The 57671-nt window shown below is 67.7% G+C and carries 52 protein-coding genes (2 of these 52 cut by a window edge); 24 read left to right on the top strand and 28 right to left on the bottom strand.

The window, feature by feature from the left end; translation table 11 throughout:
* Positions 1–2541, bottom strand: partial view of a DEAD/DEAH box helicase gene (locus tag ON32_RS04560; protein WP_040788909.1) — the 5' portion only. The gene continues 270 nt to the left of window position 1, outside the view; the window shows 2541 of its 2811 coding nt (coding positions 1–2541); the start codon lies at positions 2539–2541; its stop codon lies beyond the left edge, outside the window.
* Between the two features lie 220 nt (positions 2542–2761).
* On the opposite strand from ON32_RS04560, the gene ON32_RS04555 reads away from it, so the two are divergent.
* Complete coding sequence (locus tag ON32_RS04555) at positions 2762–3124, top strand: hypothetical protein (protein ID WP_040788780.1); 363 nt, start codon at positions 2762–2764, stop codon at positions 3122–3124.
* A 61-nt stretch (positions 3125–3185) separates the two neighbouring features.
* Positions 3186–3893 carry an HNH endonuclease family protein gene (locus tag ON32_RS04550; protein ID WP_051132833.1) on the top strand — a complete coding sequence of 236 codons (708 nt, stop codon included), beginning with the start codon at positions 3186–3188 and terminating at the stop codon, positions 3891–3893.
* A gap of 30 nt (positions 3894–3923) precedes the next feature.
* On the opposite strand, the gene ON32_RS04545 is transcribed toward ON32_RS04550, so the two are convergent.
* The 4 genes from ON32_RS04545 to pdhA form a co-directional block, all read right to left on the bottom strand.
* Complete coding sequence (locus tag ON32_RS04545; RefSeq protein WP_040788779.1) at positions 3924–4742, bottom strand: sulfurtransferase; 819 nt, start codon at positions 4740–4742, stop codon at positions 3924–3926.
* A 131-nt stretch (positions 4743–4873) separates the two neighbouring features.
* Positions 4874–6355, bottom strand: a complete 1482-nt coding sequence (locus tag ON32_RS04540) for a dihydrolipoamide acetyltransferase family protein (protein WP_051132832.1) — start codon at positions 6353–6355, stop codon at positions 4874–4876.
* A 53-nt stretch (positions 6356–6408) separates the two neighbouring features.
* The gene (locus ON32_RS04535) at positions 6409–7383 is read right to left on the bottom strand and encodes an alpha-ketoacid dehydrogenase subunit beta (protein WP_040788778.1); all 975 of its coding nucleotides are present in this window, start codon (positions 7381–7383) and stop codon (positions 6409–6411) included.
* On the bottom strand, positions 7380–8513 hold the full coding sequence (gene pdhA / locus ON32_RS04530; protein WP_051132831.1) for a pyruvate dehydrogenase (acetyl-transferring) E1 component subunit alpha: 1134 nt from the start codon (positions 8511–8513) through the stop codon (positions 7380–7382). The genes ON32_RS04535 and pdhA overlap by 4 nt, the downstream gene beginning before the upstream one ends.
* Positions 8514–8660: 147 nt before the next feature.
* Between pdhA and ON32_RS04525 the strand changes: the two genes are divergently transcribed.
* Positions 8661–9155: an Lrp/AsnC family transcriptional regulator gene (locus ON32_RS04525; protein ID WP_040788777.1), complete on the top strand. Its 495-nt coding sequence runs from the start codon at positions 8661–8663 to the stop codon at positions 9153–9155.
* A 55-nt stretch (positions 9156–9210) separates the two neighbouring features.
* A complete protein-coding gene (locus ON32_RS04520; RefSeq protein ID WP_040788776.1) occupies positions 9211–10026 on the top strand; it encodes an SDR family oxidoreductase in 816 nt (271 codons plus the stop codon).
* A gap of 9 nt (positions 10027–10035) precedes the next feature.
* Here ON32_RS04520 and ON32_RS04515 read toward each other — a convergent pair whose 3' ends face one another.
* The 6 genes from ON32_RS04515 to ON32_RS04490 form a co-directional block, all read right to left on the bottom strand.
* Positions 10036–10476, bottom strand: a complete 441-nt coding sequence (locus tag ON32_RS04515) for an acyl-CoA thioesterase (protein ID WP_051132830.1) — start codon at positions 10474–10476, stop codon at positions 10036–10038.
* 38 nt (positions 10477–10514) lie between these two features.
* Positions 10515–11492, bottom strand: a complete 978-nt coding sequence (locus ON32_RS04510) for an AraC family transcriptional regulator (protein WP_040788904.1) — start codon at positions 11490–11492, stop codon at positions 10515–10517.
* Between the two features lie 87 nt (positions 11493–11579).
* Positions 11580–12722, bottom strand: coding sequence for a DUF5925 domain-containing protein (locus ON32_RS04505; protein WP_040788902.1), 1143 nt, complete (start codon positions 12720–12722; stop codon positions 11580–11582).
* A gap of 119 nt (positions 12723–12841) precedes the next feature.
* Positions 12842–14260, bottom strand: coding sequence for an NAD(P)(+) transhydrogenase (Re/Si-specific) subunit beta (locus tag ON32_RS04500; protein WP_040788774.1), 1419 nt, complete (start codon positions 14258–14260; stop codon positions 12842–12844).
* Between the two features lie 3 nt (positions 14261–14263).
* Complete coding sequence (locus ON32_RS04495) at positions 14264–14599, bottom strand: NAD(P) transhydrogenase subunit alpha part 2 (protein ID WP_040788773.1); 336 nt, start codon at positions 14597–14599, stop codon at positions 14264–14266.
* A complete protein-coding gene (locus ON32_RS04490) occupies positions 14599–15765 on the bottom strand; it encodes a Re/Si-specific NAD(P)(+) transhydrogenase subunit alpha (RefSeq protein WP_051132861.1) in 1167 nt (388 codons plus the stop codon). The genes ON32_RS04495 and ON32_RS04490 overlap by 1 nt, the downstream gene beginning before the upstream one ends.
* 244 nt (positions 15766–16009) lie before the next feature.
* Here ON32_RS04490 and ON32_RS04480 point away from each other — a divergent pair, with 244 nt between their 5' ends.
* From ON32_RS04480 to ON32_RS04460, 5 genes are all read left to right on the top strand, one after another.
* Positions 16010–16453, top strand: coding sequence for an HIT family protein (locus ON32_RS04480; protein WP_051132829.1), 444 nt, complete (start codon positions 16010–16012; stop codon positions 16451–16453).
* A 54-nt stretch (positions 16454–16507) separates the two neighbouring features.
* The gene (locus ON32_RS04475; RefSeq protein ID WP_040788770.1) at positions 16508–17344 is read left to right on the top strand and encodes a maleylpyruvate isomerase family mycothiol-dependent enzyme; all 837 of its coding nucleotides are present in this window, start codon (positions 16508–16510) and stop codon (positions 17342–17344) included.
* A gap of 3 nt (positions 17345–17347) precedes the next feature.
* On the top strand, positions 17348–17989 hold the full coding sequence (locus tag ON32_RS04470; RefSeq protein WP_040788769.1) for a Type 1 glutamine amidotransferase-like domain-containing protein: 642 nt from the start codon (positions 17348–17350) through the stop codon (positions 17987–17989).
* A 71-nt stretch (positions 17990–18060) separates the two neighbouring features.
* Positions 18061–18747: a TetR family transcriptional regulator gene (locus tag ON32_RS04465; protein WP_040788768.1), complete on the top strand. Its 687-nt coding sequence runs from the start codon at positions 18061–18063 to the stop codon at positions 18745–18747.
* Between the two features lie 147 nt (positions 18748–18894).
* Positions 18895–20055, top strand: a complete 1161-nt coding sequence (locus ON32_RS04460) for an acyl-CoA dehydrogenase (protein ID WP_040788900.1) — start codon at positions 18895–18897, stop codon at positions 20053–20055.
* 394 nt (positions 20056–20449) lie between these two features.
* Here the strand turns inward: ON32_RS04460 and ON32_RS04455 are convergent, their stop codons facing one another.
* From ON32_RS04455 to ON32_RS04430, 6 genes are all read right to left on the bottom strand, one after another.
* Complete coding sequence (locus ON32_RS04455) at positions 20450–20737, bottom strand: GNAT family N-acetyltransferase (RefSeq protein ID WP_040788767.1); 288 nt, start codon at positions 20735–20737, stop codon at positions 20450–20452.
* Between the two features lie 34 nt (positions 20738–20771).
* A complete protein-coding gene (locus tag ON32_RS04450; RefSeq protein ID WP_040788766.1) occupies positions 20772–22130 on the bottom strand; it encodes an FAD-binding oxidoreductase in 1359 nt (452 codons plus the stop codon).
* Positions 22131–22397: 267 nt separating this feature from the next.
* Positions 22398–23420: an NAD(P)/FAD-dependent oxidoreductase gene (locus ON32_RS04445; protein WP_373284271.1), complete on the bottom strand. Its 1023-nt coding sequence runs from the start codon at positions 23418–23420 to the stop codon at positions 22398–22400.
* Between the two features lie 178 nt (positions 23421–23598).
* Positions 23599–24834 (bottom strand): cytochrome P450 family protein, encoded by a 1236-nt coding sequence (locus ON32_RS04440; protein ID WP_157224070.1) that lies wholly within the window; start codon positions 24832–24834, stop codon positions 23599–23601.
* Positions 24835–24954: 120 nt separating this feature from the next.
* Positions 24955–25428: a 5-(carboxyamino)imidazole ribonucleotide mutase gene (gene purE / locus ON32_RS04435; RefSeq protein WP_040788897.1), complete on the bottom strand. Its 474-nt coding sequence runs from the start codon at positions 25426–25428 to the stop codon at positions 24955–24957.
* Between the two features lie 61 nt (positions 25429–25489).
* Positions 25490–26710: a 5-(carboxyamino)imidazole ribonucleotide synthase gene (locus ON32_RS04430; protein WP_040788896.1), complete on the bottom strand. Its 1221-nt coding sequence runs from the start codon at positions 26708–26710 to the stop codon at positions 25490–25492.
* A gap of 99 nt (positions 26711–26809) precedes the next feature.
* On the opposite strand from ON32_RS04430, the gene ON32_RS04425 reads away from it, so the two are divergent.
* The gene (locus ON32_RS04425; protein WP_040788764.1) at positions 26810–27355 is read left to right on the top strand and encodes a GtrA family protein; all 546 of its coding nucleotides are present in this window, start codon (positions 26810–26812) and stop codon (positions 27353–27355) included.
* A gap of 65 nt (positions 27356–27420) precedes the next feature.
* Here ON32_RS04425 and ON32_RS04420 read toward each other — a convergent pair whose 3' ends face one another.
* The 5 genes from ON32_RS04420 to ON32_RS04400 form a co-directional block, all read right to left on the bottom strand.
* Positions 27421–28731, bottom strand: coding sequence for a sensor histidine kinase (locus ON32_RS04420; protein WP_040788763.1), 1311 nt, complete (start codon positions 28729–28731; stop codon positions 27421–27423).
* Position 28732: 1 nt separating this feature from the next.
* Positions 28733–29410 carry a response regulator transcription factor gene (locus ON32_RS04415; RefSeq protein WP_040788762.1) on the bottom strand — a complete coding sequence of 226 codons (678 nt, stop codon included), beginning with the start codon at positions 29408–29410 and terminating at the stop codon, positions 28733–28735.
* A 49-nt stretch (positions 29411–29459) separates the two neighbouring features.
* Complete coding sequence (locus ON32_RS04410; RefSeq protein WP_040788761.1) at positions 29460–29969, bottom strand: PH domain-containing protein; 510 nt, start codon at positions 29967–29969, stop codon at positions 29460–29462.
* 75 nt (positions 29970–30044) lie between these two features.
* The gene (locus tag ON32_RS04405) at positions 30045–30845 is read right to left on the bottom strand and encodes a biotin--[acetyl-CoA-carboxylase] ligase (RefSeq protein ID WP_040788760.1); all 801 of its coding nucleotides are present in this window, start codon (positions 30843–30845) and stop codon (positions 30045–30047) included.
* A 45-nt stretch (positions 30846–30890) separates the two neighbouring features.
* Positions 30891–31079 (bottom strand): hypothetical protein, encoded by a 189-nt coding sequence (locus tag ON32_RS04400; RefSeq protein WP_040788759.1) that lies wholly within the window; start codon positions 31077–31079, stop codon positions 30891–30893.
* A gap of 394 nt (positions 31080–31473) precedes the next feature.
* On the opposite strand from ON32_RS04400, the gene ON32_RS04395 reads away from it, so the two are divergent.
* The 3 genes from ON32_RS04395 to ON32_RS04385 all read left to right on the top strand — a co-directional run bounded on the left by ON32_RS04395 (position 31474) and on the right by ON32_RS04385 (position 34294).
* Positions 31474–33111 carry an acyl-CoA carboxylase subunit beta gene (locus tag ON32_RS04395; protein ID WP_040788758.1) on the top strand — a complete coding sequence of 546 codons (1638 nt, stop codon included), beginning with the start codon at positions 31474–31476 and terminating at the stop codon, positions 33109–33111.
* A gap of 140 nt (positions 33112–33251) precedes the next feature.
* On the top strand, positions 33252–33587 hold the full coding sequence (locus ON32_RS04390) for an acyl-CoA carboxylase subunit epsilon (protein WP_040788757.1): 336 nt from the start codon (positions 33252–33254) through the stop codon (positions 33585–33587).
* A 41-nt stretch (positions 33588–33628) separates the two neighbouring features.
* Positions 33629–34294: a Maf family protein gene (locus tag ON32_RS04385; protein WP_040788756.1), complete on the top strand. Its 666-nt coding sequence runs from the start codon at positions 33629–33631 to the stop codon at positions 34292–34294.
* Here ON32_RS04385 and ON32_RS04380 read toward each other — a convergent pair.
* Positions 34223–35089, bottom strand: coding sequence for a helix-turn-helix transcriptional regulator (locus ON32_RS04380; protein ID WP_040788755.1), 867 nt, complete (start codon positions 35087–35089; stop codon positions 34223–34225). The two genes, ON32_RS04385 and ON32_RS04380, sit on opposite strands and share 72 nt — an antisense overlap.
* Before the next feature lie 158 nt (positions 35090–35247).
* Between ON32_RS04380 and ON32_RS04375 the strand changes: the two genes are divergently transcribed.
* From ON32_RS04375 to ON32_RS04365, 3 genes are all read left to right on the top strand, one after another.
* Positions 35248–36150 (top strand): sulfurtransferase, encoded by a 903-nt coding sequence (locus ON32_RS04375; RefSeq protein ID WP_083873994.1) that lies wholly within the window; start codon positions 35248–35250, stop codon positions 36148–36150.
* Positions 36151–36644: 494 nt separating this feature from the next.
* On the top strand, positions 36645–38432 hold the full coding sequence (locus ON32_RS04370) for an acetyl/propionyl/methylcrotonyl-CoA carboxylase subunit alpha (protein ID WP_040788753.1): 1788 nt from the start codon (positions 36645–36647) through the stop codon (positions 38430–38432).
* Positions 38433–38812: 380 nt separating this feature from the next.
* Positions 38813–39790 (top strand): patatin-like phospholipase family protein, encoded by a 978-nt coding sequence (locus ON32_RS04365; protein ID WP_083873992.1) that lies wholly within the window; start codon positions 38813–38815, stop codon positions 39788–39790.
* Between the two features lie 21 nt (positions 39791–39811).
* On the opposite strand, the gene amaB is transcribed toward ON32_RS04365, so the two are convergent.
* Positions 39812–41344: an L-piperidine-6-carboxylate dehydrogenase gene (gene amaB / locus ON32_RS04360; RefSeq protein WP_083873990.1), complete on the bottom strand. Its 1533-nt coding sequence runs from the start codon at positions 41342–41344 to the stop codon at positions 39812–39814.
* Positions 41345–41453: 109 nt separating this feature from the next.
* Here amaB and ON32_RS04355 point away from each other — a divergent pair, with 109 nt between their 5' ends.
* From ON32_RS04355 to ON32_RS04345, 3 genes are all read left to right on the top strand, one after another.
* Positions 41454–41906, top strand: a complete 453-nt coding sequence (locus ON32_RS04355) for an Lrp/AsnC family transcriptional regulator (protein WP_040788752.1) — start codon at positions 41454–41456, stop codon at positions 41904–41906.
* 65 nt (positions 41907–41971) lie between these two features.
* Entirely contained in the window at positions 41972–43339 is a 1368-nt protein-coding gene (gene lat, locus ON32_RS04350) for an L-lysine 6-transaminase (RefSeq protein ID WP_040788751.1), read from the top strand.
* A 78-nt stretch (positions 43340–43417) separates the two neighbouring features.
* Positions 43418–44659, top strand: a complete 1242-nt coding sequence (locus ON32_RS04345) for a YncE family protein (RefSeq protein WP_083873988.1) — start codon at positions 43418–43420, stop codon at positions 44657–44659.
* 4 nt (positions 44660–44663) lie between these two features.
* On the opposite strand, the gene ON32_RS04340 is transcribed toward ON32_RS04345, so the two are convergent.
* Positions 44664–45008: a hypothetical protein gene (locus ON32_RS04340; RefSeq protein WP_040788749.1), complete on the bottom strand. Its 345-nt coding sequence runs from the start codon at positions 45006–45008 to the stop codon at positions 44664–44666.
* A gap of 212 nt (positions 45009–45220) precedes the next feature.
* On the opposite strand from ON32_RS04340, the gene ON32_RS26840 reads away from it, so the two are divergent.
* Positions 45221–46918 (top strand): serine/threonine-protein kinase, encoded by a 1698-nt coding sequence (locus ON32_RS26840; protein ID WP_051132827.1) that lies wholly within the window; start codon positions 45221–45223, stop codon positions 46916–46918.
* 30 nt (positions 46919–46948) lie between these two features.
* Here ON32_RS26840 and ON32_RS04330 read toward each other — a convergent pair whose 3' ends face one another.
* Positions 46949–47515 (bottom strand): histidine phosphatase family protein, encoded by a 567-nt coding sequence (locus tag ON32_RS04330; RefSeq protein WP_040788893.1) that lies wholly within the window; start codon positions 47513–47515, stop codon positions 46949–46951.
* 48 nt (positions 47516–47563) lie between these two features.
* Here ON32_RS04330 and ON32_RS04325 point away from each other — a divergent pair, with 48 nt between their 5' ends.
* The 3 genes from ON32_RS04325 to ON32_RS04315 all read left to right on the top strand — a co-directional run bounded on the left by ON32_RS04325 (position 47564) and on the right by ON32_RS04315 (position 53199).
* On the top strand, positions 47564–52084 hold the full coding sequence (locus ON32_RS04325; protein WP_245550787.1) for an ATP-dependent helicase: 4521 nt from the start codon (positions 47564–47566) through the stop codon (positions 52082–52084).
* Between the two features lie 2 nt (positions 52085–52086).
* Positions 52087–52866, top strand: coding sequence for a DNA-formamidopyrimidine glycosylase family protein (locus ON32_RS04320; protein ID WP_040788748.1), 780 nt, complete (start codon positions 52087–52089; stop codon positions 52864–52866).
* A gap of 144 nt (positions 52867–53010) precedes the next feature.
* Positions 53011–53199, top strand: a complete 189-nt coding sequence (locus ON32_RS04315; protein ID WP_040788747.1) for a hypothetical protein — start codon at positions 53011–53013, stop codon at positions 53197–53199.
* A gap of 48 nt (positions 53200–53247) precedes the next feature.
* Here ON32_RS04315 and ON32_RS04310 read toward each other — a convergent pair whose 3' ends face one another.
* Positions 53248–54981: a glycerol-3-phosphate dehydrogenase/oxidase gene (locus ON32_RS04310; protein WP_040788746.1), complete on the bottom strand. Its 1734-nt coding sequence runs from the start codon at positions 54979–54981 to the stop codon at positions 53248–53250.
* 197 nt (positions 54982–55178) lie between these two features.
* Between ON32_RS04310 and glpK the strand changes: the two genes are divergently transcribed.
* Positions 55179–56675: a glycerol kinase GlpK gene (glpK, locus tag ON32_RS04305; RefSeq protein WP_040788745.1), complete on the top strand. Its 1497-nt coding sequence runs from the start codon at positions 55179–55181 to the stop codon at positions 56673–56675.
* A 343-nt stretch (positions 56676–57018) separates the two neighbouring features.
* On the opposite strand, the gene ON32_RS04300 is transcribed toward glpK, so the two are convergent.
* Positions 57019–57671, bottom strand: the 3' portion of a protein-coding gene (locus tag ON32_RS04300) for an aminotransferase-like domain-containing protein (RefSeq protein WP_040788744.1). 523 nt of this gene lie beyond the right edge of the window; 653 of the gene's 1176 nt are visible here — the last part of the coding sequence; the start codon falls outside the window, past its right edge; its stop codon occupies positions 57019–57021.

Here is a 57671-nt window from a genome sequence, read left to right as displayed (position 1 = left end):
GGCGGCGGTGAGGTTCAGTCCGGTGCCGCCGGCCCGAAGTGACAACAACATCAGTGGTGGACCGGTCTCGCGTTGGAAATCGGCCACCATGGCGTCGCGGTGCTTCTTGGTGACGCCTCCGTGCAGGAACGACACGCGCGTGCCGAAGCGTTCGTCGAGATACGGCACGAGCAGTTCCCCGAACTCGCGGAACTGGGTGAACAACAGGGCCTTCTCCCCCTCGGCGAGTACGGCGTCGAGCACATCCTCCACCAGTGCCAACTTCCCGGACCGGTGCGCACCGCGCAGCAGCACGGCCGAATGGTCGCGCAGATAGTGCGCGGGATGGTTGCACACCTGTTTGAGCTGGGTGAGCGCGGCCAGTACCGCTCCCTTGCGGGCCATGCCCTTGGCATCGCGGAGCTTGTCCAGCATGTCCCGCACCACGGCCTGATACAGAGCGGCCTGCTCGGCGGTGAGATTGGCGCGCACCGTCATCTCCAGCTTCTCCGGCAGATCACCGATCACCGCCGGATCGGTTTTCACCCGACGGAGAACGAATGGCGAGGTGACCGTGCGCAACCGGGTAACGGCGTTCCGGTCGTTCTCCCGTTCGATGGGCACGGCGAAACGGGCACGGAACGTCTGGGCGCTGCCCAGCAGCTTCGGCATGGCGAAATCGAGAATCGAGCGCAGTTCCTCCAGCCGGTTCTCCACCGGTGTTCCGGTGAGCGCCAGCCGATGCCGCGCCGGTAGCGCCCGCACCGCCCGCGCCTGCCGGGTGGCAGCGTTCTTGATGTGCTGCGCCTCATCCGCCACCACCCGTTCCCAGGACTGCCGCGCCAACTCGCGGGTGTCGCGGACGAGCAACGCATAGGTGGTGATCACCAGGTCGGCGGCGGCGACGGCGGCGTCCAATTCCGGGCCGCGGCAGCGGGTCGGACCGTGATGTACCAGCACCCGCAGGTCGGGGGCGAAACGCTCCGCTTCGCGCTGCCAGTTACCGACCACCGACATGGGACAGACCAGCAGCGTCGGCCCCGGCGCCGTCGCGGTCTCGCGTTCGTGCAGGAGCAGGGCCAATACCTGAACGGTTTTACCGAGACCCATATCGTCGGCGAGGATCGCCCCGCAACCGAGCCGGTCCATTGTCGCCAACCAGGCCAGACCCCGCAGCTGATAGGGACGCAGCTGCGTTTTCAGCCGCACCGGCGGGGACACCGGTTCGGGTTCGCGGTCGGGGTCGAGCAGTTCGGCGGCCCAACCGGTCGCGGTGACCTCCGCGATGGGTACCCGGTCGATCCTCGTCTCGACGATCTTCCCGACCAGGTCGGCCAGGGTGACCGGGGTGTCGTCGCCATGCAGGGCCACATAGCGCGCGGCGGCGGCGAGCACCCGATGATCGGCCTGCACCCATTCCCCGCGCAACCGCACCAGATCCGATTGGACGTCGATCAACCGCTCCAGCTCGGCCCGGGTGAGCACCATGTCCCCGAGCGCCAGTTCCCACCGGTAGGAGACGAGTCCGTCCATTCCCACGGTGCTCTGCGCCGCGGGCACGGCGGCGCCGTCGACACGCAATCGCAGACTCGGCTCGGCGACACTCCAGGCCCGCGGCAGCAGCAGCCTGATACCGGCCTCCGCCAACGCATGCGCGCCGTGCGCCACCAGATCGGCCACCACCTCGGTGGGCAGCAGCAGGTCCATACTGCGCGGATCGCTCGGCAGGTCCCGTAATCGGGGATAGGCTCGCTGCGCCACACCAAGTCGCTCCACCGCGGTGCGCACTGTCCGGGGATCATCCAGTAGCGACACCGGGCGGGGCGCCGCCCCCTCGACACGCAGACAGACCTCCAACCGCCACAGCGCCGCCCCGGCGGCGACACCCGACTCGTCATCGGGTTCGCGTAGGCGTAGCACCAGTTCGGGTTCGTCGACGAGCACGCTGTCGCGCCAGCGGTCCAGCAGTCCGGCGGCCTGAGGGCTACCGCCGTCCACCAGCGTGTCCACCGACAGCGCGTGCACCAGCGGATGCGGATTCGGTCGCTCCCCGAGCAGCTCCCGGACAATGGGATCGGTGAGTTCGTCGACCATATCGGCGAGCAGATCCGCCGGAGCGCCTGCCACCTGTAGCGCCGGTGGCATACGGGCTGCCAGTTCCGCCAGCCACGCGCGCTGTCCCGGCCCACCGGTCAACCCCCACCGCGCCCACCACTGCCCGTCGGCGCGGACCAACCGCGGCACCACTCGACCGGCTCGCACCCATCGTTCGATACCGAGCGCGATATGGGCGAGGAAACGCAGATCACCGGCTATCGCGCCGGCCGGTAGTCGCTGCCGTAACGCGGCCGCCGCCGCACCCGGTACGAGCGCGTGCGCCCGCACCCGCTCGGTGCGGACACCGGCGGCGTCGGCCATGAGCACCTCGGCGTGATGCCGGAAACGCGCCTCCCGCAGCACACTGCCCAACAGTCCCGGGAACGCGCCCACGGACTCGCCCGTCTCCCCCGGCGCGGGCCAGAGCAATAGCCCCGAACCCGGCGACCACAGACCGTGCAGCATCGCCCCATCAAAGCAGGTGGGGCCGACAGGCCCGCCGACCCGGGCACCTGGATTTCCGCGCCGGGACGGAACATACTGATGTATCCGCTGGTCACCGCCGAATTCGCGCCCACCGATCATTACCTGTCGATCATTGCCCACCGATCACCGCGTTCGGGCGGTGCGATCCTGCCGGCGGAGACCGTCAGCGGCGTCACTCGACCACAGCGGAGGCAGCAGTATGACGATCCTGCTCCAGGTCCTCGAGCAGAGCTATACGCCGACCACCCCATGGGAACGGCGGCAGTTCACCTTCGTCGACGCGGCGAGGATCGGGGGGATGCGGGTGGACGGACAGTGCGGGGTGTGGCTGGACCTGTCCCGTACCGGTGAATCACAGCGGCTGGCCCACACCACCCGGCCCGGCGACGCCATCACCTTCCTGCTCTCCACCTTCGCCAAGATCGCCGAATGCACCGACAACGGCGGGTCGTGGCTGATCGGCCACGATGGAGTACATCCGGAAACCCTGGCCGCCATGCGGTTTCCCCCCCATATCACCACGGCCCGGGACGAGGAGATCTTCGCCCGCGCCTGGCTGTGACCGACCGCCGGTCGCACCGGCCCCGTGAATCTGTCGGACGGCTGCGGTAGACCTGAGCACCATGAGTAGGCGGGGGACGATAGGGACGGCGCTACTCGCGGTCGTCACGGTACTCACGACGGTATGTGGTTGCGCGGTGTTACCGGACCGCCCGCCCGCGCCGGGCAGTCCATCCCGAGCTCTGCTGGAACAACTGCTCACCACGGTGCGGGTCGTTCCGAACCGACCGCATCCCGGCGGCTACGAGCGTGGCTGCCGGGTCGACCAGGCCTGTGTCTTCGGCCCTGCCTGGTCGGACGACCACGACGGTCCCGGCGGGCACGACGGCTGCGACACCCGCAACAATGTGCTGGCCCGCCAGCTCACCGGTGTGGTGTACCGCCCCGGCACCCGCGACTGCGTGGTGCTGTCCGGGACCCTGGCCGACCCCTACACCGGCACCCTGACCACCTTCTCCAAGCAGACCGCCCAGGAGATGCCCGTGGACCACGTCTACCCATTGGCCGCGGCCTGGGATCTCGGCGCCTCGGAGTGGCCGCTGTCGCGCCGTATCCGGTTCGCCAACGATATCGACTACAACCTGCAGGTCACCACCCGCGCGGCCAATACCGACAAGGGCGACGGCACCCCCGCCGAATGGCTACCGCCTTCCCGGCCGGGCCATTGTTTCTACGCAGGCAAATACCTCACCGTCGCCATCCGCTACGACCTTCCGGTCACCACCGCCGATCACCGGACCCTGCGCAATATCGCCGCGACCTGCGGATAGACCGCCCCCGGACCCGTGTTCTCGGCCCGTTCAGGCTCCGGTGGCGACCGGGCGTTTCGGATCGTGTGACCACTGCGACCACGAACCCGGATACAGCGCGGCCTCCACCCCCACCACGGCCAGCGCGGCGATCTGATGCGCGGCGGTAACCCCCGAACCGCAGTACACCGCGATCGGCCCGCTACCGAAACCGGCGAACCGCTCCCGCAGCACCTCCACCGAACGGAAGCATCCGTCGTCACCGAGATTTTCGCTGGTGGGCGCGCAGATGGCGCCGGGGATATGCCCCGCCCGCGGATCGACCGGCTCCTGCTCACCGCGGAACCGGTCCACCGCGCGCGCGTCCAACAGCACCCCCTTCCACCGCGCCACCGCGTCCGCGTCGATAACCGGCAGGCGTCCGGGCACGACCTCGAGATCACCGGGCGTGGGATCGGGCTCCACCCCGGTGGCCAATTCCCCGCCGATCCGGGTCCACGCCGGGAGGCCACCGTCCAACAGGCGCACATCCGAGACTCCGGCCCACCGCAGCAGCCACCACGCCCGCGCAGCCGCCATACCGCCGCTCGCGTCGTAGACCACCACCGGGTCACCGGCGCAGATTCCCCAGCTCCGGGCGCATCTTTGGAGATGTTCGGGTGAAGGAAGCGGATGGCGCCCGTGCCGAGGCGAGGGCAGACCCGCCAGCTCGGTGTCGAGATCGACGAACACCGCGCCCGGAATATGCCCCTTGCGGTAATGCTCCGGCCCATCCGGATCCCCCAGCGCCCAGCGCACATCCAGTAGGCGGATGGTCTTGCCCCCCAGCGAGTCCCGGAGTTCGGCCGCCGAGATCAGTACCGGATTCAACGCAGCTCCTCGTGCCGGCGTCTGTGGTCAGGTTCGCGTCACCCTACGCAGTGCCGCGTGGGACATACATCCGACCCCCGGAGTACCCTCGCCGAGTTCGGTCGAACCGCCAATTTCTGGACCCGCGCCGCTCAGACCCGTCCGAGTAGGGTGAGCGGGTCCTCCAGCAGGCCGGCGACGGTGCTCAGAAAACGGGCGGCCAGTTCACCATCGATCATGCGGTGATCGAAACTCACCGTCAGGGTGGTGACCTGTCGAATCGCGAGCTCATCGCGAAACACCCAGGGCCGCCGGGAGATCGAGCCCAGACACAGGATGGCGGCCTCCCCGGGATTGACCAGCGGCACCCCCGAATCCACCCCGAACACACCCACATTGGAGATGGTGAAGGTTCCGCCGCGCAGATCGCTGGGGGTGGCGCGGCCGGCCCGCGCGGTTTCGGCCAACCAGCCGATCTCCCGACACAGGTCGCGCAATGTCAGCGACTGCGCCTCCTTGATATTCGGCACCAACAGTCCGCGTTCGGTGGCGACGGCGATACCGAGATTGACGTAGTGCTTGGTGACGATCTCCTGGTTCTTCTCGTCCCAGAAGGCGTTGATGCCCGGAAAGTCGTCGAGCGCGACCAGCACCGCCTTGGCGACCAACGCCAAAGGTGTCGGTGACAGTTGCGCGAAGGCCGGTGTGGTGCGCAGATGGTCGAGCAGTTCCATCGACGCGGTGATATCGATGGTCACCGAGGTGGCCGCCTGCGGAATGGTGTGCGCGCTCACGCTCATGGCGGCGGCGGTGCGTTTACGAACACCGCTGACGGGGGTGCGTTCCTCCCGCACCGTCGGGGCCGGGCGCGGGGGTCGCTCCCCTGGCTCCGAGTCGGCACGCGCGATTTCCCGGCCCGGCCTCTGCGATATCGGTACGGCCGCGCGCACATCCTCCACGGTGACCGCACCGGCCGGTCCCGACCCGGCCACGTGCCACAGGTCGATCCCGAGTTCCCGGGCCAGTTTCCGCGCGCCGGGGGTCGCCGCGCGCCGCCCTGACGTATCCGAGGTCACGCCGGGTCCGCCGGTGTCATCCGCCTCCTCCTCGCGGGATTCGACGACCGCCGCTGCCACCGGCTCCGGGACCTGGATTCCGGAACCACCGGGGCCGGTGCGCTCGTCGTCGAGCACCGCTGCCCGCCCACCGTTGCGCGCACCGTGGTCCGGACCGGCCTCACCGGTGTTGTTCCCGTTGTATGCCGTGACCCGTTGGGTATCCGGTCGCCGCCGACGGCGGGTGACCGGCTCGTCCTCCGGCCCGTATCCCACCAACACCGAAGACCGCCCACCGCCCACGGGCGGACCGTCCCCGCGCACGCGCAGCAGCGGTGCGCCCACCGGGATCGTCGCACCCGGTTCGGCGAGCAATTCGATCACCGTTCCGGTGAAAGGGGAGGGCAGGGCCACCACGGCCTTGGCGGTCTCCACCTCGGCGACGGTCTGGTTGAGCTCCACCCGATCACCCACCGCGACCGACCAGCTCTGTAGTTCGGCCTCGGTCAATCCCTCCCCGAGGTCCGGCAACCGGAATTCGAGGATGTCCCCCGGGTCCGCGGCGCGGGCGTCGTCCACGTGATACCTCCGTATCGGGAGGCCGATACTCTCGGCCGGCTGGGTGTCGTCGGTCAGGCGGCGAGCGAACGGTCGACCGCGGCCAGAATCCGATCCGGGTCGGGCAGATGATGCTTCTCGAGCTTAGCCGGGGGGTAAGGGATATCGAAGCCACCGACGCGCAGAACCGGTGCCTCCATGTGGTAGAAGCAGCGTTCGGTGACCCGGGTCGCCAACTCCGCGCCCAGACCGCCGAAAACCGGCGCCTCGTGCACCACCACCAACCGGCCGGTGCGCATCACCGAGTCCGCCACGGTGTCGATGTCCAATGGCGCCAGGCTGCGCAGATCGATGACCTCCAGCGAGATACCCTCCTCATCCGCGATCTGCGCCGCCGTCAGGGCGGTCGCCACCGTGCCGCCATAGGCGACGAGGGTGGCGTCGGTGCCGGGCACGCAGACCCGGGCGCGGTCCAACGGGAGTTCGGCCGCGGCGTTCGGGTCGACCTCGGCCTTGTCCCAGTAGCGGCGTTTGGGTTCGAAGAAGATCACCGGATCGTCCAGGGCGATCGCCTGCCGAATCATGGTGTAGGCGTCGGCGGGGTTACTCGGCGTCACCACCCGCAGTCCGGCGGTATGGGCGAAATAGGCCTCGGGGGATTCCGAATGGTGTTCCACCGAGCCGATACCGCCGCCGAACGGGATACGGATGGTGAGGGGAGCCCGCACCCGCCCCTGGGTCCGGTAGTGGATCTTGGCGACCTGGGACACGATCTGATCGAAGGCCGGGTAGACGAACCCGTCGAACTGGATCTCGCACACCGGCCGGTATCCGCGCAGCGCCATCCCGAAAGCCGTTCCCACGATGCCGGATTCGGCGAGCGGGGTGTCGATCACGCGTCGGTCGCCGAAATCCTTCTGGAGGGTGTCGGTCACCCGGAACACACCGCCGAGATGACCGACATCCTCCCCCATGAGCACTACTTTCGGGTCGTCCTCGAGTGCTCGGCGCAGTCCGGCGTTGAGCGCCGCGGCGAAGGTGGTGATCATGACCGGACTCCTTCCGCGCGCCGGGTGGGCGTCTGGTGGGGGATGTCTCCATCGGCCGGGTCGGCGGCCAGATATTCGGCGTATTCCTGTCGCTGGGCGGCGAGCAGCGGATGTGGTGTGGCGTAGACGTGGTCGAACAACCGCATGGGGTCGGGGTCGGGCATACCGATGGTGGTGGTACGCACCTGCTCGGCCACCTCGTTCGCGCGTTCGTCGACCTGCCGCTGCCTGGCCGGGTCGAACAGGTCCTCCCGCTCCAGCAGCCGACGTATCCGGTCGATCGGATCGCGACACGCCCACTGCTCGAGCTCGGCGGCCGTGCGGTAACGGGTCGGATCGTCGGCGGTGGTGTGCGGGCCCATCCGATAGGTGATCGCCTCCACGAACGACGGCCCACCACCGGCGCGGGCCCGGGCCGCCGCCTGCCGGGTCACCGACAGCACCGCCAGCACGTCGTTGCCGTCGACGCGGGTGGCAGGGATGCCGTAGCCGTGGGCCCGATGGGCGATGGGGGTGGGGCTCTGCAACCGGACGGGTTCGCTGATCGCCCAATGGTTGTTCTGGCAGAAGAACACCACCGGCGCACTCCAGCTCGCCGCGAAGACCATGGCCTCGGCGATATCGCCCTGACTGGTGGCCCCGTCGCCGAAGTAGGCGATGGTGGCGATCTCGGCGCCGTCCAATTGCGCGGCATAGGCATAGCCGGTGGCGTGCAATCCCTGGGAGCCGACCACGATCGCCGGGTTGGTCATGTTCACCGCGGCCGGGTCCCAACAGGAATGCGACACCCCACGCCACATACGGGTGAGGTCGGTCGGCGGGACACCGCGACAGTAGGCAACGGCGTGCTCACGGTAGCTGCAGAACACGTAGTCGTCGGGGGTCAACGCCCATGCCGAGCCGACCTGGGCCGCCTCCTGACCGAGCAGCGGGGCCCACAACCCCAGTTGGCCCTGCCGCTGTAATGCGGTGGCCTCGGTATCGATCCGACGGGCCACCACCATGTCCTCGTAGAGCGACCACAGCCGGTCGGGACCGATATCGGCGACCGGCTCGGCGTACTCCGGATCGAACACACGCCGTCCGTCGGGCTGTACCAACTGCACGGGGTATTCGTGTTTGCCAGGCATGGGTAATCGCCTCCTCGACACGAGCACCGGCCATTGTGTGGCTTGTAACACACAGCATGCCCCATAAAGCGATCTGCGCAAGTGTTGTCCGAACAACTGAGCAGAATGCTCGTTTTTCTCCCCATCAGGGCTGTCATACTGCGTTGTATGCCCAGTCGAGAAACCACCGAGCCGACCCTCGACGCCACCGACGCGCGGCTTTTGCTGGAACTGATCGACAACCCCCGCGCGACCGGGGTCGAACTGGCCGCCCGACTCGGTCTGTCCCGCAATACCGTGCAGGCCCGCCTGGCCCGCTGGGAGGCGAGCAGGGTGCTGGGCAGCTTCGAACGTCGTATCGAACCGCGCGCCCTCGGCTACCCTTTGAACGCGTTCGTCGCGGTGGTGGTGGACCAGCACCGCCTCGACCCGGTGGTGGACGAACTGGCCGAGATCCCGGAGGTCACCGAGGTGTGCGGGATGACCGGCCCCACCGATCTCACCGTCCGGGTGGTCGCCTGCGACGCCGACGACCTCTACCGCATCACCGGCCAGATCCTGAAGATCCCCGGTGTCCAGCGCACGAATATGGCGCTGATCATGCGGCAACTGGTCGGCCCACGTATCGCCCCGCTCCTGCGCCGCCGAATCGAGTCGAGCTGACCACGCCGGGGTCCGCCGACATCACCGGCATCGAACACACCCGTAGGGTGCGGATATGGATATTGCTGGGAAGGTCGCCGTCGTCACCGGCGGCGGATCGGGTATCGGAGCGGCGCTGGCGCGTCGGGCGGCCGAGCGCGGGGCCCGGGTGGTGGTGGCCGATCTGGATACGGAAGCGGCCGAAGCGGTGGCCGCCGGAATCGGGTCCGCGGCGGTGGCGGTGGGCGGTGACGTCTCCGACGAGAAGGTCATCCGTGACCTGATCGACCGGGCACGGGCCGAGTTCGGTCCGGTGGACGTCTATTTCGCCAATGCCGGGGTCACCGGCGGTCCGGGGCTCGACAGCACCGACATGCAGTGGACGACCGCGCTGGAGGTCAATGTGCTGGCGCATGTGCGGGCCGCGCGGCTGCTGGTGCCGGAATGGGTGGAGCGCGGTGAAGGGTATTTCGTGAGCACCGCATCGGCGGCCGGGCTACTCACTCAGCTCGGGTCGGCTCCGTACTCGGTCTCCAAACACGCCGCCGTGGGATTCGCCGAATGGCTGTCGGTCACCTACGGCGACCAGGGGGTGCGGGTGAGTTGCGTCTGCCCGATGGGTGTGGACACACCGCTGCTGCACCAGGGCATGATCGACCCGGAGAATATCGAAGCGGGACGGCTGGCGGTTGCGGCGGTGAAAACCGCGGGCGCCGTGCTCACCCCGGACGAGGTCGCCGATACCGTCCTCACGGGTGTCGCGGAGGAACGCTTCCTGATCCTGCCGCACCCGGAGGTACTGACGATGTATCAGCAGAAGGGCTCGGACTACGAGCGCTGGCTCCGGGGTATGCGCCGATTCCAGGAATCACTCGGGAACACGGATTCGTGACCGCGGCCGTTACTGCTCGGTCTCCGGGGTGACCAGCGCTTTCGCGGCGGAGCGGACAATACTCGGGATCTCCACGGGTTTACGGGTTTCCGCGTCCACGTAGACGTGGACGAACGTCCCGGTGGCGGCCAACTCCAATGGCTGTTCCTCGCCCGTCTCCCGAAATATGGCCAGGTCGTAGGTGATACTCGACCGTCCGAGCCGCGCGATCCGCAACCCCACCCGAAGCATATCGGGGAAGCTGAGCGAGGCATGGAATTGGCAGGAGGTCTGCGCGACGATCCCGATGGCGGGCAGCTTGCGGATATCGGTGCCGGTGGCGTGCATGAGCCAGGCGTTGACCGCGGTATCGAAATACGCGTAGTAGGTCACGTTGTTCACGTGCCCGTAGTGATCGTTGTCGGCCCATCGGGTGGGAATCGGCCAGAGCACCGGGTACTGCTGCGTCATCCGGCCGACGATACCGGCGCGACCGACCGACCCTCACGTCACCCGATCGACCTCACCGGGGGCGCCGGGCTTCTCCGCCGGTGGTCCCGCGGGCTCACCCCGAAATGCCGTTTGAACGCGGTGCTCAGCGCGAACGCGCTCCCGTACCCCACCCGGTGGGCGATCGCCTCGACTGTGGCGTCGGAACTCTGCAACAGATCGGCGGCCAACTCCAGTCGCCACCGGGTGAGGAAGGCCATGGGCGGTTCACCGACCAGTTCGGTGAACCGCCGGGCCAGCGCCGCCCGAGAAGAGCCGACCGCACTTGCGAGCTCGGCGACGGTCCAGTTGTGCGCCGGATTGTGTTGCAGCAATCGCAGCGCTCTGCCGATCAGCGGATCGCCGTAGGCCTGATACCAGGCGGGGGCGTCGTTATCGGCGAACCAGGTACGCAGGGTGGCGATCAGCAGTAGGTCGAGCAGTCGGTCCAGGACGACACTCTGCGCGGGGCGGTCCCTCACCGTCTCCTCCGCCAGGAGCGTCGACAACCGATCGTCGCCGACGTCCCGCGGCACCACCAACATCGACGGTAATGCCCGCAGTAGGCGCTCGCTCACCGCGCCCGCCGATTCGTAGGTGCCGGTGACCATCATGGTCTCCCCGTCGGGATCGTTGCCCCATTCCCGAACCCCGAGACTCAACGTCTCGCAGAGCACCTCACCGTCCAGGGTGGTGGTCACCTGGCCGGGATGAATGACGATCTGGGGTTCGGTGGCCGGATCGTCGGCCACCGTGTACGGCCGCGGGCCACGGAAAACCGCCACATCACCGGTACTCAACCGCCGCGGTTCCGGGGGCGCGGCACTGTCGGAACCGTCGGGGTCGGGGATGACCCAGGCACCGCCCCGGACCATTGCCACCAGGGTCAACGGCGCCCGGTCCTGGATACGCAACGACCACGGCGGGGTGAGCACCGATCGCATCAGAAACGCGCCCCGCGCCCGGGGTCCCTCCAACAAACCGGCCAAGGTGTCCACCTCATGACGATAGTCCGGTGCGCAGGGCGGCGACCGGTCGACGACCACCGCGAATCGACCGCGACGGGCCTATCGGCCGACGCGCTCCTACAGGTACATCCCGGTGTCCGGCCGCTCCACGTGCACCGCGATACCGTCCACCCCGTTGCGCAGCGCGACCAGTTCCGCGAGGGTGGTGCCGTCGGCCGGGATCGCGGTCCCGGCATCGCCGAGCCAGGCGCGGGCCTCGACGGCGGACAGTTTGCCGATTTCCAACTGAGCCAGGCAGCGACCGGGACGGGTGACGGCCGGATGCAGCCGGGACAGGTCCTCGTTGGTGGTGATGGCGACCAATACGTCCCTGCCCTGTCCGAGCATGCCGTCGGTGAGATTGAGCAGGCGGGAAAGTCCCTGCCCCGCCGAGGCCTTCGCCTCCCCGCGAATCAACTCGTCGCAGTCCTCCAGGACCAGCAGCCGCCAGCGGTTCGGCGTCTCCTCGTCATCGCCCTCGACGCCCATCGCGGCCCGCATCAGATACCCGGGCTTGGCGAACAGCACCTCGGGATCGAGGACGCAGTCGACCTGGCACCACTTCGACCAGGAACGGGCCAACGCCCGCAATACGGTGGTCTTGCCGGTGCCGGGCGGCCCGTGCAACAACAGGAGTCGACCGCGAATATCGTTCGGTCGCAGCGCCATCAGCCGGTCCAGCGCCCGTGCCGCGTCGGCGCCGTAGTTACCGCGGATCTCGGCCCACTCCGGGGTGGTCACATTCAGCACGCGACGGCGGGTGCCCTGATCGTCCTGATGCCAGAAACCCATCTTGACGGTGGTTTCGTCGGAGCCCGGCTCGTCCACCGCATCCCGAGTGGCCTCGGTGACGATCCGTTCGGCCAGTTCGTCGGTGACGGCCACGACCTCCACCTGCGCCGATTTATCCGGCCAGCGGTCGGCGCGCAGGGTCCAGCCCTCCCCGAGCACGAGAATGGCGGAGGTATCGGATTCGGTGATCTGCCGGGCGATCTCCGAACCCGGTGGGCACAGCGGCGCCTCGGGACGCACCCGTTCCAACTGCAGTTTGCGGTAGTAGGGCTGGGTACCACGGGCGAACGGGGACATCGCCAGCATGTCGAGCACATCGCGCTGAGAGGTGTACGAATCGAGGGCGACGGTCCAGTTCAGACCGTGGAGCGGGTCGGTGGTGGGAAATGCGCGTTCGATCAACCGCAGCGGCTCTTGGGATTTCGACATCGCCGACCATGATCGGTGCGCGGCCACCGTCTCGTCCACGGATTTTCCGATGCCCGACCGGTGAAACACCTCGGCCCTCCCGACCGGCGCGGTGGGAGGGCCGAGGCGAACGACCGCCGCTACAGCGCCTTGAGTTCCTCGGTGACCTCACCGACGGACTTCTTGGCGTCGCCGAACAGCATGGAGGTGTGGTCGGCGTAGAACAGCGGATTGTCGATACCGGCGAAACCGGAGTTCATCGACCGCTTCAGCACGATCACACTCTTGGCCTGATCGACATTGAGTACCGGCATACCGTAGATCGGGCTCGAAGCGTCCTCGTGGGCCGCCGGATTGGTGACATCGTTGGCGCCGATCACCAGGGCGACATCGGTGCGGGCGAATTCGCCGTTGATCTCGTCCATTTCCTTCATGGCGTCGTAGGACACCTCGGCCTCGGCCAACAGCACGTTCATATGTCCGGGCATCCGACCGGCGACCGGGTGGATGGCGTATTTGACCTCCACCCCTCTGGCCTCGAGCAGCTCGGCCATCTCCTTGACCGCATGTTGGGCCTGCGCCACCGCCATACCGTAGCCGGGGACCACGATCACCTGGTTGGCGTAGGCCATTTGGATGGCGGCATCCGCGGCCGAGGTGGCCTTGGCCTGCTTCTGCTCCCCACCGGCGCCGGCCACGGCACCCGCGCCGCCGCCGAAACCGCCCGCGACGATCGCCGGGATGGACCGGTTCATGGCCTTGGCCATGAGGTTGGTGAGGATGGTGCCCGAGGCGCCGACGATCATGCCCGCCACGATCATGGCGGTGTTGTTCAATGCCAGACCGGCGGCCGCGGCCGACAGACCGGTGAGCGCGTTGAGCAGCGAGATGACCACCGGCATATCGGCGCCACCGATCGGCAACACCACCATGAGTCCCAGCACACCCGCCGCGACCAGCAGCCCGATCATCCACCACTGCGAGACCCCGCCGTCGGCGGCGCCCAGGCCGATCACCACGGCCGCCGCAATGGCCGCCACCAGCAGCAACAGGTTCACCACCTGTTGCAGCTTCCCGAGTCCGATGGGGCGGCCGGGCAGGATCTCCTGCAATTTGCCGAAGGCGATCAGCGAACCCCAGAACGACACCGAACCGATGATGGCGGCGAACAGAGAACCCACGATGATGTGGACGGTGGGTTCCTCACCGTGCTGGAACCGCGAGAAACCGGTGGTGTCGATGAATTCCGCCCAGGCGATCAGCGCGACCGTGCCGCCGCCGACCCCGTTGAACGCCGCCACCAACTGCGGCATGGCGGTCATCTTGGTGAACCGCGCGGGCGGCACCCCCAACACCACACCGAGGACGAGACCGGCGACGATCAGGATCCAGTTGTTCGTATCGCGCACCGCGATCAGGGTCGCCACCACGGCGATGCCCATGCCCACCGCGGCGATCCAGTTGCCGCGCACCGCGGTCTTCGGGCCGGTCAGGCCCATCAGACCGTAGATGAACAGCGCGAACGCGAGAATGTAGAGAATATTGACCAGGTTGTCCATGGTTCAGCCACCCGTCTTCGCGGAACCGTCGGCCGCGCTCGCCTTCACGGCCGTTTTCCCCTTGAACATGCCCAGCATGCGGTCGGTGACCACGAAACCACCGACCACGTTCAAGGTTCCGAACACCAGGGCCACGAACAGGATGATCCGCACGCCGATCGATGGGTTCTCCATTCGACCCAATGTCACCAGCGCGCCCAGCACCACGATGCCGTGAATGGCGTTGGTGCCCGACATGAGCGGGGTGTGCAGGGTATTGGGCACCTTGGAGATGACCGCGAAGCCCACGAATCCGGACAGCACCAGGATCGCGATATTCGCCAATAGCTCGGTATACATCACTCGGCCCCTGTGGTAGTCGGTTCGGCGGCGGGCTCCGGTTCCCCGGCGTCGTCCGGGGAGCGGGTGACACAGGCGTCGGCCAGTACCCGGTCGGAGAAGTCCGGAGCGATTCGGCCGTCGACCAGCATCAACTCCAACAGCGCGGCAATATTCTTCGAATACAGCTCGCTGGCGTGTTCGGGCATGGTCGCAGGCAGGTTCAACGGGGAGGCAATGGTGATTCCGTGTTTCACCACCGTCCGGCCCGGTTCGGTCAGTTCGCAGTTACCGCCGGTCTCCCCGGCCAGGTCCACGATCACACTGCCCGGTTTCATTCCCTGCACCGCGGCGGCGGTCACCAGCCGCGGCGCGGGACGACCCGGCACCAACGCGGTGGTAATGACGACGTCGAAGCCTTTGATGGCGTCCTCGAGCGCTTGCTGTTGGGTCGCTTTCTCCTCGTCGGTGAGTTCGCGGGCATACCCGCCCGCACCGGCGGCGTCGATGCCCAGGTCCAGCCATTGGGCGCCCACCGAGCGCACCTGGTCGGCCACTTCGGGCCGCACGTCGTAACCGGTGGTGCGCGCGCCCAGCCGTTTGGCCGTGGCCAGCGCCTGCAGACCCGCCACTCCGACGCCGAGCACCAGCACCGTCGCGGGCTTCACCGTCCCCGCCGCGGTGGTGAGCATGGGGAAGAACCGCGTCGACTCCGAGGCCGCCAACAACACCGCCTTGTAACCGGCAACATTGGCCTGCGACGACAGCGCGTCCATCACCTGCGCCCGGGAGATCCGCGGAATCGCCTCCACCGCGAACGCCTGCACTCCGGCGGCCCGCAACTCCGCGATCCGATTGTCGGCATTGCGGGGGGCCAGGAACCCGATGAGGGTCTGGCCGGCGGACAGTTTCGCCACTTCTTCGGCGCTCGGCGGGGCGACCTTGACGATCACATCCGCCTGCCACGGGTCGCCGATGGTGGCACCCGCCTGTTCGTAGGCCGTGTCGGGGATGAGGGCACCCAGGCCGGCGCCTGCTTCGACCACTATCTCCACACCCTGTTTCACCAGGGCGGGAATGATCTTCGGCACCAACGCGACCCGCCGCTCACCCGCGGCGGTTTCGCGTACGACTCCGACACGCGCCCCGTGCGACGCCTGGTCGCTTCGGTTCTGCGTTGTCTCCACTTGTCCGACTTCCTTCTCCTGCTGTGCTTCCATCACCGAACCGACCGGTGGGTAAGTTCTACCGAAATTCTCGCAACTGTATCCGGCCGGCGGTGAGCATATCCGAGATGTACGTCACACTCGACGGAACGCGAGATCCGGTCACCACGGTTCATCTGCGAAGAACCACCTACGAAGAACCACCTACGAAGAACAATGCCGTTCGGGGTGCCGCATTCCGCCCGTACGCCGTAAGGTCGGCACCGTGAGCGACTGTGTCTTCTGCCGAATCGCGGCGGGCGCCGCACCGGCGACCAAGGTCTACGAGGACGAGACCGTCCTCGCCTTTCTGGACATCCGACCCATCGCTCGTGGCCACACCCTGGTGGTTCCCAAACGCCACGCGCGCGAGCTCGACGACCTGGACGCCGAAACCGGAGCGCACATCTTCCGGGTCGGGCATCGCCTCGCCCAGGCCGTACGGCGGGGTGAACCCGCCGCGGACGGCGCCCACCTCGTCCTCAACGACGGCACCGCTGCCTTCCAGACCGTCGGCCACGTGCACCTACACGTCATCCCGCGCCGACACGGCGACAAACTGCGCCTCGCCGCCGGATTCCTACTGCGCCGACCGTACGATCCCGAGACCACGGCCGCGACCATCCGTGCCGGCCTGGCCGCCCTCGACGACCCGGAATCGACCCGGTAGCCGGCGAACCGGCCGAGACGAACACCCCCCAACACCAGCCGAAGAAGGAATTCGATGACCGACACCCCGGCTCGGGCCGAGATGATCGCCCTGCTGTCCGACCAATGGGATGCCCTCACCGAACTGCTGGCCGGACTCGACGAACACCGCTGGCGCACGCCGTCACCGTTGCCCGGCTGGACCACGTTCGATGTCCTCGCCCATATCGTCGGCACGGAATCACTACTGCTCGGTGAGCAACCGCCCGCACCGGACCCGAAACAGGCCCAGGTCGAGGTGCAGAGCCTGCCCCATGTGCGCAACGAGGTCGCGGTGCTCAACGAGACCTGGGTTCGCGGCTTGCGCTCCCTGTCCGGGGAGCAACTGCTGCAACGGTTCCGGGAGGTCACCCGACGCCGGTTGGACGCATTGGCCGCCATGGACGACGAACAGTGGCTGGCCCTGTCGCCCTCACCGGTGGGCGAGGTTCCGTACGCCCGCTTCATGCGGGTGCGGCTGTTCGACTGTTGGATGCACGAACTCGATATCGCCGACGCCCTACAGGTGCAGGTGAACGAGGGCGGGCCACGCGCCGAGATGGCCTTCGCGGAATTCTCCGTCTCCCTACCCCGAGTCCTGGTCAAACTCGGGAAGGCGCCGGAAGGTTCGCGAATCGTCTTCGAACTCACCGGCCCCCTGGCCCGCACCCTCAATATTCGGGTGAACGGTCGGGCCCGCTATGTCGACGAACTCGACGAATCCCCCACCGTCACCATCGCGATGGACTCCGGCCTACTGATGCGACTCGGCGGCGGCCGGGTGACCGCCGACTCCGAACTCGGCCGGATCCGTTTCCGAGGCGACTCCGATCTGGGCCGGCAGCTGGTCCGGAACCTGGCGTTCACCATTTGAGCCGTGCGACTGTTCCTTTCCAGCTACCGCTTCGGTGCGCACTACGACGAGTTCGCCGCGCTGGTGGGCACCCCGGGCCCGGTCGCGGTGATCGGTAATGCCTGCGACGCCTGGCCACAGGCCCGCGAGGGCGCCCTGACGAGTGAAATGGTGCCGCTGCGCCGGCTGGGGTTCGTCCCGCGGGAGATCGATCTGCGCGACTACCTCGGTCGTCCCGCCGAACTCGAACGACAGCTGAGCGGTTTTCCACTGGTCTGGGTGCGCGGCGGGAACACCTTCGTCCTGCGCGCCCAGTTCGCCCGCAGCGGCGCGGACCGGATCATCCCGCGTCTGCTCGCCGCCGACGCGCTGGTGTACGCCGGTTACAGCGCGGGCGCCTGTCTGCTGTGTCCCGACCTGCACGGCCTGGAAGCGGCCGACGACCCGGCCGAGGTGCCGCCGACCTGCGGGATGGAGCCGCTGTGGGACGGACTCGGACTGATCGACCGGCCGATCGTCCCGCATGTGAACTCCCCCACCGACCCCGACGGCGCCGGGAACGCCTTGGCCGCCCACTACCGAGAACGCGGAATCGCGCACTGGGCGCTCACCGATAACGACGCCGTAGTGGTGAACGGCGACGATATCCACTGCCACACGAGCTGAGCGCGGCATACCGGGCCCGGCCGTGATACCGATATCGGCGGGTCGGCGATCGCGGTCGCTACGGTTGCGCCATGGGCAATGAGGAAATCGCTCGCGCTCGCACCGGTGCGCAACCGGTCCGGTTTCGGCTGGCCGTGGTGGATGAGGCCTTGCGGTTGTTCGCGGATCAGGGGTACGAGGCGACCTCGGTGGACGAGATCGCCGAGGCGGCGGGGATTTCGCGGCGCACCTTCTTTCGACAGTTCCGATCCAAGGAAGACGTGATCTTCGCCGATCACGAGGCGCAGCTGGCCGCGGCGGCGGAGTACCTGACCCTGCCGCACGCCGATCCATGGGAGGCGGTCTGTGAGGCGGTGGTGCAGGTTTTCGAGCGGTTCATCCAGTGGCGGGATATCGCGGTGCGGCGCTATCACGTGGTGCGGAGGGTTCCCGCCCTTCGGGATCGGGAGATCGTCACGGTGTTCCGGTACGAACGGTTGTTCACCGACTATCTGCGCGAGCGACTGCCCGACTCGTCGGATCTGGCGCGGGTGCAGTTCACCGCCGCCGTGACGGCGACCCACAACTATCTGCTGCGGCGGATGGTGCGTGGCGAGTCCGCGGCAGGTCCGGCCGATCTGCGGGCCGAACTGGCCGCCATTCCTCGGGGAGACCGCCGCCGCGACGAGGACGAGGAGCTGGTGGTGGCCGTTTTCCCCCGGAGCATGCCGCCCCGGCAGGTCGCCGATCTACTGCGTCGACGGTTGGACCCCGCATAGCACACCCACCCATACTGGCACTCAGTGTCAGATAGGCAACCCGCACTGGCCACGATAAAGGCGTATAGTGGACACATGGCTGGCACTGAGTGCCGGTTACTATCGATACCCTGTACAGCGCAGCAACCGGACCCAGGAGTGTGCCCGATGGCGGGAAATCCCGATTTCGACCTGTTCAAACTCGAGGACTTCCACGAGGAACTCCGCTCGGCCATCCGCGGCCTGGCCGAGAAGGAGATCGCCCCCTACGCCAAGGAGGTGGACGAGAAATCGCGCTTCCCCGAAGAAGCACTGGCGGCACTGAATGCCGCGGGCTTCAACGCCGTGCACGTGCCGGAGGCCTACGGCGGCCAGGGCGCCGACTCCGTGGCGACCTGCATTGTGATCGAAGAGGTCGCGCGCGTCTGCGGTTCCTCCTCGCTCATTCCGGCGGTCAACAAACTCGGCACCATGGGCCTGATCCTCAACGGCTCCGAGGAGCTGAAGCAGAAGGTGCTGCCCGATATCGTCAACGGCGAGATGGCCTCCTACGCCCTGTCCGAACGCGAGGCCGGTTCCGATGCGGCGAGTATGCGCACCCGCGCCAAGCAGGACGGCGACGACTGGATCCTCAACGGCTCCAAGTGTTGGATCACCAACGGCGGCAAATCCACCTGGTACACCGTGATGGCCGTAACCGATCCCGACAAGGGCGCCAACGGCATCTCCGCATTCCTGGTCCACAAGGACGACGAGGGCTTCGTGGTCGGCCCACTCGAGCACAAACTCGGCATCAAGGGCTCCCCCACCGCCGAACTGTACTTCGAGAACTGTCGAGTGCCGGGCGACCGGATCATCGGCGAACCGGGCACCGGTTTCAAGACCGCCCTGCAGACCCTCGACCACACCCGCCCCACCATCGGCGCGCAGGCGGTGGGTCTGGCCCAGGGCGCGCTCGACGCCGCCCTCGCCTACACCAAGGAGCGCAAGCAGTTCGGCCAGTCCATCGCCGACTTCCAGAACACCCAGTTCATGCTGGCCGATATGGCGATGAAGATCGAGGCCGCCCGACTGATGGTCTACACCTCCGCCGCCCGGGCCGAGCGCGGTGAGAAGAACCTGGGCTTCATCTCCGCGGCCGCCAAGTGCTTCGCCTCGGATGTGGCGATGGAGGTCACCACCAATGCGGTGCAGCTGTTCGGCGGCGCCGGCTACACCACCGACTTCCCGGTGGAGCGAATGATGCGCGACGCCAAGATCACCCAGATCTACGAGGGCACCAACCAGATCCAGCGCGTCGTCATGTCCCGCGCCCTGCTCAAGGGCTGACAGGACCGTTACATCACCACACCATCCGGCAGGGCGTGTGCATCATCGGCCGTGTCACATGAGTGATGCCGGAGGTGGGGCGCCGTTCCCGCGGTGCCCCACCCGATAGGTCGTTCGGCCCGCAACCGGCGGACCAACCCGAAGTCGCCCCGGTCATCGAGGCAATGCCGATCGCGACGGCAGCCCGGTTGACCGGGGCATTCTTCTTGAGGTGCCCACCCGTGGATTTACGGCGTCTTCCATGACCCACACTTCCTTCCTGGGTGCGGAGTGAGGACCAGGTCCTCCGCCCTCGGAACGAGGTGTGCTCACACCACCTCACGCGAAGCCGTACGTGACCGAATGGCCGGGCCCGCGCGGGTTCCGTCGCGGAATACTCGAAAACCGTTGGCGCTCAGCGTTGTACCAGATCAGCGTGCTCCGGATGTGCACCGATGTAATCCTCCACGTACCAGCAGGAGGGAATAACGGTGTAGCCCGCGGCACGGGCGTCGTTCAGTGCGTACTCCACCACTCGGGCGGCGACACCGCGGCCCCGGAATTCGGGGAAGGTCATGGTGTGGTGGAAGTTTCGCACCTTGTCGGCCGGGTTCTCGGCGTAATCGGCATAGCCGGCCAAGGTGTCGTCGATATAGATCTCGTAGCGGGTGTCGGCGGTGTTGTGTTCGATCCGTGTGCTCACGTGCGGGCTCCTGGTCGGCGGTCGATTCGAATGATCAGAGGATGGCACCCGGGTTGAGGATGCCGTGCGGGTCGAGGGCGTCCTTGATGCGGCGGGTCAATTCCATGACGTCCGGCCCCACCTGGTCCGGCAACCATGCCTTCTTGAGCCTGCCCACACCGTGTTCCCCGGTGATGGTGCCGCCGAGCGTAATGGCCAGATCCATGATCTCGCCGAACGCCCGGTGCGCGCGAACGGTCTGATCCGGGTCGGTGGGGTCGTACACGATCAACGGATGGGTGTTGCCGTCGCCGGCGTGCGCGATCACCGAGATGATGACGTCGTTGTGTTCGGCGATATCGGCGATTCCGGCGACCAGCTCACCCAGGCGGGGCAGCGGCACCCCGACATCCTCCAACAGCAGCGGACCCAGCCGTTCCACCGCGGGGATCGCGAACCGCCGGGCGGCGGTGAACGCCTCTCCCTCTTCCGGGTCGTCGGTGTGGAAAACCTCGGTGGCCCCGGACTTCTCACAGACCTCGGCCATGAGGCGGGCCTCGTGACCGGCATGTTCGCCGGGGGCGTCGGAGCGAGCGACCAGTAGCGCCGCCGCGGTGCGGTCCAATCCCATCCTCAGTTCGTCCTCGACGGCATTGACGGCGACGGTGTCCATGAACTCGAGCATGGCCGGGCGCAGCGCGCCGGTAATGGCGAGAATTGCCTCGGTGGCCTGGGAGAGCGTCGGGAAGGACGCCACCACGGTGCTCTGCCGTGGCTGCGCGGGCAATAGGCGCAGGGTCAGTTCGGTGATCACACCGAGGGTGCCCTCGCTACCGACGAACAGCTTGGTCAACGACAGGCCGGCCGAGTCCTTCAAGCGCGGCCCGCCCAGTCGCACGGGGGTGCCGTCGGCCAACACCACCTCCATACCGAGCACGTAGTCGGTGGTCACCCCGTATTTCACACAGCACAGACCACCCGCGTTGGTGGCGGCGTTACCGCCGATCGAACACATCTCGAACGACGACGGGTCCGGGGGATACCACAGCCCGTGGGCGGCGACGGCCCGTTTGACCTCGGCATTGAGCAGTCCGGGTTGCACCACGGCGGTCCGGGTCACCGGGTCGACCGTGATATCCCGCATGAGCTCGGTGCTCAGGATGATTCCGTCGTCCAGCGCGGTCGCACCACCGGACAATCCCGACCCGGCACCACGCGGCACCACCGGAACCCGGTGCTCATCGGCCCATTTCAGCGTCGCCGACACCTCGGCGGTGCTGCGCACCCGCACCACCGCCGCCGGGGTACCGGCATTCGGGTCCTTCGCCCAATCCTGCCGGTACCCGGTGAGCCGGTCGGGGTCGGTGATTACGGCGCCGTCCGGTAGTCGAGCGATCAACTCGCGCAGATCCACATGTCCACGCTAACGCCCCGAGCCCGATCGATTCGCCGACCGCGCCCGAATCGTTCCGGACCCGACCGGCCCGCAGCGCAATACCCGGCGCACCCGGCCTCGCCTCGCAACGATGCCCGGCCCGAGGTGATATCCCGGCCCTCGACCGAGAACGGCGTCCCGACTCTCGACCCGGCACCTGCGCTCCCGCCCCCGCCCCGATCGCGACGGCCCGGCGATAATCACCGGACGTCCCGCTCCGGCGGTCGTCGACGCCGCGATATCCGATCAGCGCCGGCCCGCCCCGGTCACCGGTTGCCCCTGCGCCGCATTCGTCCCCGGGGCGGAGCCGGCCCGGTAGGCCGCCACGGCCCGCTGGGTTTCCTCCTCCACCAGATCGGCGTTGATCTGCGCGCCCGCGAAGGCCCCGGCCGCCGCGGCGGCGCCGACCTGGGCCGACGGATCGGTGACATTGCCCGCCACCCATACGCCGGGCACCTCGCTGCGGCCGGTGGCATCGGCGGGTATGTGCGGGCCGGCCCCGGACGGATGTTCCACGGCCCGCAACCCGATACCGTCCAGGAACTCCGCCCGAGCGACCATTCGCGGCGTCACCGCCACGGCCTCCCGAGCAACCACCGCACCGTCGCCGAGGCGGATACCGACGAGCCGGTCGTCGACGATGTCCAGCCCTGCGACCTCTCCCTCGACCACCCGGATCCCGCGGGCGGCCAGCCGTTCTGCCTCGGCTTTCGTCGGCTCGGGCCGAGTATGAGTGAAGAAGACGATGTCCTCGCTCCACTGACGGAAGAGCAGCGCCTGGTGCACCGACATCGGTCCGGTGCTCAACACCCCGATCGCGCGGTCGCGTACCTCCCAGCCGTGACAGTACGGACAGTGCAGGACATCGCGCCCCCATCGCTGTCGCAGGCCGGGGATATCCGGTAGTTCGTCGACCAGCCCGGTCGCTATCAGCAGCCGCCGTGCGCGTACCGCGCGGCCGTCGGCCAGGGTGACCGTGAAACCGGCCGCGTCCCGGGACACCGCGACGATCTGCCCCGACTCCACCCGGCCGCCGTAGCCGCGCACCTCGGTCCGCCCCCGCTCCAGGAGTTCCGTCGGGGGCATTCCTTCCCGCCCCAATAACCCGTGCACCCCCGAAGCCGGGGCGTTACGCGGTTCACCGGCGTCGATCACCAGCACCGACCGCCGCGCACGCGCCAACATCAGGGCCCCGTTCAGGCCGGCGGCGCCACCGCCTGCCACCACCACGTCGTAATCGTCGTTCGTTCGTTCGGTCACCCGAACCACCTCCTCGGTGACGACTATCCGAACCCCGGGCTGATATGGCAAGAAAATTTGCCAATTCGGCAAAGAGGAGGCATCCGGAAACCACCCGGACCTATCGGCCCGGCATCACTCGGCCGGTGAGATCGGCTGCACGCAACCGGATGCGCTCGGGCCGGGCCGACCATCGCGAACGGGAGGTTTACCGAGCGCGGACCAAGGCGATATCGGCACCGCTGAACAGCAGGTCGGCGGGGCGAGGGCCCGCGGAGGGGGCGGTGAGTTCGGCATCGGGCGCCAGGGCGGCCAGCTCGCGCAGAAAAACCTCGACGGCCAGGGTGGCCAGTTGTTTACCCGGACAGACATGCCGACCGAAACCGAAGGTCAACGGCAGCTTTCCGCCACGACCCAACTCCAGACAGTCGGGGAAGGCCGCGGGATCCCGATTGGCGGCGGCGAACATCACCAGAACCGGGCCCGGCGGGAGCTCGGTGCCACTGCTCAACGTCACCGGCCGGGTCACGCGGCGCTTCCACGCCACCAGACCGGGATCGAGCTGTAGGATCTTCACCGCAATCCGTCCCGCCGACCGCTGGTCGGCGAGCGAATGCCACCAGCTTCGGTTCGGGCCACCGAGTAGCCGCTGCACACCCTGCTGAATGCTGCCGCTGATAGTGTGCACACCCGCCGCCAACGAGTTCGCCATGGCCGACACCGCGACCCGGCGGGGAATTCCCGCCTCCCGCAGCCGGCCGGCGAAGGTCGACGATCCGTCCACCGACTCCTGTGCGACGGTCCGGGCGGACACGGTGAACAGCTGCCCGAGCGCACCCACCGCCGTGGCCAGTTCCCGTCCACGCATATATCTGCCCAGCAGGCCCGACTGGGCACCGCTCCACACCGCTACCCGGGACAGATCCGCGGGCCGCAGCCCCACCGCCGAACCGGTCACCCGCGCGGCATAGGAGATCGACAGCGCCGTCACATCGAGCGGTTCGACGTCGCCGAGTTCGGCCAGCGCCCTCCGGAAGTGTTCGGTCAGCTCCGCGGCTCGCGCTTCGCGCACACCGGCCGCGACGGTGAAGTGACCCGTCGGCCCGGCCATGGTGTCCCACACCTGTTTGTGCAGCCGCTCGTCGGTCAGATTCGCCGTGGCCTCGGCGGGAAGCGGGACCAGATGCCGCAGCAGATGCGGTATGGCCCGTGGCGTCGCCGCGATACGGGGAAAGCCGACCAGTGGATCCAACGAGTTGTCATTGGATATTCCCGGCGCAGCGGCCTCGAGCACCTCCCGCACATCGTCGTAGCGCCAGATCATCCGCAAACCGGACGCGTGCCGGTAGGTCGGCTCCGACCACTCGTGCAATTGCCGATACCGCTCGTCCCGCTCCGCGAACGACAGCTGATTCGCCGTCACCTCGGCAAAAGGAAATTCCACCGCCACCGATACCTCACACCCGCATGAACCGAACCGTCGAACGTACGGCCCGATTATGCGGTCGGGTCACGAGCGGGAATACGGCCGAGCGAACCTCCGGTGATCGGCCGGCACCACAGGTCAGCCCAGCAGGCGGCGGCGCAGTGCCTCGTCCTTCTCCAGCACCATCTGCTCCAGACCGGCCTGGAACCGCTCCATCCGCGCGCACAGGGCCGGGTCGTGGGCGGCGAGAATACGGACCGCGAGCAGACCCGCGTTGCGCGCGCCGCCGATGGAAACGGTGGCCACCGGAACCCCGGCGGGCATCTGCACAATCGACAGCAGCGAGTCCATACCGTCCAGGTATTTCAGTGGGACGGGAACACCGATGACCGGCAGCGCGGTCGCGGAGGCGACCATACCCGGCAGGTGGGCGGCCCCACCCGCGCCGGCGATCAGCACCCGCAGACCGCGCCCGGCGGCCTCGCGGGCATAGTCGAGCATCCGCTGCGGGGTGCGATGCGCGGACACCACGCCGACCTCGAACCGGACCCCGAACTCGGCGAGAGCCTCGGCGGCGGCCTCCATCGTCGGCCAGTCGGAATCGCTGCCCATGATCAGGCCCACGGCCGGCGCGCCGGGAACACTGCCCTCCACCACGGGGGCCTCCGCTGTCTCACTCATGTGGGTCCCATCCATCGGTCCATACCGCGTGCGACATCCAGTGCGCCGCGCGCTCGGCCTTCTCCCGCACCACGGCGACATCGTCACCGAGTACGTTTACATGCCCGATCTTGCGGTCGGGGCGTTCGCTCTTGCCGTACAGGTGCACCTTGGCGTCGGGCATCCGGGCGAACAAGTGGTGCAGGCGTTCGTCCATCGACATGGCGGGCGCCTCGGGCGCACCGAGAATATTCGCCATCACGGTCACCGGCGCCAGCGGACTCGTATCGCCGAGCGGATAGTCCAACACCGCCCGCAGATGCTGTTCGAACTGACCGGTGCGGGCCCCGTCCATACCCCAGTGCCCGGAGTTGTGCGGGCGCATGGCCAGCTCGTTGACCAGAAGTTTCCCGTCGGGGGTTTCGAACAGTTCCACCGCCATGGCACCGACCACACCCAGTTCCTGGGCCAAGCGCAGCGCCATCGACTCCGCTTCGGTGGCCAGCTCCTCCGACAACTCGGGCGCGGGCGCGATGACCACCGCGCACTGGCCGTGCCGCTGCACGGTCTCCACCACCGGCCATGTCGCGGCCTGCCCGAACGGGGATCGCGCCACCATTGCCGACAGCTCGCGACGCAACGGCACCCGCACCTCGGCCAACAGGCGCACCCCCTGGCCGAGTTGTTCGGCGGCGATCTTCGCGGCGGCCTCGGCATCGGCCGGCATCCATACGCCGCGACCGTCGTAGCCGCCGCGAATCGCCTTGAGCACGATCGGCCATCCGTGTTCCTCGCCGAACCGCACCGCGTCCGCCTCGGACTCGACCGCAGCGAAGGCCGGCACCGGCAGACCCCGCGCCGCCAGCTCGGTGCGCATGGCCAGCTTGTCCTGGGCGAAACGCAGCGCCGACGGCGGCGGCTGCACATTGACGCCCTCGGCGACCAGCGTCTCCAGATGTTCGGTGGGCACGTGTTCGTGATCGAAGGTCAGCGCGTGGGAGCCGACGGCGGCCCGGCGCAGGGTGGCCAGATCGGTGTGACTGCCGATGACGATATCGGGGCTGACCTGAGCGGCGGGGTCGTCCGGTCGCTCGGCGAGCACCCGCAGTCGCTGACCGAGCGCCACGGCCGCCTGATGGGTCATCCGCGCCAACTGGCCGCCGCCGATCATGGTGACGGTCGGCATGGCCGCGGAATCGAAGGTACGTGCGCTCACGTCGGTCCATACTGTCATGCCGGCCACCGCCCGACCCCACCCAGGGCCTGTCTCCTGAGTCACCACCGCGCCCATCAGGGCCTCGCCGAACACGCCGGGGCGGTATGCTCTGGCCTTGTGTCAATCGTCGACGGCGTGGTCAGCGTCCTCCCTACCCCATTGCAGGAGATCGCCTACCGTCATCGCGAGCTGATCAAGTTCGCCATTGTCGGCGCGACCACCTTCGTGATCGATAGCGGCATCTTCTATGTGCTGAAATGGACGGTTCTCGCCGAGAAGCCGGTGACGGCGAAGGTCATCGCGGGGGTGATCGCGGTGATCGCCTCCTACATCCTCAACCGGGAATGGTCGTTCAAGAACCGCGGCGGGCGAGAACGCCATCACGAGGCACTGTTGTTCTTCGCGGTCAGCGGGGTGGGCGTGGTGCTCAGCTTCCTCCCGCTGTACCTGTCCCGCTACGCCCTCCACCTGCAGCAGCCCACGGTCAGCTTCACCGTGGAGAATGTCGCCGATTTCATCAGCGCCTATATCATCGGCAATCTGCTGCAGATGGCCTTCCGTTTCTGGGCGATGCGCCGCTGGGTGTTCCCGGACGAGATGGAACAGATCATGGAGGAATGGGAAGACCTCGTGGAAGAGGAACAGCGCCACCTCGGCCGTTGACCCGGCCCACCTCCCCCGAGCGAAGAACCCATCCCTTCCCTTATCACCCTCAGCGCGTATCACCCTCAGCGCGGTTCGCTCAGCGCCGGGTTCGGCTGTCGCGTGGCCGTGGGGGTGCCCAGGAACACCGCGAACAATGCGGGTCGCCGGCGTTGCAGCTCCAACCGACCACCATCGGCCTCGATCAGCGCCCGAGCCAATGCCAGACCCACACCGGTCGACCCGGCGCCCGAAAAACCCCGGTCGAAGATATACGGCGCCAGCTCATCGCTGACCCCTTCGCCCTCATCGGCGATCTCCACGCACACCAGCGGTTCCCGATTACCCCCCGGCCGCACCGTGCGCACCGATACCGTGCAGGTACCGCCACCGTGCATGAGCGCATTGTCGATCAACACGGTCACCGCTTCCCGGAGCCGTGATCCGTTCACCGGCGCCCGCAGCGATTCGTCACCGGTCAGCCGTAATGTCCGGCCCGCCTCCCGGAACGGATGGGACCATTCCGAGACGATGCCCCGCAACTCGTCCATGACCACCACCGGATCCCGGTCGGCCGCGTCCTCGTCGCGGGAAGCGCGCACCAGTTCATCGATCGCCTCGGTCAGGCGGTCGACCTGGGCCATCGCCTCCTCCGCCTCGTGCACCACCGCGGGATCGTCGTGCGTGGACAGTTCGTCCAACCGCAACCGCACCGCGGTGAGCCGGCTGCGCAACTGATGCGAGACATCGGCGACCAACGCGTGCTCACGCTGTAGTCGGCCGGCGATCTCCACGGTCGCCGAATCCAACACATCGGAGACCCGGTCCAGTTCGGGGATACCGTGCCTGCGCGGGTCCGGGCGGAAATCACCCATCGCCAATCGGGCGGCGCGGGCGGCCACGTCCCGGATCGGGTCGGCCACCCGGCGGGCGGTGAGCACCGCCACCGTGACCGCCGCGGCCAGCGAGAGCGCGACCGCGAATGCCACCCCGGCCACGGCCTGCCGCTGCCGGGCCTTCATCGGCGCCTTGGGCACCTCGAGCCGCAACGACCCCGACGATCCCATCGACAGCGATTCCACCATCGGATCGGAAACGGTCTCGGCCCCCAGCTCCAGTTGCGCCGCATTGTCGCGCGGCGTGGGGTAGACGATGACGAGTCTGCTCTCCTCCGGCAGCAGCGGGCGCACCGTGCGCAGATCCAGCCCGTTACGCACGGTGCCGTCGCTCGATTCCTGGGTGATCAGCTCGATCGCGATCCGCTCCAGGCGGCTCTGCAGATCGTTACGAGTGAGGTCCTCCACCCATAACCAGGCCGTATAGGTGAGCGGCACCCCGAGCACCACGGTGGTCAACAGCAGTACGGCCAGCATCGACCGCAGAATCCGGCGCCGCACGTCAGTCGGTGTTCAGCCGGAAACCGACACCGCGCACGGTGACGATACGGCGCTCGGCCATCGGCCCCTCGTCACCGATCTTGCGACGCAGCCAGGACATGTGCATATCCAAGGTCTTGGATCCGCGCAGTTCGACATCGCCCCACACCTCGCGCAGGATCGTCTCACGCGGCACCACCTGCCCCGCGCGGTCGATCAACACCTTGAGCAACTCGTATTCCTTGTTGGCCAGTCCCACTTCGACACCGTTGACCAGTACCCGCCGGGCCGCGGGTTCCAGGCGGATACCGCCCACCTCCACCGCGTCGTCTCCGATACCGCTGCGCCGCAGCAGCGCGCGCACTCGCGCCAGCAGTTCCGCCAGCCGAAACGGTTTGCCGACATAGTCGTCGGCGCCCGCGTCCAGACCGACCACGAAATCCACCTCGTCGGTTCGCGCGGTCAGCATGAGCACGGCCAGTTCCGCACCGCGGGCCCGCACCTGCCGACATACCTCCAGACCATCCATACCGGGCAGCCCGAGATCCAGGATGAGCAGGTCATATCGATCTTCCAGGGCCCGCCGCAGCACCTCGGGGCCGAAACTCTCCACGGTGACCGAGTAGCCTTCGCGGCCCAACGCCCGCGATAGCGGCGCGGCGATCGCGTCGTCGTCTTCGCCCAGTAATACGGCCGTCATGGGACCAGATTACGGTTCACCCCGACAACGACCCGGCCGCTCACCCCCATCAGCGGGAGTCGTCCCGCGCCGGATCGAACACCTGGTGATACAGCAGCGCGTGCACCTGCTCCACCGCGGGCACATCGTCGAACTCGAGCGGCTCCTCCGAGGAAGAGCCGATGATCAACGTTCCGGTGCCGAGAAGCCGATCGAACAATCCGTGCCGGAACTGGACACTCGATATCCGACTCATCGGAATATCGATACCGGTATGTGTGAGCACACCGGCCCGTACCAGCACCCGACGGTCGGTCACGATGAAATGCGTGGACTTCCAGCGGATGATCGGGGCGATACACCGCCACACCACCACGACCGGCCACACCACCAGAATCGCCAACAGCACCGGTGATCGGGTCGGCTCCTCGAGATGACGCCAGGCCAGCCCACCCGCGAACCCGGCCAGGGCGGTGGCGACGACCAGGGTGACCACCGGCCAGAACAACATCTTCCAGTGCGGATGCCGATGCAGGATCAGCTGTTCCGAGGGCGCCAGTACATCCTCCGGATAACCCATGGTCGAACCCTACCGTGTGCGGAGGCGGCAAGCGGTGGAACGACTTCGAGCGCTCGACCCGCGCCGGACGGCCGCTCAGTCCTCGGGACGCAGGTGGGTGACGTCGGCGGCGGCCACCGGTTCGTCGTCCACGAGCAGTCGACCGGAGGCATCGATATCACGGGCGATACCGGTACGGGCGCGACCACCCGGGAGTTCGGCGCGAACCCGCGCGCCCAGGGTCGAGCAGTAGTCCCGGTAGGCGGGGGCGAGTTCGTCGACGGCCCAACCATCGGCACGCCAGGAGGTGAAGCGGCGCGCGAACGCAGTGAGCAGCGCGGTCACCAGGACCGTGCGATCGTCCACCGTCGCACCGGCCAGGGTGAGCGAGGTGGCGTGCGGCACCGGCAACTCGGCCTCGGTGAGACCCACGTTCACCCCTATGCCCACGACCACCGCGGGTGACGCTCCGCTCGCGGCGACCTCGGCGAGGATGCCCGCCACCTTACGACCCTCGATCAGAACGTCATTGGGCCATTTCAAGGTCGCGGGCACCTGCGCGGTGGCGCGCAGCGCGTCCACCACGGCCACGCCGGTGAGCAGGGGAAGCCAACCCAGGGCGTCGGGATCGATACGTGGCAGCCGGACCAGGATCGACATGGCGATCTGGGCCCGCGGCGGGGAAACCCAGGAACGGGAATGCCTACCCCGGCCTCGCTCCTGGGTTTCGGCGAGCAGGACCACTCGATCGACACCCGGGTCCGCTGCGCGGGCGCTCAGGTCCGCGTTGGTGGATCCGGTCGAGGACACCACATCGATCCCGGTGAAGAAATCCAACTCCGGGACCGTGGTGAGGTCGCGACGCAACTGCTCGATATCCAACGGTGGCCTCTGCACATCGGCAGGCTACCCGTCGGCCGGCCGCACGGGCCCGAACCGGGCTCAGCCGGCCAGGTCGTACTCGATCGATATCGTCTCGGATGCCTCGGCTCGGCATACGAGCCCGTTCCCGTCGGGGTCCGTTCCGACCGTGAAGTCGGGGTCGGTCACGGTCGGCTCCGGTTCGCGTTCGACCCGGGTGCAGGCCGCCGCCCGAGCATGCTCGGCCACCCGGGTACTCCAGTGCCACATGACATTTCCTCCCCTCGCCGGAAAGCGAGTGGATCCAGGGTATTTCGCAGCGCAGGCTCGGGGAAAGCGATTTTCCGACCCCCGGGTTCCGATGCCGGGACGGTCCCTATGGTCGGGGGCGCACGAAGCCGGGTCCCCGACCCGAATGGGTACACCCGAGAACACGGCGGAAGCGGACTCGGGCGCGCAGCCCCGTTCGGGGTGTCGCATCGACGCGTCAACGGTCCGCGACGGCGGCCCGAAACCTCCGCCGCGAATCGTCACCATGTCGGTTCCCGGTGAACATTCTGCAGCGGACAACCTTGTCCACCTGGGCTTTTATCCACCGAGCTCTACCGATGAGTAGCCCTTCCCGGGTTAACAGATCGCATTGGTACTGGTTACACTCCGACCCATGACGAGTGTCCAGCAGCCTACGCCGGGATCGGCGGGTGCCCCCGATATCCACACCACCGCCGGCAAACTGGCCGATCTGCGGAACCGGCTGGAAGAGGCCAAACACCCGATGGGCGAGGCCGCCGTCGACAAAGTGCACGCCAAGGGCAAGATGACCGCCCGGGAGCGCATCCTCGCCCTGCTCGACGAGGGTTCCTTCGTCGAACTGGACGCTCTGGCCCGACACCGCAGCGTGAACTTCGGTCTGGAGGCGAACCGTCCGCTCGGCGACGGCGTGGTGACCGGCTACGGCACCATCGACGGCCGCGACGTGTGCATTTTCAGCCAGGACGTCACCGTGTTCGGCGGCAGCCTGGGCGAAGTCTACGGCGAGAAGATCGTCAAGGTGATGGACCTGGCGCTCAAGACCGGCCGGCCGCTGATCGGCATCAACGAAGGCGCCGGCGCCCGCATCCAGGAAGGCGTGGTGTCGCTCGGCCTCTACGGCGAGATCTTCCACCGCAATATCCAGGCCTCCGGTGTGATCCCGCAGATCTCGCTGATCATGGGCCCCGCCGCCGGCGGACACGTCTACTCCCCGGCGCTCACCGACTTCGTGGTGATGGTCGATCAGACCAGCCAGATGTTCGTCACCGGTCCGGACGTCATCAAGACGGTCACCGGCGAAGAGGTCACCATGGAGGAACTGGGGGGCGCACACACCCATATGACCAAGTCGGGTGTGGCGCACTATGTCGCCTCCGGCGAACAGGACGCCCTCGACTACGTCAAGGATCTGCTGTCCTATCTGCCCAGCAACAACCGGGCCGAGCCGCCGCGTTACCCGGCGAGCAACCCGGTGGACGGCGCCATCGAGGACTCCCTCACCGACGAGGATCTCGAGCTGGACACGATCATCCCGGACTCGCCGAACCAGCCCTACGACATGCACGAGGTCATTCGTCGGCTGCTCGACGACGATGAATTCCTCGAGATCCAGGCCGAACGCGCGATGAACATCATCGTCGGTTTCGGCCGGATCGACGGCCGCAGCGTCGGCATCGTGGCCAACCAGCCCACCCAGTTCGCCGGCTGCCTCGATATCGACGCCTCGGAGAAGGCGGCGCGTTTCGTGCGCACCTGCGACGCCTTCAACATCCCGATCATCACCCTGGTGGACGTTCCCGGCTTCCTCCCCGGCACCGGCCAGGAATACAACGGCATCATTCGCCGCGGCGCGAAGCTGCTCTACGCCTACGGCGAGGCCACTGTGGGCAAAATCACCATCATCACTCGCAAGGCCTACGGCGGCGCCTATGACGTCATGGGTTCCAAGCACATGGGTGCCGATGTGAACCTGGCGTGGCCGACCGCGCAGATCGCCGTCATGGGCGCCTCCGGCGCCGTGGGATTCGTCTATCGGAAGAAGCTGGCCGAGGCCGCCAAAGAAGGCGCCGACGTGGACGCTTTGCGCCTCGAACTGCAAAACGAGTACGAGGACACCCTGGTCAATCCATACGTCGCGGCGGAGCGCGGTTATGTGGACGCGGTGATCCCGCCGTCGCACACCCGGGGCCAGATCGTCTCGGCGCTGCGGTTGCTGGAACGCAAGATGGTGAGCCTGCCGCCGAAGAAACACGGCAACATTCCCCTGTGATCGAGCGATACGCTCATTAGGGCGCGTCACCGGCGGCGCCGATGCCGGGCGGCAGGAATGCCGATGGGCACCGACACGCCGGTGCGGCGCGAATCGGGCGTCCCGACGCTCGATCGAGGCAAGAGAGAGGATCTGGCACCGTGACGATAGTGGCAGAAGAGGAAGTGTTGGCCGCTGCCGAACTGGACCTCACCGCCGAGTCGACAGCAGACACGCGCGGGGGCGACGCCGATGCGAGCACTGTCGCCACGACGGCCGAGGGCCGGGAGCCGTTCCTCGTAATCGAAAAAGGCGCGCCGACCGACGAAGAGATCGCCGCGCTGGTATGCGTATTCGCCGCCGCTGCCGCGAGCGCCGGGGCGACCACGGGATCGACCGGCCCCCGAGACCTGTGGGGTGTGCCGACCATGCTGCACCGCGGCACCTCGCCGAACTCGCCCTACGCCTACCCGTACTTGTCGAATCTGCGCTACTGATCTCGGGAAGGGCGCTACTGATCTCGGGAAGGGTAGGAGAATTGACCCGGCTGGTTCTCGCTTCCGCGTCACCGGCCCGGCTGTCCGTGCTACGCGCGGCCGGAATCGACCCGCTCGTCCGGGTATCGGATGTGGACGAGGACGCCGTGATCGCGGCGCTGCCCGCGGACACCACCCCGCATACCGTGGTGAACGAATTGGCACGGGCCAAGGCTCGCGCCGTGGCGACCACGCTCGCCGATTCCGCCGATCTCGCCGCGGCCGGAGACGATCTCGCAGTGGTGGGCTGCGATTCGATGCTGCTCATCGATGGCGTTCTCCAGGGCAAACCGCATACCCCGGAGGTGGCCCGAGAGCGCTGGCAGACCATGGCGGGACGCACCGCCGATCTGATCACCGGTCATTGTGTGCTGCGCCTGCGGTCCACCGGATCCGCCGAACCGCCGCTCGTTACGGAAGCGGTCGACTGTAGTGCCACCACCGTGCATTTCGCCAAACCGGAACCCGCGGAACTGGATGCCTATATCGCAACCGGGGAACCGCTTCGGGTCGCCGGCGCCTTCACTCTGGACGGGATGGGCGGCTGGTTCGTCGACCGAATCGAGGGCGACCCCTCGAGCGTGGTGGGTATCGGACTACCGTTGTTGCGCCGACTGCTCCAGGATGTGGGTATCGGAATCGCGCAATTGTGGCGTGTTCCCGCCTGACGGGGAGATGATCGGGTCCGCCGGCGGTCCGATGGAGCCTTCCGATCGCGGAATCCCGGTCGGAGCCGAAGCGCCGAGCGGCTCCGACACCCGAGGCGGCGGTTCCCCCCGGGCGGGCGGAACCGAGAGCTCGTCGACCGTCGAGTCGAGGGAGCCCGACCGCTCGTCGGCCAGCCACAGCCGCAGCTCACAGACATCGTCGGAGACGAACGGCGTCATCGCCACCTCGACGGCCCCGGTGCCGTTGCGGTTCATCAGTTCCTCCACCATGCCGCGGTGCACACTGCACACCACTTCGGAGTGGGTGCGGGCGAGATCCCGCAGCGGACAGGCGGTCAACGGAATGACGACCTGATCCCCGGTGTCCCGCGACGAATCCCGCTCCGGGGCAAAACCCAACTCCGACATCAGCGAGACGGCCAGCTCCCGGACCTCACGCAGCGTGGTGACAGGCTGATCGGGAACGTCCATCCGAGCGCCCCAGGCCCGGCCGGCGGCCACCCCGGCCGCCTCCCGACTCGCCGGATCGGGCCCCAGCTGATCGGCCAGCATCTGGGCCAGATCCTGGTACCCGACGGATCGTTGCACGGCGCGATATCCGATTCGGGGACGGCCCCGACCCCGTGGTGGCTGCTGGAACTGGCGCACCAGGGATTCGCGGGTGAGAATATCGAGGTGGAACCGGACTGTGGTGACATGCTGTCCGGTGATCCTGGCCAGTTCCTGGGCATCGAGCGGCTCACTCGCGCCACGTAGGATCGCGAGCAAGCGCCGCCGAGGCCAAGAATCTGACATAGCTCACCCCTCCTCCGGGGAGACTTTATCGGATGCACGTGCGATTTAATGGTTCGTTCACCCTATTCGTACGGGAATCCGGTTCACTTCACGTCACACATACCATGCAGGATGCGCTTCGACCCCGCTTCGCCCACTACCCATACGTGTGAAGGATTCTGAACGTGCCCGTTGCTCCGGATCCCACCTTCGCCTCATATGCGCATCCCGACCGGCTGGTGACCACCGAGTGGTTGTCGGCGAATATCGGCGCGGCCGGTCTGAAGATCCTCGAATGCGACACGAATACACGTCTTTATGACATAGGTCACATCCCTGGGGCAAGCAAACTGGACTGGCATGCCGATCTCGACGATCCCGTCACCCGCGACTGTATAGACGGCATCCGGTTCGCCGAACTGATGCGGTCCAAGGGGATCGAACGCGACGACACCATCGTGCTCTACGGCGATCACGCCAATACTCGCGCCGCACACGCGCTGTGGGTGTTCACCCTCTTCGGACACGCCGATGTCCGACTGCTCGACGGCGGACGTGAGGCCTGGATCGACGAATCCCGGGAGACCACCTTCGACTCCCCCTGCCCGCCGCCCGGCCGATACCCACAGGTCCGGCGGGACGACCATACGAACCGCATATTCCGCGAAGAAGTCCTGCACCGACTCGGCGTCGACCCGCTGATCGATGTGCGCTCACCCGCGGAGTACGCGGGCATACGAGTGGGCGCGCCGACCGACCGGGAAGAGATGATTCCGCGCGGCGGTCACATACCGGGCGCGGTGAACCTGCCGTGGAACGACGCGATCGGTCCCGACGGGCGATTCCGCGACCGCGCCGCGCTGGAGGCGATATACGACGACCTCACCACCGCCGGCCCACTGGTCGTGTACAGCGGGACGGGGGAACGGGCAAGCCATACCTGGTTCGTCCTGAAATACCTGCTCGGCGTCGACTCGGTACGCAATTACGACGGATCGTGGACCGAATGGGGAAACACGGTCCGCATGCCCATCGCCCTGTTCGACGGGGCCGTTCCCGCCGTCGCGGGAGCACCTTCCTGACGGATCGCGCAGCCCCGGCGCAGCGGGTGGATCGGGCGGCGAGAACGAGACGGATCCCTCGGGGACGACTCGGGCCCCGTTATCCCGGATTCGTTATCCCGGATTCGCTATCCGTCCTCCATAGCGCCGCCGATCGGACAAAGCCGCCCCAGGCCGACAGAGGGCACTTGCCGGCAGTTTCTCCGCAGGTGAGAGGGGTTCGGCGGCACGGTTCGACACCGAGGTCGCGGGAGTGTGATCTACGACCTACTCTTCGGTAGGGCTATCCGGTTTCCGCGTCTGTTGGCAGACTGCCTACACTCGCCCGAGACGACAAATGTCGGCTATGGGCGCGGAGCCCGCGCAGCGGATCCGAACCCACTTCGGCGGAACCCGCCCAGCGACCCACCCGGTTCCGAGACCGGTCGGGGGTCGCTGACTCCGCCTACGGGAGCAGGAGCCTGCGCAGCGACCCATCCCGCGAAGCGAACACAGAAGATTGCACAGGAGGCTCAGTGCCCAGCCAAGCCAACGCTCGGATCACGAAGGTACTCGTAGCTAACCGAGGCGAGATCGCCGTGCGTGTCATCCGGGCGGCCAAGGACGCCGGCCTCGGGAGTGTCGCGGTCTACGCCGAACCCGATGCCGACGCGCCTTTCGTCAAGCTCGCCGACGAGGCCTTCGCTCTCGGCGGACAGAACTCGGCGGAGTCGTACCTGGTGATCGACAAGATCCTCGACGCCGCCGCCAAGTCGGGCGCCGACGCGATCCACCCGGGCTACGGCTTCCTGTCCGAGAACGCCGACTTCGCCCAGGCCGTGATCGACGCCGGGCTGATCTGGATCGGTCCGCCCCCGCAGGCCATCCGCGACCTCGGCGACAAGGTCACCGCCCGGCACATCGCCGAACGCGCCAACGCACCGATGGCCGCGGGCACCAAGGACCCGGTGGCCAATGCCGACGAGGTCGTCGAATTCGCGAAGAAGTACGGCGTGCCGGTGGCGATCAAGGCCGCATTCGGCGGCGGCGGGCGCGGTATGAAGGTCGCGCACTCGATCGAGGAAATCCCCGAGCTGTTCGAATCGGCCACCCGCGAGGCCACCGCGGCCTTCGGCCGTGGCGAATGCTTCGTCGAGCAGTACCTGGACAAGGCCCGCCACGTCGAAGCCCAGGTGCTCGCCGACCAGCACGGCAATGTGATCGTCGTGGGCACCCGCGACTGCTCGCTGCAGCGTCGCTTCCAGAAGTTGGTCGAGGAGGCTCCCGCGCCGTTCCTCACCGACGACCAACGCAAGCGCATCCACGAATCGGCCAAGGCCATCTGCAAGGAAGCCGGCTACTACGGTGCCGGCACGGTGGAATACCTGGTCCAGGGCGATACCGTCTCGTTCCTCGAGGTGAACACCCGCCTGCAGGTCGAACACCCGGTGACCGAGGAAACCGCCGGTATCGATCTGGTGCGCCAGCAGTTCCGCATCGCCAATGGCGAAAAGCTGGAATTCACCGAGGACCCCACCCCCCGCGGGCACTCCATCGAATTCCGGATCAACGGCGAGGACGCCGGCCGCAACTTCCTGCCCGCCCCCGGCCCCATCACCGTCTACAAGGAGCCGAGTGGCCCCGGCGTGCGGGTGGACTCGGGTGTCGTGCAGGGCAGCGTGATCGGTGGCCAGTTCGACTCCATGCTGGCCAAACTGATCGTCACCGGCGAGAACCGGACCCAGGCTCTGGAGCGGGCGCGGCGCGCCCTGGCCGAATTCCAGGTGGAAGGCCTGGCCACGGTCATCCCGTTCCACCGGGCGATCGTCGAGGATCCCGCGTTCGTGGGCGACGGCGAATCGTTCGACGTCTACACCAAGTGGATCGAAACCGAGTGGAACAACACCATCGAGCCGTTCACCGGCGGCGAACCGATCGACGACGAGGAGAAGGCACCGCGTCAGAAGGTGGTCGTCGAGGTCGGCGGACGCCGCGTCGAGGTCTCGCTGCCGGGTGAGTTCAGCATCGGCAACGGCGCCGCCGCGGGCGGTGCCATTCGCAAGAAGCCGAAGCCGCGTAAGCGCGGCGCCGCGGGTGGCGGTGCCGCGTCGGGCGATGCGGTGACCGCGCCGATGCAGGGCACCGTCGTCAAGGTCGCCGTCACCGAAGGCCAGACCGTGGAACCCGGCGACCTGGTCGTGGTGCTCGAGGCCATGAAGATGGAAAACCCGGTCAACGCGCACAAGGCCGGTGTGATCACCGGACTGAACGTGGAGGCCGGCGCGGCCATCACCCAGGGCACGGTACTCGCCGAAATCAAGTAGTTCTCGGCGCTGCCCTTCGGCGGCGCGGGGTTGCGACCCTGAAGGTCTCGTATGTGCGCGACCGAGACTCGTGCCTTCGGCGCATGCGCTTCGGGTGCGCGAACGCGGGACGGGTCGCAACCCCTTGTGAGCTTCACAAGAGCTCTCTACCGTCCGATCACCCCCCACCACTCGACAGCCATAGGAGTATCCCGGCATCTGCACGGGACGCATTGCCACGGGTGACCGAGCCGATGCGGATGAGCAGGAATTGGTGAAGCTCAGGGGCTTTGTGGGACCCGACGCCCGAAACCGGACTCGACGCGCGATACCGGGCCGTGTTTCGGGGGTCGATGTGATGGCGGGAAGCCTGCGTATCCGAGCTGTCGTATTGTGGGCGAATGTCCAGTTCTACGCCGACGGTTGCGGAGGTCATCCGGAGTCGGGTTGCCTCCGGTCATCGGTCCGACGGGCATCGTCTGACACTCGTCATCGAAGGCGGCGGCAGTCGCGGGGTGTATTCCGGCGGGATGGTGCGCGGGCTGGAGGAACTCGGGTTGTCCTCGGTGTTCGACGCCGTCTACGGTACTTCGGCCGGGGCGATCAACGGTGCCTGGCTGTTGTGTGGGCGGGCCCGCAGTGGGATGCGGCTGTGGACCGATCCGGTGACCTTGCGCCGCGCCATCGATCCGGGGCGAATGTTGCGGGGCAGGCCGGCATTCGATCTGAAATATCTGGTGCACGAGGTCTACGACCGGATCGATCCGATGGACTTCGATGCCATCCTGGCCAACTCCACCACCTTTCACCCCATCGCCACCGATACCCACACCGGGCGTTCGGTGGATCTGCAACCGCATATCGTGGACAAACCCACCCTCATGCGGGCCCTGCGCGCCTCGGCGGGGTTGCCGGTGCTGGCCGGGCCGCCGATAGAGCTCGGCGGACGCCGCTATTTCGACGGTGGTCTCGCCGAGAGCGTCCCGATTCGCGCCGCCGTACGTTCGGGGGCCACGCACGCGCTGGTATTGCGCACCCGACGCGCCGATGAACGCCGCCCACCGGCATCGTGGCTGCACACTGTGGTCGGCGGCACCTATATGCGGTTCTCCGCCCCCGGCGCCTACCGGGCCTTACTGGAACGTCCGGGCCAACAGGATGTGGAGGAGGGCGTTCTCGACTCGCTGGGGCCGGCCGTCCTCCAGATCCGTCCGCCACTCGGCTCCCCCGCCATCAGCGGCGCCGCCCGCGATACCGCTCTGCTCGCCCGGGGACTGGAGATCGGCCGCCGCGCGGTTCACGACACCTTCTCCGAAGCCGCCGGATTCACCTTCGGTCCGCGCGATGTGGCCGCGGGAGAGCAGGCGGAAAGTTCCTGACGGTCCGGATTCCGTCCGTCTTCAGAGGTCGAATCTGATTCCCTGCGCCAGCACGGGTTCGGTGGAGTAGTTGATGGTGTTGGTGGCCCGACGCATATACGCCTTCCAGGCATCGGATCCGGATTCGCGGCCGCCGCCGGTGTGTTTCTCCCCGCCGAACGCTCCGCCGATCTCCGCACCCGAGGTGCCGATATTGACATTGGCGATACCGCAGTCGGATCCGTCGGCCGCGAGGAAGCGTTCGGCCTCGCTCTGATCGGTGGTGAACACCGCCGACGACAGACCCTGGGGCACCCCGTTGTGCAGGGCTATGGCCGTGTCGAAATTCCGATAGGTGAGCACATACAGGATCGGGGCGAAGGTTTCCTCGCGCACCACCGCGGTCTGCGCGGGCATCCGCACGATCGCCGGACGCACATAGAACGCCTTGTCACCGAAACCATCGATTCGCTCGCCGCCGCAGAGCAGTTCGCCACCGTCGTCGAGAGCGCGGTCCAGCGCCGTCCGCATGGCCGTATACGCCCGCTCATCGATGAGTGGACCGACCAGCACACCCGGATCCAACGGAATCCCTACGGGCAGTCGCAGATACGCCTGCTCGAGCCGGGACAGCAGTGGCCCGGCGATATCGGCGTGCACGATGAGCCGGCGCAATGTGGTGCACCGCTGGCCCGCCGTACCCGCCGCCGCGAAAACGATGGCGCGCACGGCCGAGTCCACCTCCGCCGAGGGAGTGACGATCGCACCGTTGTTACCGCCCAGCTCCAACAGACACCGACCGAACCGAGCGGCCACCCGCGGCGCGACCTCGCGCCCCATCCGCACCGAACCGGTTGCGCTGAGCAGGGCGACCCGCTCGTCGTCGACCAGAGGGGCGGCCATCTCGGCATCGCCGAGCAGCAGCTGGTGGATCTGCGGATCCGCGCCGACATCCGCGGCGGCCCGGCGCAGTAGGGTATGGCAGGCCAAGGCGGTCAGCGGCGTGATCTCCGACGGTTTCCACACCACGGTGTCCCCGCATACCAGGGCGAGGGCGGTGTTCCACGACCACACCGCGACCGGGAAGTTGAAGGCGGAGATCACACCCACCACACCCAGCGGATGCCAGGTTTCCATCAATCGGTGTCCCGGCCGTTCCGAAGGCATGGTGCGCCCGTAGAGCTGCCGCGACAGTCCGACGGCGAATTCGCAGACATCGATCATCTCCTGCACTTCACCCTCGGCCTCGGCCTCGATCTTGCCGACCTCCAGGGTCACCAATCGGCCGAGCTCGGTCTTGTGTCGCCGCAACAGTTCGGCCAGCCGACGCACCACCGCCGCGCGCTGCGGCGCGGGCACGGTGCGCCAGGCGCGGAAAGCGTCGGCGGCGCGCTCGATGGCGGTTTCGGCATCGGCGCGGGTGTCGGCGCGCAGAGTGATCAGCTGCTCCCCGGTGATGGGGGTGCGGGCGATCAGAGCGCCGGGGCCGGGGGCCTCGACACCCAGTGCGTGCAGCAGAGTGTCCGCGATCGCGGGTAACCGGCGGGTGTCACGGTCGCCGAGCAGTCGAGTCATCTGATGCTCCTCGGTGTCGGTCGGCCGGGGCGCGGATGACCACCAGGGCCGAAGAACGAGCAATGGGAAGGGTATTCACGGACCGAGGCGCCTGGGTTAGCCTTCGCTGGTGGCGGAAACACCGGTAAGACCAGCCCTGGACGAGATCGACCGACTGCTGGTACGAGAACTGATGGCGGATGGACGCGCGACCCTGTCGAATCTGGCCGAGAAGGCGAGCCTGTCGGTGTCCGCGGTGCAGTCCCGAGTGCGCCGGTTGGAGTCACGGGGGGTGATCCGCGGTTATTCCGCGAAGGTCGACCCGGAGGCATTGGGTCAGCTGCTGTCGGCATTCGTGGCCATCACTCCTCTCGACCCGTCTCAGCCGGATGACGCACCCGCATTGCTACAGCATCTGCCCGGTATCGAGGCGTGTCACTCGGTGGCCGGCGACGAGAGCTATGTTCTGCTGGTCCGGGTGGCCTCTCCCCGACACCTCGAACAGTTGCTGCAGGAGATCCGGGCAACGGCCAATGTCCGGACCCGCAGCACGATTATTCTGCAGACATTCTACGAGAAGTAGGATTCAACCGTAACAAATTCGTTTAATCGTGGAGAAGGGACTAAATATTTCGTACCCTTCGGGGTGTGACCATCGAATTGGAGCACCCCGGCGCGGGCGATGACACGGCAGCGACCCCGGTCATCCCCGCCACCCGCGTGCACGAGGTCCTGTCGAAGAGCATGCTCGTCGACGGCTTCGATCTCGTGCTGGACCTGCGCACCTCACGCGGTTGCCGCCTGGTCGACGCACGCGACGGAACCGTCTACCTCGATATGTTCGGTTTCTTCGCCTCCAATGCGCTCGGCATGAACCACCCTGCCCTGGCCGACGACGGCCTGTTCCGCGCCGAACTCACCGCCGCCGCGCTGAACAAGCCGAGCAATTCCGATGTCTACACCGTCGAGCTGGCGCGTTTCGTACAGACCTTCACTCGCGTCCTCGGCGATCCGCGGCTACCGCACCTGTTCTTCATCGACGGCGGTGGGCTCGCGGTGGAGAACGCCCTCAAAACCGCCTTCGACTGGAAGAGCAGACACAACGAGATACACGGCCGCACAACCCGTTCCGGCAGCGATCGCGACTTCGCGGTCCTACACCTGACCGGCGCCTTCCACGGCCGCACCGGCTACACCCTGTCACTCACCAACACCGATCCGGTGAAAACCGAACGTTTCCCGATCTTCGACTGGCCACGGATCGAAACCCCGTATATCGGTGTCGAACCCGATCTCGCGGCCGCCGAACGACGCGCCCTCGACCAGGCCGCCCGCGCCTTCGCGGAGCGCCCGCACGAAATCGCCTGCTTCGTGGCCGAACCCATTCAGGGCGAAGGCGGAGACCGGCATATGCGCCCGGAGTTCCTCCAGGCCATACAGCAGCTGTGTCACGACAACGACGCGCTGTTCGTTCTCGACGAGGTGCAGACCGGAGTGGGCACCACCGGAAGCACCTGGGCCTACCGGCAACTCGGCCTGTCGCCGGATGTGGTGGCCTTCGGGAAGAAGACCCAGGTGTGCGGGATCATGGCCGGCGGTCGGGTCGACGAGGTGCCGGACAATGCGTTCACCGTATCCTCTCGGCTCAATTCCACCTGGGGCGGCAATCTCGCCGATATGGTGCGCGCCCGGCGCATTCTGGAGGTGATCGAGCGCGACGGCCTGATCGAACGGGCCCGCACCCTCGGCACACATCTACTGGAACGGCTGCACGACCTGGCCGCCCGGTATCCCGCCGTCACCGAACCACGCGGTCGCGGTCTCATGTGCGCGGTGACGCTACCCGATCCCGAGTTCCGCGACGCGATGCTCACCGCCCTGCGCGAACACGAACGGGTGCTGTTCCTCGGCACCGGAGAACGCGGCATCCGGTTCCGCCCGCCGTTGACCGTGCGAACGGATGAGCTGGACGCCGCTGTGTCCGCCCTGAAACGCACCCTAATCCACCTGCTTTGATACCTATTCGACATAATTAATCCGGAGCGCGGCGCGGATACCGGGGACGGCCGTGGTCGCGGCCTAGGCTTCCCAGCCATGCCCACTCGTCTTCACCACATCCATTCGCGGCCGACGCGCGTGAACCGGCGTAAGACGACACCCCGCGCAGTCCTCGCCTCACTCACGGTCTGCGCGGCCGTGGCGGGCTGCGCCAGCAGCGAGGCCGGTACCACCGACCCCGCCGACCGCTACTCCCGATCACCCACGGTGGCCACCGCGCCCCTGCACCTGCAACACCTGCTGCCCGGGATGCCCCCGCCGCTGCGACCGGACGACGTGTACGCGGCCAATCGCGAGCTGAGTCCGGCGGTAACCGGACATCGGGAGCTGGTGTATGTCCCCAACAGCGAATCCGATTCGGTATCGGTGATCGATCCGACCACCTTCCAGGTGATCGATACCTTCCACTCGGGTGGACGGGAACCACAGCACGTGGTGCCGTCCTACGATCTGCAAACCCTCTACGTCACCAACGACATGCCCATCGGCGGCGGCAGCATCACCCCGATCGACCCGCGCACCGGTAAACCCGGCGCACCGCTACCGGTACGGGACCCGTACAACATGTACTTCACCCCGAACGGTGAATACGCCCTCGTGGTGGCCGAGGCGGACAAATCGCTCGACTTCTACGATCCACGCAGTTGGCAGAAGGTCCACGCACTACCCGTGCCAGAATGCGCCGGCGTCGACCACATGGATTTCACGGCCGACGGCCGACTCGCCCTGGCCAGTTGCGAGTTCATCGGCCGCATGCTGGTTTTCGACGTGGCCGAACGCAAACAGGTGAAGGTCATCGACCTGCCCGGTTGGCCGGCGGGAAAACCACAGGATGTCAAGCTGTCGCCGGACGGGCGGACATTCTTCGTCGCCGATATGGAAGCGGGCGGCGTCCACACCTTCGACGCGCTGACCTTCGACAACACCGGTTTCGTACCCACCGGTCACGGCACCCACGGTCTGTACGTCACCCGGGATTCGAGGCAGATGCTCATCACCAACCGGCACGAGGGCAGTATCTCGGTCTGGGATTTCGCCGAGAAAAAACTGGTGCACAAATGGTTCCTGCCCGACGGCGGCAGTCCCGATATGGGCAATATCTCCGCCGACGGGCGGGTGTTCTGGGTGGCGGGCCGGCACCATAACGAGGTATACGCCATCGATATCGCCGAGTGGAAACTATTGGCGCGGATACCGGTCGGCCAGGCGCCGCACGGGCTGGTCGTCTGGCCACAGCCCGGCCGCTACTCCACCGGCCACACGGGGGTGATGCGCTGACCGCTCACTCGGTTCGCGGTCGCAATCCCAATGCCGCTTCGATGAATCGGCGTACCGCGACCGAACCCGCCGCCAGGGCCTCCTCGTAGCCGGGGCGGGCCCAACCGCTCACCGTCGCGGTTCCGTCGGCGGCGGGAGTCACGCCGATTTCGGCGACCATCTCGGCGGTGGTCGGCTCGCAGACCGCCCAGGACAAATGGGTTTCGTCGGCCCATTCGGCGCCGCGCCGCCCCACGTAGTCGGGATCGGTGATCCCACCCGCCGCCAGCGCGGGCCGGTCATCGATGCGCTCGTCCGCGCGCAGGGCACGCAGATACCAGGACCCCGCATTGATCTCGATCGGCTCCACTTCCCCACCTTCGCACAGCGCCGTACACGCATCGGCCCGGGTGCCGGTCACATGAGGGCCGCGGCCGGGAGTGAGTGGTTTCCCGTAGGGGGGCTCACACTGTACGGCGGCAAGGGCCGGGGATAGTGTCGGGGTGCGCTCCACCGGCCGGGTGGACGCCGGACGAGCCGACCGGGTGCGGAGTCGGCGGTGATGGGGAAGGAAAGCCCGCCATGGCGGAGAAGCGTTTGGGCCGGTACCGGCTCGACCGCCTGCTCGGTAGGGGCGGGATGGGTCAGGTGTGGCTGGCTGTCGACACCACGACAGACCGGCGGGTCGCGTTGAAGGTGCTACCCGGGGAGTTGGCCGAGGACCGGACCTATCGCGCCCGCTTCGAGAGGGAGGCCGAGCTCGCCGCCCGGTTGCGCGATCCGCATATCGTGCCGATCCGGTCACACGGTGAACTCGACGGCCGGCTGTTCATCGAGATGGAGTACATCGACGGCATCGACCTTGCCCGGCTGCTGCACCGCGACGGTCCCCTGCCGCCGGCGCGGGCCGTCGATATCGTCGCCCAGACGGCCGCGGCACTGGACGCCGCACATCGGGCCGGACTGGTGCATCGCGATGTGAAACCGCCCAATATCCTCGTCCGCCCCGACGGGTTCGTCTATCTGATCGATTTCGGTATCGCACACGGCTCCGACAGCACCGCCCTCACCACCGCCGGCCTGGCCATCGGTACCTGGGCGTATATGGCTCCGGAACGGTTCACCGGACGCACCGACGCCCGCTCGGACGTGTACTCGCTGGGCTGTGTCCTCTATGAATGTCTCGCGGGCGCTCGACCGTTCGGGGACACCGACCCGGCCCAACAGATGCACGCGCACCTGTCCAGCCCACCGCCCAGCGTGCACGCCGCCAACCCCGCCGTCCCGGCCGAGCTGGACCGGGTGATCGCGCGCGCCATGGCCAAGGACCTCACGGCCCGCTACGCCACCGCGGGCGAACTGGCCCGGGCCGCCGCCGCAGCGCTGCCGACCCTCGGCACGGACTCGCCCGCGCCCACCCGGGTATACGAGCTTCCCGACCACCCCGACGCCGCCCCCACCGGAGCGGCCCTCCCCGAAACACACCCCTACACCACGGCGGAGGCCGAGCACCGCCCCGCTCTCCGTCCCACTGCGCACCTGCGCGCCTCCGAATATCCACCGACCATGGCCTACACCCGGTTGGCGACGGAACAACCCGCCGAGCGGTACCATCCGGTGGCCTACGCCCCCGCGCGCCGTCCCGGGCCATCCGCCGGGTATCGACCGACCCCGGCCGCGCCGGGACAGCGCCGAGTGGTTTTCGGCGGGCGAACACCACGATCCCGGTCGGCCGGCCCACCGCGACGCCGGCGCCGGACGCTGCGGACCGTGCTGTTGCTCCTGGCCCTGATCGGGGTACCGCTCGTACTGATCGGCGGATGTGTGGCGGCGCTGGTGGATTGGTCCGGCGGTGTCATGGTCCGGGTGGGGGCGACCGATCCGCAGCAACCGATCGCGGTGGCGCCGGGTGCCCCCGTCCGGGACGGCAAACTCGAGTTCACGGTGACGAATACCGAAACGGCGGTGCAGACCGTGGGTATCGAACGAGCGGACGGCGAGTTCGTCGTGGTGAGCCTCACCGTTACCAATATCGGCACGGAGCAGCACACCTATCTACCGCTCGGACAGGAGTTGTTCGACACGGCCGGTCGCCGCTACACGGCCGATATCACCGCCACCGCCCAACGCGCCGCGGCCGCCGCCGGGCCGCGCAATCTGCAGCCCGGCGAATCCTTCGCCACCCATCTGGTGTTCGGCGTGCCGAAGCAGACGGTTCCCGACCATCTACTGGTCCGGGATTTCCCGCTGTCCCTGGGCACACCGGTACCCCTGCCCTGAGCCGTCCGATACCTCGGGTCCGCGACCGGATCAGTTCAGCCGCAACGTCCACAGGCCGCGGTGATGCAACCGGGTGCGACCCCCTGGCGGCACATCGATTCGCCAGAAGGACGATGGACTCGCCTGTAGCACCACCACCAATACCGCGCGGATCACGGCGGGATGGGTTACCGCAACAATGCGCGCGGGCGCGTCGGTGGCGAGCTCACGCATCAGATCCCGTACCCGGTCGAGCAATTCGAGTACCGACTCCCCGCCGTGGTCGCAGTAACCGGGGTCGGTGAGCCACCCATGTGCCTCCGCGGGCGACAGATCCGCCATCTCTCGCCCGACCCAGTCCCCCGCGTCCAGATCCCGCAGCCGTGGCTCCGGCATCGGGTCCAGGCCGAGCAGGTGGGCGGTTTCCATTGTGCGACGTTCCGGACCCGCGATCATCCACATATCCGGGCGGGACGGGTCGTAGGTCGGAATGCCGGCCTGATCGACAACCCCCGCCCGCCCCGCCTCGGTCAACGGCTCGTCGACCGGGAATCGGGCCGCTCGCAACGCATCGGTGACACCATGAGAGATGAGATCCAATTTCCGCACAGACACCAGGGCAGCGTACGCGTCGAGTTGTCGGTGCCTCGGTGCACACTGGGTCCCGTGCCCGTGTTCTCGCCCGCCACCCAGGAATGGTTCGACGGCGCTTTCCCCGCGCCGACGGCCGCCCAGGTCGGCGCGTGGCGCGCCATTGCCGCCGGTGAGCACACCCTGGTGATCGCCCCCACCGGCTCGGGTAAGACGCTGTCGGCGTTCCTGTGGGCGATCGATCGGCTCGCGACCGGGGTGCGGCCCGAGAACGGCGGCACCTCGGTGCTCTACGTCTCCCCGCTCAAGGCGCTGGCGGTGGATGTGGAGCGCAATCTGCGGGCGCCGCTGGTGGGGGTGCGGCGAACAGCGCAGCGGCTCGGTCTGGAACCGCCGGATATCAGCGTGGGGGTGCGTTCCGGCGACACCACCCCCAAGGAACGCCGCGCTCTGCAACGTACCCCGCCCGACATTCTGATCACCACCCCGGAATCGCTGTTCCTCATGCTCACCTCGGCGGCGCGGGAGACGCTGCGCGGGGTGCGGACGGTGATCGTGGACGAGGTGCACGCCATTGCCGGCTCCAAACGCGGCGCGCATCTGGCGCTGTCGCTGGCCCGGCTGGACCGGCTCACCGAGCGACCGGTGCAGCGAATCGGCCTGTCGGCGACGGTCCGGCCGCCGGAGGAGGTGGGCCGGTTCCTGGTGGGTTCGGCCCCGATCACCATCGTGTCGCCGCCCGCGCCGAAGACCTTCGACCTGTCGGTGCGGGTCCCGGTGGCGGATATGACCGAACCCGGTGAATCCGAGCAACCCGGATCGATCTGGCCGCATGTGGACGAGGCCATCGTGGAACTGGTTCTGGCGCACCGGTCGTCCATCGTGTTCGCCAATTCGCGCCGGTTGGCCGAGCGGCTCACCGCGCGGCTCAACGAGACCTACGCCGAACGGTTGGGCGAACCGGTGGATTCCGCGCACGCCCCGCCCGCCCAGCTCGGACCGTCCACCGAGGTCGTCCACGGGGCCGCGCCGCTATTGGCCCGGGCGCACCACGGTTCGGTCAGCAAGGAACAGCGGGCGCTGATCGAGGACGATCTCAAGAGCGGCCGGTTGCGCTGTGTGGTCGCCACCAGCAGTCTCGAACTCGGTATCGATATGGGTGCGGTGGATCTGGTGGTGCAGGTGGAGGCGCCCCCGTCGGTGGCGAGCGGGCTGCAACGGGTGGGGCGGGCCGGCCATCGGGTGGGCGAGATATCGCGGGGGGTGCTGTTTCCCAAGCACCGCACCGATGTCATCCACTGCGCGGTGGCGACGCGGCGGATGAGCGCCGGGCAGATCGAACAGCTCCGGATTCCCGCGCATCCGCTGGACATCCTGGCCCAACAGACCGTCGCCGCCTGTGCCCTGGACACACTGGATGTGGACGAATGGTTCGAGACGGTGCGCGGCACCGGCAGTTACGCCGCGCTGCCCCGATCGTCCTATGAGGCGGTGCTGGATCTGCTGTCCGGCCGCTATCCGTCCGACGAGTTCGCCGAGCTGCGGCCGCGGCTGGTCTGGGACCGGGACGCCGGAACCCTCACGGGCCGTCCGGGGGCCCAGCGGCTGGCGGTGACCTCCGGCGGGGCGATTCCCGACCGCGGCATGTTCGCGGTGTACATGGTGGGCGAAAAGTCCTCCCGGGTGGGCGAACTCGACGAGGAGATGGTCTACGAGTCGCGGGTCGGCGATGTTTTCGCACTCGGGGCCACCAGTTGGCGGATCGAGGAGATCACCTACGACCGTGTCCTGGTCACCCCTGCCTTCGGACAACCGGGTCGGTTGCCGTTCTGGCACGGCGACGGACTCGGTCGACCCGCCGAACTCGGCGCCGCGGTGGGTGAATTCGTACGGCGCGCGGGCCGGGAGGGGGCCGATGAGGAGACCTTCGCGGAATTGACGACCACCTCCGGGCTCGACGATAACGCCGCGAACAATCTGCTCGCCCTGCTGGCGGAGCAACGCACCGCCACCGGCCGGCTGCCCACCGATCGAACGCTGGTGGTGGAGCGCTTCCGCGACGAACTGGGCGACTGGCGGCTGGTGCTGCACTCCCCGTACGGGATGCCACTGCACGCGCCGTGGGCATTGGCCATCGGCTCCCGGCTGCGGGAGCGGTTCGGGGTGGACGCCGCGCCCACCGCCTCCGACGACGGGATCGTGGTGCGGCTGCCCGACACCACCGACGATCCACCGGGGGCGGAGCTGTTCGTTTTCGAGCCGGACGAGATCGAGGATCTGGTCACCGAGCAGGTGGGGGCCTCGGCCCTGTTCGCCTCCAGGTTCCGCGAATGCGCGGCCCGGGCGCTACTGCTACCGCGCCGTGATCCCGGACGCCGGGCTCCGCTGTGGCAGCAACGGCAGCGTTCGGCGCAACTGCTCGACGTGGCGCGCAAATACCCCGACTTCCCCATCCTGTTGGAGACGGTGCGCGAATGTCTGCGCGATGTCTACGATCTGCCCGCGCTGCGGGATCTGCTGAGCCGGCTGGCGCGTCGCCAGGTGAGGTTGGTGGAGGTGGAGACGGCCACCCCCTCGCCGTTCGCGAACGCGCTGCTGTTCGAGTACATCGGGCAGTTCATGTACGACGGCGACAGCCCGCTGGCCGAACGCAAGGCCGCCGCGCTCGCCCTCGATTCGGGGTTGCTCGCCGAACTTCTGGGCCGGGTGGAACTGCGTGAGCTGCTGGACGGGCAGGTCATCGCCGACACCGAACGGGAACTGCAACGACTCATCCCGCAGCGGCAGGCCCGCGATATGGAGGGACTCGCCGATCTGCTGCGGCTGCTCGGCCCGCTCACCCCCGAGGAGGCCGCGCAACGCTGCCGCAACGACCCCGGCGAATGGTTCACCGAACTCCTGCATTCCCGGCGTGCCCTGGAGGTCTCCTACGCCGGGCGTATCTGGTGGGCCGCGGTGGAGGACGCGGCACGGCTGCGCGATGCCTTGGGGGTTCCGCTGCCGGTCGGCACTCCGGCCGCGTTCGTCGAACCGGTCGTCGATCCATTGGGCGATCTGGTGGCCCGGTATGCCCGCACCCACGGCCCGTTCGCCGCCGAGGCTCTCGCGCACCGGTTCGGTCTCGGCCCGGCCGTGGTCGTTCCGGTACTGCATCGGTTGGCCGCCGAGAAGCGGGTGGTGGAGGGGGAATTCACCCCCGAGGCCGCCGGTTCGGAATGGTGCGACGCCCAGGTGTTGCGCCGCCTGCGCCGGCGCAGTCTGGCCGCCGCTCGACACGAGGTGGAGCCGGTGTCGACCGCCGCGTTCGGCCGTTTCCTCCCCGATTGGCAGCAGATCGGCAGTGGTGAACTGCGCGGGGTGGACGGGGTCGCCGCCGTGGTGGAGCAGCTGGCCGGGGTGCCGATTCCCGCCTCGGCCTGGGAGTCGCTGATCTTGCCCGCCCGGGTGAGCGACTATTCGCCGGCCCTGCTGGACGAGCTCATGGCCACCGGTGAGGTGCGCTGGTCGGGCCATGGCGCCATCAATGCCAAGGACGGCTGGATCGCCCTGCACCCCGCCGAACTGGCGCCCATCACTCTCGCACCGGTCGACGAGATCGAGTTCACCGAAATCCACCTGCGCCTGCTCGCCGCCTTGGGGGCGGAGATTCCCGAGCCTTCGGCACCGGTCACCGGGTGGGGGCCCGGCGGTGGGGCGTTCTTCTTCCGGCAACTCGCCGGCTCCCTCGGTCCGTCCGAGGAGAGCGCCGCGGTCACGGCGCTGTGGGATCTGGTGTGGGCCGGGTTGGTATCCGGGGACACCTTCGCCCCGGTACGGGCGCGACTGTCCGGCACCATCCGAACCCCCACCGCGCACCGCGCCCCGCGACGAGCCCCACGCGCCCGCGCCTACCTGCCCCGTCCCACCGCACCGACCCGTTCGAGCCCGCCGACCGTGGCGGGCCGCTGGTCACTGCTCCCGGAGCGAATCACCGACAATACGATTCGCGCCCACACCGCCGTCGACCTGCTGCTCGAACGCTATGGCGTGGTGACCCGGGGTTCGGTGCAGAACGAGGGAGTGCCCGGCGGGTTCGCCCTCGTGTACCGGGTGTTGAGCGAGTTCGAGGACCGCGGTCGCTGCCGACGCGGCTATTTCGTGGACTCGCTGGGTGGGGCCCAGTTCTCCACCACCGATGTGGTCGACCGACTGCGATCGTTCGAGAGTGAGCAACGCGGCGCGGGCACCGCGGTCGCCCTCGCGGCCTGCGACCCGGCCAACCCCTACGGCGCCGCCCTGCCCTGGCCCAAAACCGAGGGCGATTCCGGACACCGCCCCGGCCGCAAAGCGGGCGCCCTCGTGGTGCTGGTGAACGGTGATCCGGTGCTGTATCTGGAACGCGGTGGCAAAACCCTGCTCACCTTCACCGAGGACCCCGCGGCTCGCCGGGCCGCCGCCCGCGCACTCGCCGACCTGGTCCGTTCCCGCCGGGTCGACTCCCTGGTCATCGACCGGGTGGACGGCGACACCGTGCACGGCAACACCCTCGCCGATTTCCTCATCGAGGCCGGGTTCAGCCCCACACCACGGGGGCTGCGGCTGCGGGTCGGGGTGTGACGATGCCCGAGGGCGATATCGTCTTCCGCACCGCGGCCAGGCTGCGCGCCGGTCTGGCCGGGAAGATTCTCACCCGCAGCGATTTCCGCGTCCCCCGCTACGCCACGGTGGATCTGCGCGGACAGCGGGTCGACAGCGTCGGCAGTTACGGCAAACACCTGTTCGTCCGCACCGAATCGGTGAGTCTGCACACCCATCTGAAGATGGAGGGCAGTTGGCGGGTGTTCCACCACGGGCAGCGCTGGACCAAACCGCGGGTCACCGCCCGGGTGGTCCTGGCCACCGACGAGGCGGAGGCCGTCGGTTTCGATCTGGGCACCGTGCAGGTGTTGCGGCGGGCCGACGAGCACACCGTCATCGACCATCTCGGCCCCGACCTGCTGGGGCCCGACTGGGATCCGGTCGAGGCGGAGCGCCGGCTGGCCGCGCGGCCGGACCGGGCGATCGGTGACGCGCTGTTGGACCAACGCAACCTCGCCGGGATCGGCAATATCTACCGCAGTGAGATCTGCTATCTACGCCGGGTCCACCCGGCCCTCCCGGTCGGTGCGGTACCCGATCTGCTCGCCCTGGTACACGAGGCCCACCGGGTGCTGCGCAAAGCGGCGCTCGAACCCCCGTGGCGGCCACTGGCCTACGACCGGGCCCGCCGACCCTGCCAACGGTGCGGTACACCGTTGCGGGTGGAGTTGCTGGGCGAAACCGTTCCCGGTTTCGACCGGGTGAGCCGCCGGGAACGCGGTATCTATTTCTGCCCTCGCTGCCAACCGGCGCCGAGTTGATCGCGCATCGAACGCTCCGGCTCGAACCGCGTATCCACCCCGGCACCGGAACCGGAAACATGTGATGTATGCCATGGCCGACTAATACGCAATGCCTATCGCGCGACACACAGAACGTCCGTGTCGAGCTTCGAAGCAGGTCCCATGATTCCCCGCCATACCCGGCCGGCCGCCATTGTCGGCAGGTTGTTGATCACAGCCCTGGCCCTGGCGGCGACCGCGGTGTTCTGCTATTTCCTGCTGCATCCGGCACCCACACACTCCGGACCCGAACCCGCCACCCCGTTCGCGCCGACCACGACACAACCGGAGCCGACCGCCATCCGGCCCTGACGCCTCCGCACCCGAACGTGAAACCGGCCACCCGCGGGCCGAACGCATTCAGGGTTCGACGGGCATCGGCTCCAGGATCTGCGGCCGCGGTTCGGGCGCGGCAATGCGCAGCGCGTCGGCTGCCTCGTCATCGGGCTGGGTTTGCGAGCGCACCTCGGCGTCCACCCGTGCTCGATACATCCGCACCTCTCGATCGATTTCCGCATCGTCCCAGCCCAGTACGGGCGCGACCAGTCGGGCGACCTGTTCGGCGCAGTCGGAACCGCGGTGCGGGTACTCGATGGAGATGCGGGTGCGACGGGCCAGTATGTCGTCCAGGTGCAGCGCCCCCTCGGCCGCCGCCGCGTATACCGCCTCCACCTGCAGATACGAGGGGGCTTCGGTGATCGGTTGCAGTAGTTCGGGGCGGTCGGCGGCCAGGGCCATCACCTCGTCGATGAGCGAACCGTATCGATCCAGCAGATGCTTCACCCGATAGGGGTGCACCCCGTACTCCTCGGCGAGTTTCAATGTCTGGTTGACCAGCGCGAAGTAGCCCTCGGCGCCCAGCAGCGGCACCTTTTCGGTGATCGAGGGGGAAACCCGGGCGGGGATGTCCTGGGCGGCCTCGTCCATGGCGTCCCGTGCCATCACCCGATAGGTGGTGTACTTCCCACCGGCGATGGCGACCAGGCCCGGCGCGATCCGGGCGACCGCGTGCTCACGGGACAGTTTGGACGTCTCGTCGCTCTCCCCGGCCAGGAGCGGACGCAGCCCGGCGTAGACGCCGTCGATATCGTCGTGGGTCAACGGGGTGACCAGCACCCGGTTCACCTGCCCCAGCAGATAATCGATATCGGCCTTGGTGGCGGCCGGATGGGCCAGATCGAGGTTCCAGTCGGTGTCGGTGGTGCCGATGATCCAGTGCGCACCCCAGGGAATGACGAAGAGCACCGAGGTGGCGGTGCGCAGGATGATCGCGGTATCGCTGGCGATCCGATCGCGCGGCACCACGATGTGCACTCCCTTGGACGCACGTACGTGGAACCGGCCGCGCAGCTGTGACAGCTCCTGGATCTGATCGGTCCACACCCCGGTGGCGTTGATCACCACATGACCGCGCACCTCGGTGGTGCGGGCGTCCTCGCTGTCGCGCACCTGCACCCCCACCACCCGGTCGGCCTCCCGCAGGAACCCGACCACCTGGGTGGAGGTGCGGATCACGGCGCCGTAGTGGGCAGCGGTGCGGGCGACGGTCATGGTGTGGCGGGCGTCGTCGACAACCGTGTCGTAATAGCCGATACCGCCGATGAGTGAGTCGCCGCGCAATCCCGGTGCCAGCCGCAGCGCGCCGTGCCGGGTGAGGTGCCGCTGCCCGGGAACCGATTTGGCACCACCCATGGTGTCGTACAGCATCAGGCCGGCGGCGACATAGGGCCGCTCCCATATCCGGCGGGTCAGCGGATACAGGAACCGCAGCGGTTTCACCAGATGCGGGGCCAGGGTCGACATCGATAGCTCGCGTTCCGCCAGCGCCTCCCGCACCAGCCCGAACTCGAACTGTTCCAGATACCGCAGCCCGCCGTGGAACATCTTCGACGACCGGCTCGACGTGCCGGACGCCAGATCCCGGGCCTCCACCAACGCGACACTCAATCCCCTGGTGGCGGCGTCGAGCGCAATACCCGCCCCCACCACACCACCGCCGATCACCACGACATCGAAGTGATCGGCGCCGAACTGCTCCCACGCCGCCCGACGCTGCTGCGGCCCGAGAAACTGCGATCCCGGCTTCTTGGTCATCGGTTCGACTCCTCGAGTACGGGTGCGAGACCACCTGCATATCTCGGCGTTCGCCGTACAGCCTATGCGCACCATTCCTCGACATACCGCATAGAGCTCGCCTCAATCCCGTATCGAGATCACCATCACCCTCCCCCGGCGGGCCACCCCCGGCAGATTGCGACCCGCGGGAACGCGCGGGCGATTAAGCTCTGCCAATGCGCTATGTGGCTGCGATAGATCAGGGCACCACGTCGAGCCGGTGCATCCTCTTCGATCGTCGGGGACATGTCGCCGGGATCGCCCAACGGGAACACGAACAGGTCTTCCCCCATCCCGGATGGGTCGAACACGACGCCGAAACACTATGGCGCAACACCGAATTCGTACTCGGTGCGGTTCTCGACGACGCCGGGCTCACCGCGGACGATATCGCGGCGGTCGGGGTTACCAACCAGCGCGAAACCACGGTGGTGTGGGATCGCGAGACCGGTGTTCCGGTGCACAACGCCATCGTCTGGCAGGACACCCGCACCGACCGACTGTGCGCCGAACTCGGCGGATCCATCGGTCCGACCCGATACGCCGAGCGCACCGGGCTTCCCCTGTCCACCTATTTCGCGGGTCCGAAACTGCGGTGGATCCTCGATACCGTCCCGGGAGCCCGAGAACGCGCCGAAGCGGGTGAGCTGTGTTTCGGCACGGTCGACAGCTGGCTGCTGTGGCAGCTCACCGGCCGGCACATCACCGATGTCACCAACGCCTCCCGAACCATGCTCATGGACCTACGGACCCTGCAATGGGATGAGGGCATCTGCGCCGACTTCGGGGTCCCGGTGGCGATGCTGCCGCAAATCCGCAGTTCGTCGGAGGTGTACGCGGAGATCACCACGGGTCCGCTGGCGGGTGTTCCGGTGTCCGGCATTCTCGGCGACCAGCAGGCGGCCACCTTCGGGCAGGCGTGTCTCTCGCCCGGCGACGTCAAGAACACCTACGGCACCGGTAATTTCATGTTGCTGAACACCGGCACCACACCCGTGTTCAGCGGGCACGGACTGCTCACCACCGTGTGTTATCGACTGGGCGACCAGGCCGCGGTCTACGCATTGGAGGGTTCGATCGCGGTCACGGGTTCACTGGTGCAGTGGTTCCGCGACAATCTCGGCATCATTTCCGATGCCGGTGAGATCGAGGCGCTGGCCCGTACCGTCGACGACAATGGTGGGGCCTATATCGTTCCGGCGTTCTCCGGTCTGTTCGCTCCCCGCTGGCGTCCCGACGCGCGGGGAGTCATCGCCGGCCTCACCCGTTTCGTGAACAAGGCCCATCTGGCCCGCGCCGTTTTGGAATCCACCGCATTCCAGACCCGCGAGGTCATCGATGCCATGCGCGCCGACGCCGAATCACAGCGACTGGAACTGGAACTCGGCGTGCTCAAGGTGGACGGCGGAATGGTCGCCAACGATCTGCTCATGCAGTTCCAGGCCGATATTCTCGACCTTCCGGTGGTGCGCCCCTCGGTCAGTGAGACCACCGCCCTCGGCGCCGCCTACGCGGCCGGTCTGGCCGTGGACTACTGGTCGGGGCTCGACGATATCCGCGCCAACTGGTCCACCGACAAAACCTGGCGCCCCCGGATGTCGACCGAGGAGCGCGAGAACCACCTGGCCGCCTGGAACAAGGCGGTCGAACGCACCTATAACTGGACGGATTGACGGGATATGCCGCGAACGGATCGGATTACCGCCTGTCGCCACGGCGACAACGGCGCGCTGCTTCTTGCCGAGTCGGCTTCCTTCCCGAGCCGGCAGGCGAAACCGACGCGGTGAAAGCCGTTCGACGATCACCTCGGCCCGGACGCGGTGTGAGCGCACCTGCGCATCCCGGTCGACGGTGATCGTCACCGGATGCGATACCGGAAGCTCCGAGTCGGCCGAAGCCTTTCCGGCGTGCGGTGCGGATCGGTATATCGCTGCCGCCGACGAGGCCATGACCCGCATATGCGCCCACGACTCGGAACCGGCGATGTGTCCGGCGGTCGGAGGGCGACGCGTGAGCTCATTCGAGGGCGCGGCCCAATCGGGCGACCGCTTCGGTGAGGGTTTCCGGGGTGGCGGTGGTGAAGCACATGCGAAGTGAATTCGAATATCCCGCACCGATGGCGAAGGCCCGGCCGGGAACATAGGCCACACCGGCGTCGAGAGCGCGCGGCAGCAGGGTCTCGGTATCGGTGCCGTCGGTGAAATCGGCCCAGACGAACATGCCACCGGAGGCGTCGGTGCAGTTCAACCGGTCACCGAACCGGGCACGAACGGCATGGACGAGTGCCTTGGCCCGGTCGGCGTAGACACCACGAACGGTATCGATATGCGCCCGCAGCCAATCGGTATCGGCCAGAAGTTCGGCGGCGATCTGCTGGGTGAGCGCCGATCCGCACAGGTCGGCGCCCTGTTTGAGCAGCTCCACCGCGCGGCAGACCTCCTCGGGTGCGATCATCCAGCCGACCCGCAGGGTGGGGGCGATGATCTTGGATGCCGACGACAATCGGATCACATGACGCGAGTACGCGGCGACCGGCGCCGGTGCGGGAGCGTCGAACCAGAGTTCGCCGTACGGATCGTCCTCGATCACCCAGAAGCCGTGGGTTTCGGCCAATTCCGCGAGCGCGCGGCGGCGGGCCGGACTCATGGTCACCCCGCCGGGGTTGTGGA

This window comes from Nocardia paucivorans NBRC 100373 (assembly GCF_000308675.1).
Lineage (GTDB): Bacteria > Actinomycetota > Actinomycetes > Mycobacteriales > Mycobacteriaceae > Nocardia > Nocardia paucivorans.
This window is presented reverse-complemented; position numbering and strand designations above follow the sequence as displayed.

Excerpts from the sequence above, each read along its gene's own strand:
- ON32_RS04315 (WP_040788747.1), top strand. The coding sequence starts at position 53,011 with ATGATTCCCCGCCATACCCGGCCGGCCGCCATTGTCGGCAGGTTGTTG.
- ON32_RS04410 (WP_040788761.1), bottom strand. The coding sequence starts at position 29,969 with ATGGGTTATCCGGAGGATGTACTGGCGCCCTCGGAACAGCTGATCCTG.
- ON32_RS04310 (WP_040788746.1), bottom strand. The coding sequence starts at position 54,981 with ATGACCAAGAAGCCGGGATCGCAGTTTCTCGGGCCGCAGCAGCGTCGG.
- ON32_RS04515 (WP_051132830.1), bottom strand. The coding sequence starts at position 10,476 with ATGACGCAGCAGTACCCGGTGCTCTGGCCGATTCCCACCCGATGGGCC.
- ON32_RS04465 (WP_040788768.1), top strand. The coding sequence starts at position 18,061 with ATGGGCAATGAGGAAATCGCTCGCGCTCGCACCGGTGCGCAACCGGTC.
- amaB (WP_083873990.1), bottom strand. The coding sequence starts at position 41,344 with ATGACTCGACTGCTCGGCGACCGTGACACCCGCCGGTTACCCGCGATC.
- ON32_RS04525 (WP_040788777.1), top strand. The coding sequence starts at position 8,661 with ATGCCCAGTCGAGAAACCACCGAGCCGACCCTCGACGCCACCGACGCG.
- ON32_RS04520 (WP_040788776.1), top strand. The coding sequence starts at position 9,211 with ATGGATATTGCTGGGAAGGTCGCCGTCGTCACCGGCGGCGGATCGGGT.
- ON32_RS04555 (WP_040788780.1), top strand. The coding sequence starts at position 2,762 with ATGACGATCCTGCTCCAGGTCCTCGAGCAGAGCTATACGCCGACCACC.
- ON32_RS04500 (WP_040788774.1), bottom strand. The coding sequence starts at position 14,260 with ATGGACAACCTGGTCAATATTCTCTACATTCTCGCGTTCGCGCTGTTC.
- ON32_RS04535 (WP_040788778.1), bottom strand. The coding sequence starts at position 7,383 with ATGATCACCACCTTCGCCGCGGCGCTCAACGCCGGACTGCGCCGAGCA.
- ON32_RS04475 (WP_040788770.1), top strand. The coding sequence starts at position 16,508 with ATGACCGACACCCCGGCTCGGGCCGAGATGATCGCCCTGCTGTCCGAC.
- ON32_RS04415 (WP_040788762.1), bottom strand. The coding sequence starts at position 29,410 with ATGACGGCCGTATTACTGGGCGAAGACGACGACGCGATCGCCGCGCCG.
- ON32_RS04345 (WP_083873988.1), top strand. The coding sequence starts at position 43,418 with ATGCCCACTCGTCTTCACCACATCCATTCGCGGCCGACGCGCGTGAAC.
- glpK (WP_040788745.1), top strand. The coding sequence starts at position 55,179 with ATGCGCTATGTGGCTGCGATAGATCAGGGCACCACGTCGAGCCGGTGC.
- ON32_RS04320 (WP_040788748.1), top strand. The coding sequence starts at position 52,087 with ATGCCCGAGGGCGATATCGTCTTCCGCACCGCGGCCAGGCTGCGCGCC.
- purE (WP_040788897.1), bottom strand. The coding sequence starts at position 25,428 with ATGGGCAGCGATTCCGACTGGCCGACGATGGAGGCCGCCGCCGAGGCT.
- ON32_RS04495 (WP_040788773.1), bottom strand. The coding sequence starts at position 14,599 with ATGTATACCGAGCTATTGGCGAATATCGCGATCCTGGTGCTGTCCGGA.
- ON32_RS04550 (WP_051132833.1), top strand. The coding sequence starts at position 3,186 with ATGAGTAGGCGGGGGACGATAGGGACGGCGCTACTCGCGGTCGTCACG.
- ON32_RS04380 (WP_040788755.1), bottom strand. The coding sequence starts at position 35,089 with ATGTCAGATTCTTGGCCTCGGCGGCGCTTGCTCGCGATCCTACGTGGC.
- ON32_RS04505 (WP_040788902.1), bottom strand. The coding sequence starts at position 12,722 with ATGTCGAAATCCCAAGAGCCGCTGCGGTTGATCGAACGCGCATTTCCC.
- ON32_RS04365 (WP_083873992.1), top strand. The coding sequence starts at position 38,813 with ATGTCCAGTTCTACGCCGACGGTTGCGGAGGTCATCCGGAGTCGGGTT.
- ON32_RS04400 (WP_040788759.1), bottom strand. The coding sequence starts at position 31,079 with ATGTGGCACTGGAGTACCCGGGTGGCCGAGCATGCTCGGGCGGCGGCC.
- ON32_RS04460 (WP_040788900.1), top strand. The coding sequence starts at position 18,895 with ATGGCGGGAAATCCCGATTTCGACCTGTTCAAACTCGAGGACTTCCAC.
- ON32_RS04430 (WP_040788896.1), bottom strand. The coding sequence starts at position 26,710 with ATGACAGTATGGACCGACGTGAGCGCACGTACCTTCGATTCCGCGGCC.
- ON32_RS04395 (WP_040788758.1), top strand. The coding sequence starts at position 31,474 with ATGACGAGTGTCCAGCAGCCTACGCCGGGATCGGCGGGTGCCCCCGAT.
- pdhA (WP_051132831.1), bottom strand. The coding sequence starts at position 8,513 with ATGCCTGGCAAACACGAATACCCCGTGCAGTTGGTACAGCCCGACGGA.
- ON32_RS26840 (WP_051132827.1), top strand. The coding sequence starts at position 45,221 with ATGGCGGAGAAGCGTTTGGGCCGGTACCGGCTCGACCGCCTGCTCGGT.